We start from the raw sequence: 57671 nt of genomic DNA, 5'->3' as shown, positions 1-57671 counted from the left end.
AACCTCACGGCACCGTCCATGCCGCTCTATCCGCCGCGCTATTACCCGGGCTACGACTGGCGCGTATTGGGGCACTTTACGGCGGGTGGCGCGAACGAACTGAACCGGATCCATATGGAGGGCGCACCGGCGCTGCGTGAGACGCTGGAACTCTACGACTGGACGCCAGACGACGGGGTCTCGCGTCGTATCGACGCGATCAGGGACGTACGTTTCTCCGAGAAGCAGAAGGTGGAGCGGGCATACGTACAACGTATTGCGTGCGCATATGTCGAACTCGATCCGACCGCGTTCGACGGGCCGGGCGATGCTGCGCTATTCGGCGAAGTGCTCAATCACTTTCTGGGGCGCTACGCGAGCCTTCATGTTTCCATGCAACTGGTACTGAGCATCGGTGGCAAGGAGACCGTCTATCCTCGCATCGACTTCGAGGGAGCACCTATGTGATGAGTGTCTGGATTTTGCGGGGTGCGCTCGGCGTGGGCCTCGCGCTGGCCGTCTCGGCGTGCGGGACCTGGCAGTCGGTGAAGGACGGCACCGTGGATGTCACACGCGCGGTGTTCGAGACGAAAGTCAAACAGATGAACCTGGTGGTGACGGCACGCGGCGCACTGAACGAGGATGCACGCGGCGCGTCGCTTCCGGTTGTGCTGCGCATTTACCAGTTGAAGGACGACAGGCCTTTCGCAACAGCGACCTACGCGCAACTGCTCGCGGGCAACGAGGCGCTGAAGGCTGCGACGCTCTGGAGCCGGAACGTCACGCTGGGGCCGGGGCAGACGCTGAAGATCTCGGAGCCGATCGGCGACGCAGCGAACTACGTGGGCGTGGCGGCGTTCTTTCACGATACGGCCAACACCGAATGGTCGGTGCTCGTGCCGAAATCACAGTGGAAGAAGACCGATCCAGTGAGGCTGCTGGCAGTGGACCGCACACTGCAAATTGACGCGGAGCATCGATGAGGCTTCTGTACAGCTGGATGGTGGCCGTTACCGGGTAGTCAGTTGCATGTGTAGAAGGTAGGACTTGGTTCGACAGACGATGTGAGGTCGTCGATCTCAGTGCGGCCGCTTTCGGTCACTCAACCTCACTCCCTATATAGTTGTAGTGAAGCGGCGAATGTTTTTTTTGACTTTGTGAGAAATTCGGGGGAAGTATGCGTGACGAGTTGATGACCGAAGCGTTGTGTTGGGAACTCGAAAAGATGATCACGGTAGAGTACGCACGTGCAGTAAGGGCTACCGAGGAATGGGTTTTCTACTGTCCGCACGAGATCTGCCTAACGAACGTTCACACCCGAACGTGGAAAAATACATATTTCGCCGCTCGCCCCAGACACGTCAGCGGATGTCCGGATGAGGCGCCTTCGTCAGAGTCCTCCATAATTCCCGGTGCACCGAAGTGCAAACCTGTGCAAGTCAGGGAGAAGCCAATACCCAACCTGCTGGGGCCACAGCCTGCGCTAAAGCAAAAGTCCCGCGCCCCAACAAAAGAAGAACTCTTGCAGCTGTCCCGGGCGGTGCGACATATTCCAGCGCTATACCCGGGCACGCTGGAAGAAGTTGTTGACGCCTGGATCCGGATTGCGCCAAAAGAACGAGACCAACGAGCACTGACAATTGGCAATCAGGAACTGACCTACAAGAGTGCCTTTAGATTCCTTGGTGGGGCTTCTGACGACGTAAACTCGCTTGATCCCTACCGACAGATCATTTTCGGCGCCGCGACTGTAGAGAGATGGAAGCAGTGGATTCTAGTGAAAAGCAGAAAGAAGTTCTCGGCCGGAGAGGCAACGGTGCCTCTGCGTCTGGCAGTGAAGCAAGACGAGGCGCCGTGCTGGCTCCCAGAACTTGTCGATCGGCCGGCGACACTCTTCTGGCATGGCGTGATACCCGAGTTGGGCGCTAAGAAGGATGCGTACCGGTTTGCGGTCGATTTCGACTTGCTTCATGCAGGGTTCACCGTTCGGGCCGAGCATTTGATGCCGTGACGCCCCACCTCGCCAATCAAGGCGATCGGAAGTGGTTCCGATATAAGGTGGGCTAAGGCTTGGAGTCCAGAAAAATAGGGGAAATTCTTGCCGATGCAGAATCTCCCCACTTTTCACACCTACTCGGGCCGGTTCTTTTCGCGGGCCGCTTTCAGGATGCGAACCGTCGCCGTCAGAGTCTCCCGATCCGGCACAGATCAAGCAACACGTCGCGCCATGCGTCCTTCGATTCGTGATAGCCGTCGGCGATCGCCACGCGCTCCTTCGTTCCATCCGGCTTCACGCCGATGATGACCAGCAGGCACTGGCCGTCAGAATCGTCAGTGCGCAGTCCGGTATGAATGCCGTCGGCCCACCAGTAGAACCAGCGCGCGCCTGACAGGTCACGCCGGTTCCATAGCAGGTGCTCCTCGGCCCATTGCGCCTTCAGGCGGCTGACCACGTTCGGTGAAAGCCCTTTAGCCTGTTCACCCAGGAGCACGCTGAGCGCCTCACTCATGTTGCCGGTCGATACACCGCGCAGATAGAGCCACGGCAATGCCGCCGACACACGTGGTGACTTGCGGACGTATGGCGGCACAATGTTCGAATTGAACTTCACTCCCGAGCCTGAGCGGTCGCGTACCTTCGGTACCTTGACCGGAACCGGACCGATCGCCGTGACGACCTCACGCGCCGGCAGATAGCCCGGCGCGCCGGCCGTCGAGCGTCTTCACGTTCCCGTACTGTTCGAGCAATGTCGCCAATTCTGCCTCGATCGCTTGCTGGATGATCTGTCGCGCGCCTTGCTGGATCAGCTCATCAAGGCTGCCGACGCCTGCTGCTGCTTTACCGTCGTTCGTTTCTTCCGTAAGCTTCTTCATGGTGGTGGATTCCGGTTCGCTGGTTCGTTACTCTCGACAAGCAACATTCTCAGCTAACCGCCACCGCCTTCTCAAATCCCCGCCTCATCCCCATACACCATGCATGGACGCCCCCGGCTTGCCAAGCTCTCGTTTGTAACGGAGGGCAGGTAATGATTGCGGCCATGCATCCGGACTTCGCTGTCCGGCGCGAGGCCGGCGGTCCCTGATGGAATGCGCTGGCCGGACTCTCATCACTCTTTCGCGTGCTCTTGCGCACACTGGTGTACCCAGAGTTTCCCGGCCACGGTCTAACCTGTCTCGCCATCACGTCATGATCGCCTGAGCAATCGGCTGTAGTCTCCTGCTGGTAGTTACGCGGCAAGCATGCGGCTGACAGTTACGCAGTCGCTGCAGGCGCATGGTAATCAGGGTGAAACTCGCGGCCGTGGACCAATAGCGCCCAGACGATCCGCGCGTTCTTGTTCGCGAGCGCGACGGCGGCGACGTTCGCGTTTCGCCGCTGCAGCAGGCTAGTCAGCCAGCCGCTCTTGCATTCCTTGCGTTTGGCAACCTGCAGAAGGGAGCGCGCGCCGTGGATCAGCAATGTTCGCAGGTAGGTATCACCGCGCTTGCTGATTCCCAGCAGCACGTTCTTGCCACCGCTGGAGTTCTGCCGGGGTACCAGACCGAGCCACGCTGCAAGTTGCCGGCCGCTCCTGAAGCTCTTTGCGTCGCCGACAGATGCGACGAGCGCGCTCGCGGTAAGTGGCCCGATGCCGGGGACGCGCGCGAGCCGTCGACTCGTTTCGTCACTGCGGTGCCAGGCCTGAATCTGCGCCTCGAACTCCCGGACCTGCCTGTCAAGCTCCTTCAGATGGTCCATGAGGCGCTGGATGAGCAATCGAAACGAGCCAGTGAGTTCGTTCTCTGCATCTTCGATCAGTTCGGGTACCTGACGCCCGAGATGCCCGATTCCCTTGGGAACAACGATCCCGAATTCGGCGAGCAGGCCGCGGATCTGGTTGGCCTGCGCGGTGCGGGCGCGCACAAAACCCTGGCGTACGCGATGCAACGACAGCACCGATTGCTGCTCGATGCTCTTGACCGGCACGAAACGCATGTTCGGCCGCGCGACTGCCTCGCAGATTGCCTCGGCATCCGCCGCGTCATTCTTGTTCGTCTTGACGTACGGTTTGACAAACTGCGGTGCAATCAGTCGGACCGTATGGCCCATGGCCTGCAGCTTGCGGGCCCAATAGTGCGCGCTGGCGCACGCTTCCATCCCGATCACGCAGGCCGGGAGGTTGGCGAAGAACTCCGCAACGTGATTCCGCTTGAGCACTTTCTTCAGCACCGTTCGACCATGCTCATTTACACCATGGACGGCAAAAACGTTCTTCGCCAGATCGATGCCAACTGTCGTAATCTTCATGATGGGCGCTCCCCTCGGTCAGGTGGTTGCTTCGACACATCCACTTTGGCACATTGATGCCGCTTCGGGTGGGGGCGTCCATCCCATTACTTCTGACGATAACTCATCAGACTGATTGCGTGACAACTGATGTAACAAACGAATGTTGAGGTGCCGCGATGCAGTACGACTACGGAACATTTCACATCGATTGCCGGGCGCACCGCGCTAACGATGGTCGTTACGTTGCGAGAGCCAGAATCAGTCGCGGACCGGGCGACGCGGAAGACCGCGTCGAAACGCATGATTCAGGTGATATCGATTCGTTCGCCGACGAGGCCGATGCCATATCTTGCGCGAAAGCGTGGGCTATCAAATGGTGCGACGAAAACTGGGACTGAGCCGCGCACGGCGGTTCCGCATACTTGACGATGGAGACCGACATGGCTGAGCGGCGAGAGCAGCTTGACGAGTACAACGGCTTCGTCGTGCTGGCCAAACCAGCCTGAACGCATCGAGTTTCTCAGGAAATGCACGACGCTGGATTTCTGAAGAGGTGAGCCGGACGAGCGCCCGGGCCGCGCCAGATCGAGTCAACGGGGAATGCGCATCCACGCCACCGACTCGAGCTGATTGGGGGAACTATCTTCCTGGAGGCTGACAGACTTGTACGAGCGCTTACACCGCTCACGTCTATGAGTTCCGTCACTCGGAATCAATTGGGGAGGAAAATCGATGAAAAAGTGGCTCGACCTGAACGTGTTTCTGGGTATCCCTGCCAGCGAGTGGGCCTATGCGGCGATCGCGACCATCGTCAGCTACCTGGCGTTGATCTATCTGCTGAAGTTCGCCATCACGCGCCTTTCGATGCTGTCCCAACGAACGTCAACCCGTCTCGACGATATGCTGGTTCAGGTCATTGAAGGCACGCACCTGCTTACGCTACTCGCGGCAGCAGCGCTGGTCGGCACGAAGTTTCTGACATTGCCGGACAGGTGGGACGCCCGTCTTGGCCATCTCTGGTTTCTCATCATCGGTTTTCAGCTGGCCCTGTGGATAAACCGTGGCGTGACGCTATGGACCGAGAGGCGGCTGCAAGCGACAGAGACGCTCGCCCACAATCCGGTCATCACGACCATGCTGTCGTGGACGTTGCGGGCGCTGCTGTGGTCCGTTCTTATGCTGGCGGTGCTCGCCAACATGGGCGTGAACATCACCGCGTTTGTCGCGAGCCTGGGTGTGGGTGGTGTTGCCGTCGCACTCGCGGTACAAAGCATTCTGAGTGATCTTTTCGCATCGCTGGCCATCGGACTCGACAAGCCATTCGAGATTGGCGACTTCATCGTCTTCGGTGAGATTGCCGGGAGCATCGAGCACATCGGACTCAAGACCACGCGCATCCGGAGTCTGAGTGGAGAACAGATCGTTTGCAGCAATACCGAACTGCTGAAAAACACGATTCACAACTACAAGCGAATGGCCGAGCGGCGCATTCTGTTCAATTTCAGGGTGACATACGATGCGAGTCCCGAGCAATTGCGCGCCGTTCCTGCCATGGTACAGAAGGCAGTCGAATCCGCCGGAAAGACCCGCTTTGATCGTGCGCATTTCAAGGGGTTCGGCGACAGCTCGCTCGATTTCGAAGTCGTGTATTACGTCACCGATCCCGCCTACAACCTGTACATGGACATACAGCAGGAAATCAATCTCGAGTTGATGACGCAATTGGGTAGACGGGGTATTGAATTCGCTTTCCCGACGCGCACGCTCCACGTCGTGAACAAGCAACAGGCGCAGGACGGTGCAAAGAGGTCATCGTTCGCACCGCACGCGGAATTGGCTACTCGAGAGGCACAATAAACGCTTCCGAATACCGCCCGGGCCGTTCCTGAGCGTGTTCGGGTTAATGCCTGGGACAGGATTTCAGGCGCCTGGCTGCCCCACGCGTCTGCCGGATGACCTGTTTGGCAACCGCGCATACTCCCGTTTCCCAAGGCACGGCTGGAGTCCGGATGCAGAAAATTCGACATAGATTTCCCGTGCGAATCCGATCACATGATCCAGCGCCGCTGGTCCGCTCAATCCAGCCCAGAACCTTCATCCCCCACCACGCCGCATGCTCGACATCATTGCCATCTGTCTGGTCGTCACAGCGCTACTGGCGTATGTGAATCACCGCTTTCTGAGGCTTCCGACGACGATCGGCGTCATGGTAACGGCGCTCGGACTCTCCCTTGCGATCGTTGGACTGGACAAGCTTGGCGTCGCGCACGGTCTGCGCGTTGCAGAAGAGCATCTCGTCAACTCGATCAATTTCAGTGAGGTGCTTCTGCAAGGCATGCTGTCGCTTTTGCTGTTCGCCGGCGCGATGCATGTGGATTTACGCAAGCTGAAGGCTTTCCGGACCCAGATCATCAGTCTGGCTGTGCTGAGTACGGCGACCTCCACGCTGCTGATCGGATTCGCGATGTGGAAACTGCTCCCCCTTTGCGGAGTCGAACTCGCGCTGCCCTTCTGCCTGCTGTTCGGCGCCCTGATTTCGCCGACGGACCCCGTCGCGGTGATCGGCATCCTGAAGTCCGCAGGGGCGCCCGAAGGCCTGAAGGTCGTCATTACTGGAGAGTCGCTCTTCAACGACGGCGTCGGGGTCGTGCTTTTCTCTCTGCTGCTCACGATGGCCAGCACGGGCGTCACTCCATCCGTCCAGACGGGGTTGGCTGCATTTATCCTGGAAGCCGGCGGCGGCCTGCTATTCGGCGGGGTCGTAGGCTATCTGACATATCGGCTGCTCAAAAGCGTCGACCATTACCAGGTCGAAGTCCTGATGACGCTCGCATCGGTGATCGGCGGCTACGCGCTCGCTAATCATCTGCATGTCTCCGGGCCACTCGCCATGGTGGTTGCGGGCGTGATGATCGGCAACCGCGGCCGCGCCGACGCGATGTCCGAGACGACCCGGCGATACGTGGACATGTTCTGGGAGTTGATCGATGAGATTCTGAATGCCGTTCTTTTTGTATTGATCGGCATGGAGGTTCTGCTCGTCGAGTTCCCCGGCAGGATACTACTCGCTGGCGCCGGTGCGGCACTGGTCGCACTGCTCGCGCGACTGGTGTCGGTGGGACTGCCTGTCATGCTTCTTGGGCGGGCGTCCCGGCTACCGAAAGGAGCGTGGAGCGTGCTTACATGGGGCGGCCTGCGCGGTGGCATTTCCGTTGCACTGGCACTATCGATTCAGCCTGGACCGGGGCGCGACATCGTCCTCGCGTTGACGTACTGTGTGGTCGTTTCGTCGATCCTGGGTCAGGGGCTCACGGTTGGCTGGATTATCCGTCGGGCAGCAGGCGTCAAGGAAGAATGAAAACGGTCCGTATGCGGTGGCCAGTTACGACAAAAGGATTGCCAGGCGTCGACCGCTAACGACAGCGCGTGAGACGCGATCTCGAGCATATCGTCTATGTGACCGGCCCTGGCTTGTCCTGCACAAATTGTGCGCCAGGATCATCAGGCGTCACGCCCAGAAGATTCATGGTCTTCGCCGCGATATCCGAGAAGGCAGGTCCTGCGACTGCGCCGCCGAAATGCGAGCCCACGTGGGGCCGGTCGATCGACACCGCGATGATCACCCTCGGATGTTGTGCCGGGACAATCCCAACGAACGACGCCCGATACTGACTGCGGTCGTAGCCGCGCGCGGTCCAACGATATGCGGTTCCGGTCTTGCCTGCGGCCGTATAGCCCGGTACGGCTGCCTGTGGTGCTGTACCGTCCTCGGACACCACGGACTCAAGCATGGTGAGCACTTCCGCCGCGACGCGTGGCGAGTAAATGCGTCGACCATGCGCCGGCATACCATGTCGCGGATGAATCGTAGCGGGTACAAACAGACCTTCATTGCCGAACACCGTGTACATTTGCGCCAGTTGCAGCAACGACGCGGACAGACCGTAGCCGTACGACATCGTTGCCTGCTCGATCCGCCGCCAGTTCTGGTAAGGACGCAGCGTGCCGGTTGCCGCGCCCGGCAACCCCGCGCGCGGCGCCCGACCCAGCCCGACAGCATGGAAGTTGTTCCACATGTCGTGTGGCTTCATCAGCAGCGCGATTTTTGTCGTGCCCACGTTGCTTGACTTCTGCAGGACGCCGCTAACCGTCAAAGTGCCGAAGTCCTTGTCGTCGTGAATCACGGCCCCGTCGAGTCGCAGCCTTCCACCGTTGGTCGGTACCACGGAGCGAGGCGATACCTCATTGCGTTGCAACGCCAGTGCGATCGTCAGGGGCTTCATGACCGAGCCCGGCTCGAACACATCGGTGACAGCGTGGTTGCGGACAGCATCGCCCGCTCTGCCGCGGCGGGTATTCGGATCGAAACTCGGCCAGTTTGCCATTGCGAGAATCTCGCCAGTATGTGCATCCAGAACGATCGCCGAGCCTGAGTGAGCATCGGTGCGCTCAACGGCGTCACCCAGCGCCTTGAACGTCGCATACTGGATCGGCTGATCAATGGTGAGCTGCACGTCCTCGCCAGCAACGGGTGGTTGCAACGCAAGTGTTTCGATGACCTGCCCTCTGGCGTTTCGCAGCACGCGGCGACTTCCATTGCGACCGGTCAGTAGGCGATTATCGACTTTTTCAATGCCCTCCAGACCATTACCGTCGACGCCAGCGAAACCGGTGACATGCGCCACAATGCTGCCTTCCGGATAGTAGCGACGGTAATCTGGTTGGGCATAAACGCCCGGCACATCGAGAAGCATCGCCCGCTGCGCAACATCCAGGGGCACCTGCCGCTTGAGGTAGACAAATGATTTGTGGGACGCCGCCATTGCGCCGATCCGGTCCGCGTCAATGTCGAGCAACTTACCCAGTGCAGATGCCTGGTCGGACGAAACCGTGTCCGCACCGTCCGCATCCAGCCATAACGTGCGCGTCGGAAGGCTGACCGCCAGCGCTCTCCCGTCGCGGTCGAGAATGCGTCCACGCGTCGCATGAATGCTGAACTCGCGCACCTGTCGAAGTTCCCCCTGCTTCTGATAAAACCTATCGTTGATCCCCTGCACCCACGCCGCTCGCGCAGCGAGGACGAGAAACCCCAATGAGAAAGCCGCTCCCAGCGCGTGCGAACGCCAACGCGGCAGCACATGTGGTCTAGTCGAAATTGGCGAAAAATTGATGGACCTGGAGCGGAAACGCATTGAGTGATTTCAGAGGAGATGACCTTCACCACCTGGACGGGAACGACAGCCAACATGAGCAGTACGAGGAAGCATCGGAGCCTGGGATCTCCAAAATACTAGCACGAGCCCCTCTGCGCTCGATCTCTACCGCACACAGCCTTTCACAAACGACATATAGATGTGATCTGTCGACCGTTCCTGAAAGAACTGCACGCGAGTGCGCCCCATTGCGCGAGCTACCGTCACGCCAACGGGTACGCCACGAAAGAAAGTCTTACCTTGCAATCGCACACCCTCCCCGGAGCGCGAACGGTGCAATTTGCGCGTGCTACGCTTCCAGCGTTCGGTGATGCATTCGACCACGGATGACACGTCCAGCTCAGTCGCGCCCGAGTAAATGGGTGCACCTTCAAACACATCATGCGTTCGTGAACACGATATGAGCATGGCGCATCCAAATGCCGCGGCAAGCATCCAGTTCCTTCTCGTTCGGCGGTGATGCGAGTATCGCTCCGCTCCGGCAATCCCGACTCGCAGCACTGCTGCGCAATTGTCGTGGGCATCCCCGCTTCGGGCAAAGCGTGCAGAAAGCCGGTTTAAGGCTGCGTGTATACTCACGGTTTGTTGCCCTATGGATAAGTGCCCCCTGCGGGCTTGCTACCGAATGAAGGTTATCACTAGTCTTTTTTTTCTCGTCGTATGTTGCTGGACCTATCACCTGGCTCATGCGCAACCGAAACCCTCACCACTAGCCGACTACGCCTTTCTCAGACGCATCCATGTTCGCGAAGCGGTCGTAAATTGCATCGCGGCGTTCGACCAATGGGTTCGAACTGGGCAGCGCTACGATTCAATTATCGTTTCGGCGGGCAATGCGTTACACGCAAGAGTATTGCCCGGGAGAGGCGCGCAAGAATCAGGGCAATCGGCAACACTCGATGCAACGGTAGATATGCCTGCAGTCGCCAAGCTTCGACAAAAGTATGTGTGGATTCCCGTCACGGCTTCCTGTGGTGTCTGGAAGAAGCACGTCGTTTCCTTTTCACTTAGGCCTAGAGAGCGACGCCCATAAAGCGCACGCTGGCTGCCGTTGCACCCGAAGCTTTTAACGACTTTACTGGTAGTCATGCTTGTCCGAGCGCGTCAGCGCGATTGGCAAGGCGTCTGCAGCAAAACGAATGCTACGCACGCCGTAGCGGTCGGAAGAATGGGGCTGGCCAGCAGCCAGAGGGCACTGACGGATTCGTCAGAAAATCCCCGTCGCACAAGGATGATCTCGGCCGGACTGGGTGCGTTGGCGATGACCGTTAGCCCTCCCCCCGATCACCGCGCCTGCAACCAGCAGATATCTTGCTTCATGCGATAGCCTGCCGCCGATCTCGTGCCCGTTGTCCTAGCCGACGCTCGCATTCTTTCCTTGACGCTCTGTTAAAACTAGCCACCACTCGCCGGGAAGCCGATAACGTCACGTGGTCGATCGAAGATTCGGATACCGCGAAGTGGCGAACGTCAGGCACCTAAAGATGCCGATGCGCTCTTCAGCAAGGGGAGGCATGTTCACACCTTAATGGCCATCAAGACATTCTCCGGTTGCACAGACAGCTTACGTGCGGTGGGCCAACTGCACGTAAGTCGTCTTTTCGCCTCTCGAGAACGTCAGCATAGGGTTATCCCGTCCACAGCAAGCGGGTTATAAACTCGACCTGCCGCGGCTACACTGTAAACTTTTTCCGTGGCGCCACATCTTTTCTGCGTAGTTGCCCTACTTTCAGGCAGAACGGCTTTCTCATGGTTCATGGATTGACAGTTCAACGTTCGCGCCCGGCATGGTGGCGCAGGGCGGCGACGCTTACCGGATTCGTGCTATTGCTATGCATGGCGGCGCTTTGCGAAGCCCAGACGGCGTGGACCGATACGCGCGTTTCTCAGCAGACCATCAAAACAACGATATGCCGCAGAGGACACCTCGCAGAGGTGATGCCTTCATTCGACGAGCGCATGCGACTGAAAGCGGGACTGCTTGAGCAACGAAATATACCGGCCGAATCGGCTACCGCTTACGCTCTCGACTTCCGCATGCCCGTACTACTCGGCGGGGCACCAGACACACCCGAAAATATCGACTTGATACCGTGGGAAGGCGAACACGGTGAACGCCGCAAGCGGCGCTTTGCTGTATTCCTGAGACACTGCGTATGCGCGGGTGCGCTTCCTCTGACTCGCGCGCAGAAGGCAATTTCTGGGGACTGGCCGAATCAATATCCGAATCTATGGTCGTTGACCTGCAAAGATGTTCAATAGGTGTACGAGTCCTTTGGTTACCGCTTCCTACGCTCAAGTCGGCTGCCACATTCCCCGAACCGAAAATTCAAGAATCGAAAGCGATTTTGATGCCGCCGTTATTCATTCAAGGTGTCAACGCGACATTCAGCGTGAATGTCGCGGGCGCTGTCAGGTCGGTGGGGAGGCGGCGGTAGAATGAAGTGATGAAAAAAACGAAATCACCTTTCACGGCCACCGCTTCCCTGCAGTCGTTATCAATTGCGCGGTTCGCTGGTATTGATATGACTTTCAGCGGTGGCGCATGGTTCGGATCCAGCGCCGCAGCTCGATCGCGTCCTGAAAGTGCGCGTGCGGATTCGGAGCGCCGAGCAGCACGATCACCATCATGTGTCCGCTCACCGGCGTCATCACGATCAGGCAATGACCGGCCTCGTTCGTAAAGCCTGTTTTTTGCAGCGCAACGTGCCATGACGCGCGATGCACGAGCGGATTGGTGTTGTGATACATCAGCGGGCCGTCGCCGCCAAGAACGACTTGCCTATGGGACGTCGAATACGATTGTATCTTCGGATACCGGTACGCGGCGCTTGCGAGTTTCACCAGATCGCGCGCGCTCGATACGTTCTGCGGCGACAGTCCGGTCGGATCGACGAAATGGCTGTGAGTCATATGCAGACGCCGCGCCTTGCGATTCATCGCTTTGACAAAGCCGGCACGTCCGCCCGAATAATCACGGCTCAGCGCAAATGCCGCGCGATTCTCCGACGACATCAGCGCGATATGCAGCATCGTTCGACGCAGCAGCAGCGAGCCGACCGGCAGGCGCGAGCGCGACCACTTCAAGCGGTCGACATCGGCGTCCGTGATGCGTGACGGCTTGACCAGCGAGCGTTTCGAGTCGATCACCACCATTGCGGTCAGAAGTTTGGTCAACGAGGCGATCGGGAGGCGCTGATCCGCATGCTTCATATACAGCGCGCGCCCGGTCGTCAGATCGACGACCATCGCAGCGCGCGCGAGCACCGCGGGTTTCGCCACGACGCGTTTGATATGACTGGCGCGCGCCATCGCGGGACCGGCGAATAAGGAGAACAAAACCAGGATCAGGATGCACGCACGCATGCCCCGACGCTCACGAAACATCTGCCGGACGTATTGCCTGCTGCGCGAGCCGGGCGCGCCCGGTCCGTGGCAGCGGGAGTGGCGGCGAGCAAAGCGCCGGCGCATCCGTCGCGTGGACGCAAGGGGTCGAACGGAAAAACAGGAGTTTGCCGGTGCGTGCTGCCGGCACTTCGAATGTGGGAAAACTCATGAAGGAACGGCGGGAAGCGGTGATATTGAACGACGGCGACTCGGCTCGCGTGCCGTCACGAATGAAGAGAGGCCGGACCCGATGCCAACTTTGCATGGCCACGCCCGCCACGCTCATTCGCGCTACGCACGCGTCGCGAAGCTCGGGCTTGTTCGGATACCGCTGTCGGTGCGCTTGCCTAACATCTGTCCGCATGCCTTCGGGGCGACCGTGTCTTCGGAGGCGTAACCGTAGAGATCGAAACTTAAGCGAAACTTAAAACGTCAATCGGTTCACAGGGTCGGCACCGCGAAAGCGAAGCCCGGGGTCAAGCGTGAGAACTCAGTAATGGTCAGCGTGCGCGTTCCGCAACCGGTCCGGACGGCCCGCCGCGGCAGCGAGGTTGGTGATCGGGATCACCTGCCGCGAATATAGGACATTCCGAAAACAAAAGGATGCCCACTCGAGACCGGCGTGATCGGCGGGATCGTCGTGGCTGGCTGAGACCTCTTCCAAGGTCGAGCGCGCCGTGCCAATCGTGGCTTGAGCAGTTTCCTCTAGTGTGCGTAGCCATTCCGCACTACGTCGCTTGCGCTGCCGCAGCCTCCTGTACTTTCGTCGAGCCCACCGCATAAGCCGTAGGTCGATGTAGCCGAAGAGGCTGTGCATCGCCGCCCGGTAGAACGCCCCATAGTAGTTCCACCACCCTTGTATCGTCGTGTTGCATTGCTGCGCAAGTTCATCCAGCGTCGCCGATGTTCGTCGGTGTATTCGCCGACTTCGCACGTGCTGTCTCATCCGCTTTAAGGCATCGCTGCTCACCGCTGGCAGAAAGCCAGTAAATCGCCGCTGGTATTTGCTCAATGCCCCTCTCGGTCTAAACGTAAAACCGAGGAACGTAAACTGCACGTTCGGATAAGTGCCAGTGCGATTGCTGTCCTTGCGATACACGATCTTCGACTTCTCCGGATGCATCGTCAGGCCACAGTCTTCCAGCCGTGATGCAATCGCTCGCATGACGGCTTGCGCCTGCGCCAGACTGCGGCAATGAACCACCGCGTCGTCGGCGTAGCGCGCAAAGGGAGACTGAGGCCATGTCCGCTGCATCCAGTTATCGAACGCATAGTGCATAAACAGATTCATCAGGATCGGGCTGACCACTCCGCCCTGTGGTGTACCCCGCGTTCGGGGCAAAATAGTCCCCTCCGCAGTTTCGAACGGCGCAGCATGATTATCGCGCGGACCCTAGCCTCCAGATGGGAGATCGCAGGCCGGGCGGCGAGCAACGCCCCCATTGCTCGCGCGGCGAAGTCCAGGCCATTAGCCACGCAAGATCGGCGACTACCGCTCTTGTCGGCGCCGCTCGCTCCGCTCCGTACAAGATCGAGCTCGTTCTGTTTCAGCCTGAGGACCAAGGAAGAAACCAGTGAGCCCGTGGCTCAGGGAATTCGTTACGCCGGTGGCGACCATCGCGTTCGGCAAAATCAGCTATGAAAGATCTTTGTCGATCAGATGCGTTGTGGTAAATGCAGGTAAGCACCAGAGGGGTGAATTACGAGACACTCCGCCGCTACGTGGATTGGGTGTATCAGGTTCAGGGCGGCAAGGAAAATATAAGCATTGTCGTAAGGGACCGCGATCGCGCGATGATCAAGAGTTGGATTGGATCAACTGCATCAGATTCTCAGCCGGACACCGCCGCCGCATCCTCCTCAACAACCTGGCGGCAATTCATCCAAAAGAGCGAAGCGCTGGAGCAAGTAGATAAATAGGGTATCGAAGGTGATCGCGTTCGCGAACGATGCGGTACGCCTCCAATGACCGTGGGCTGTCCGATGACAGCTTTCTGCGTCTGTGCCGGGCGCGAGACAGAATGAGCGCCGTTAGGGAGTGGCTTGCAAATTCACCGGGGACCGCCGCACGACAGAACTTCGGCGAGATGCCGCGTGGCTCAATGAAAATGCGGGCAATTGAATGGCCGAACGAATACGTGTTCGGCGCGCTGGAGCGGCCACCTGCCGAGCGACGCTTGTCAACAAGTGGCACTTTGAATGCCACCGAAGTTCGTCGACGAGCACTCACCCGCCTATCGGGCGCGCGTTCACGGTAGCCAAAGCTCAGTCAGAATTGTGCATCGCACAGTGAATTTTCCCGGTGCTGCAGACTTTGCAGTACCCGAAAGACGAAGCTTACGTTCCTGCAGACTTTGTTGTGCACCGATAACAACAAAAAAAAAAGCGTCACGTTGCCGTGACGCCTTAAAAAGTTCTAGCCATTCCGAGGGCCGTGCTAGAACCTGAGAGAAGGTAATTCGAAAGGCGCAAGCGCATTGGACGGGAAATCGATCCTGGATTTTGGGATTTTCCGCTCGCGCGCACCACAATGCAGCGGAGACAAGCGACTTTCGAAATGAGGTTCCATTTTTTATGGTTATGCTGACTAAGTCAAGCAAAAAGATGTAGTCGACCATCGATCGGCAATTCCTTCCGATACAATGACTTTTCTTAAAAATGTATGAATGGGTGCCCCGGTTTGGAGATGTCCCTGCCTCTGTGAGCGGCCGTCAACAGGTTGTCGCACGAACAATTTGAAATGCTGTTCCAAAAAAACGCATGAACCGATCCACTCCCAACCAACCCGTCGCCGCCAAGGTCCCCGCCAGCAAAGACCGAGACGGCCCAGGCGATGAAGTCACCGCGCTCGCGCGCGGCCTGACCGTGCTGCGCGCCGTCGCCGCCGCACACGCACCACTCAGCAATCGCGAACTCGCCGAGTTGACCGGCATCCCGAAGCCCACCGTGTCGCGCATCACCGCGACGCTCGTGGGCACCGGTTTTCTGCTGCGACTACCCGACAGCGAGCGCTTCGTGCTGACCTCGTCGGTGCTCGAACTGAGCAACGGCTTTCTGCGCAACTTCGACATCCGCTCGCGCGCGCGGCCGTTTCTGATCGAGCTCGCGGAACGCACCGCGTTGTCGGTGCATCTGGCGGTGCGCGACCGCTACGACATGGTCGTCATCGACGCGATCCGACCGCGTTCGGCGGTGCTCGTGTCGCGACTCGAAATCGGCTCGCGCATGAGCTTGACGCGCACCGCCGTCGGCCGGGCGTACCTCGCGGCGCTCGCGCAACCGGACCGCGACCGTCTGCTGGTCGGCCTGCAGACGGCCGAAGGTGACGATTGGGGCTATATCGGCAGCCGTCTCGCAAGCGCGATCCAGGATACCCTCGAGCGCGGCTTCGCAATTGCCACCGGCGAGTGGTACAACGGGCTGAACGCGATCGCGCTCGGCTTCGTCGGGCCGTCGGGCGAGCGCTACGCAGTCAATTGCGGCGGCTCGGCCGACCAATGTCCGCGCGACTGGCTGATCGCGCACGCCGCGCCCGCGCTGCTCGAATGCATCGACAAGATCGTCCTGGAGATCGGCGGCACGCCGGGGCGCCGGCTCGACGAATAAGCCGTCGGCGGCAACCGGCGCCAAACGGCGCCCCGCGCGGATCGAACGCGGCGCCAGCCGCCCTCGATCTGCGGGAGTGGCGACGGCGGCCCGCCCTCGCCCGACCATTCGCCGACATGCTGTAACCTTCGTAATCAACCGAAAAATACGCGGCTGGACTGTTACAGACGCCGCAACGTACGATCACGCATCCCGTCGCGGGACCGCGCGCCGCGCGCCGTGAGCGTCGTCGAAACGGCCGCGTCCAGCCGTGATGATTCCGCATTGCGTTAACATCCCTGTCCCGCGCCTCGGGTAGCATCGCGCTGAACATTGCGCGGCGCCCGCCGCCACGACCGCCTGACATGCCGCCCATGTGCCGGCCCACCGCCCTTCGAATGGCGGCGAGCGCATCGGCGGCTCACATCATCAAGCCAGCCACCCGACCGAACCGATGGACGAACAACAAAAGCACCCGGAAACCCAACGCCCTGCCGCTCCCCAGCCGTCCGCGAACGGCGCGCAATCGAGCGCGCCCGGCGCGGTGAAACGCCATCGCGGTCGGACCGTCGCGCTGATCGTCGCGGCGCTGGTCGTGCTCGGCGTCGTACTGTGGCGCTGGCATCCGTGGGGCGGGCCCGGCAGCGGCGCGAGCGCGCCGGGGGCGGCGAGCGGCGTGCGCAGTGGCCGCTTCGGCCGCGGCGGTCCGAACGCGATGGCCAACATGGCGCAGCCGGTGCACGTCGCCGCCGCGACGCAGGGCGAGATGCCGGTCGTGCTGACCGCGCTCGGCACGGTCACGCCGCTCGCCACCGTCACCGTGCTGCCGCAACTGAGCGGCGTGCTGCAGGACGTCTATTTCAAGGAAGGCCAGATGGTCAAGAAGGGCGACGTACTGGCCCAGATCGACCCGCGCCCGTACGAAATTTCGCTGCGCAACGCCGAGGGCACGCTGGTGCGCGACGAGGCGCTGCTCGCCACCGCGCGTCTCGATCTGAAGCGCTATCAGACGCTGCTCGCGCAGGACTCGATCGCGAGTCAGCAGGTCGACACGCAGGCGTCGCTGGTACGGCAATACGAAGGCACGGTGAAGTCCGATCAGGCGAACGTCGACAGCTTCAAGCTCGACCTCGTGTACGCGCGCATCACCGCGCCGGTGTCGGGACGCGTCGGTCTGCGTCAGGTCGACCCGGGCAACTACGTGACCTCGGGCCTCACCAACGGTATCGTCGTGATTACGCAGCTCGATCCGATCAGCGTGGTGTTCACGACTTCCGAAGACAATCTGCAGCAGATCATCCAGCACACGCAGAACGGCGAGTCGCTGTCGGCCACCGCGTACGACCGCAGCAACACGCATCCGCTCGAAGTCGGCTCGCTAAAGACGATGGACAATCAGATCGACACGACCACCGGCACGATCAAACTGCGCGCGATCTTCAAGAACAAGGACAACGGCCTGTTCCCGAACCAGTTCGTCAACACTCGCCTGCTCGTCGATACGATCAGGAACGCGGTGATCGTGCCGACCTCGGCGGTGCTCAACGGCTCAATGGGTCCCTTCGTGTACGTCGTGAAGCCCGACAACACGGTCACCGTGCGCCAGGTCAAGGTCGGCCCGGTCGACGGCGAGCGCACCAGCATCCAGTCGGGCCTCGCGGTCGGCGAGCGCGTCGTGATCGACGGTTCGGACCGGCTGCGCGAAGGCGCGAAGATCACGATTCCGGCCGAGCGGCCGCGTGGCGCATCCGGCGCGCACGGCGCGAGCGCTCCGGCGAGCGCCTCGGGCGCGCACGCGCATCGCGGCCGGCATGCGGCGCAAGCATCGCAATAAAGTAAAGGCACGGCACTTACCGCATGAATCCATCCCGCGCGTTTATTCTGCGTCCTGTCGGCACCGCGCTGCTGATGGCGGCGATCATGCTGGTCGGCCTCGTCGCGCTGCGCTTTCTGCCGCTGTCCGCGCTGCCCGAGGTCGACTATCCGACGATCCAGGTGCAGACCTTCTATCCGGGCGCGAGCCCGGACGTGATGACGTCGTCCGTGACGGCGCCGCTCGAAAGGCAGTTCGGGCAGATGCCGTCGCTGAACCAGATGTCGTCGCAAAGCTCGGCCGGCTCGTCGATCATCACGCTGCAGTTCAGCCTCGACCTGCCGCTCGACATCGCCGAGCAGGAGGTTCAGGCGGCGATCAACGCGGCGGGCAACCTGCTGCCGTCCGACCTGCCCGCGCCGCCGATCTACGCGAAGGTCAACCCGGCCGACGCGCCGATCATCACGCTCGCGATCACGTCGAAGACACTGCCGCTCACGCAGGTGCAGGATCTCGCCGACACGCGTCTCGCGCAGAAGATTTCGCAGGTCGCCGGGGTGGGTCTCGTGAGCCTGTCGGGCGGCCAGCGCCCGGCGATCCGCATTCAGGCGAACCCGCGCGCGCTCGCCGCGTACGGCCTGAATCTCGACGACCTGCGCACCACGATCTCGAACCTGAACGTCAACACGCCGAAGGGCAATTTCGACGGTCCGACGCGCAACTACACGATCAACTCGAACGACCAGTTGACCGACGCCGACGAATACAAGAGCGCCGTGGTCGCGTACAAGAGCGGCCGTCCGGTGATGCTGACCGACGTCGCGAGCATCGTGGCGGGACCGGAGAATACGAAGCTCGGCGCGTGGGTCGACAACACGCCCGCGATCATCCTGAACGTGCAGCGCCAGCCAGGCGCGAACGTGATCCAGGTGGTCGACAGCATCAAGGCGCTGCTGCCGCAGTTGCAGCAGTCGCTGCCCGCCGCGCTCGACGTCGAGGTCGTCACCGACCGCACCACGACGATCCGCGCGTCGGTGCGCGACGTGCAGTTCGAACTGGCGATGTCGGTCGTGCTGGTCGTGCTGGTGATGTACCTGTTCCTCGCCAACATCTACGCGACGATCATTCCGAGCCTGTCGGTGCCGCTGTCGCTGATCGGCACGCTCGCGGTGATGTACCTGTGCGGCTTCTCGCTCGACAACCTGTCGCTGATGGCGCTGACCATCGCCACCGGCTTCGTCGTCGACGACGCGATCGTGATGATCGAGAACATCGCGCGCTACGTCGAGGAAGGCGACACGGCGCTCGAAGCCGCGCTGAAGGGCTCGAAGCAGATCGGCTTCACGATCATTTCGCTGACGGTCTCGCTGATCGCGGTGCTGATTCCGCTGCTCTTCATGGGCGACGTGGTTGGGCGCCTGTTCCACGAATTCGCGATCACGCTCGCGGTGACGATCGTCATCTCGGCGGTCGTGTCGCTGACGCTCGTGCCGATGATGTGCGCGAAGCTGTTGCGCCACACGCCGCCGCACGACAGTCACCGTTTCGAGGCGAAGGCGCACCGCTTCATCGACTGGGTGATCGCGCGCTACGCGGTCGCGCTCACGTGGGTGCTGAACCGTCAGCGCTCCACGCTGGTCGTCGCGGTGCTCACGCTGGTGCTGACCGGCCTGCTGTACGCGTTCGTGCCGAAGGGCTTCTTCCCGGTGCAGGACACCGGCGTGATCCAGGCGATCACGCAGATGCCGCAGTCGGTGTCGTTCGCATCGATGGCCGAGCGTCAGCAGGCGCTCGCCGACCAGATCCTGAAGAACCCGGACGTCGAAAGCCTGACCTCGTTCATCGGCGTGGACGGCAGCAACATCACGCTGAACAGCGGCCGCATGCTGATCAACCTGAAGCCGCGCGACGACCGCAGCAATACCGCGAGCGAGGTGATCCGCCAGTTGCAGAAAGACGTCGCGCATATTCCGGGCGCGTCGCTGTACATGCAGCCGGTGCAGGACCTGACGATCGACTCGACCGTCAGCCCGACGCAGTATCACTTCATGCTGACCGATCCGAACATCAGCGAATTCACCACGTGGGTGCCGAAGCTGGTCGACCGGTTGAAGCAGTCGCCCGAGCTCGCGGACGTCGCGACCGATCTGCAGGACAACGGCCGCTCGGTATTCATCGAGATCGACCGCGCGACCGCCGCGCGCTTCGGCATCACACCGGCCACGATCGACAACGCGTTGTACGACGCGTTCGGCCAGCGCATCATTTCGACGATCTTCACGCAGTCGAACCAGTACCGCGTGATTCTCGAAGCGCAGCCGACGATGCAGCACTACACCACGTCGCTGAACTCGATCTACCTGCCCTCTTCCACGTCGACGGGCGGCCAGGTGCCGCTGTCGTCGATCGCGAAGTTCATCGAGCAACCCGCGCCGCTGCTCGTCACGCACCTGAGCCAGTTCCCGGCCACCACGGTGTCGTTCAACCTCGCGCCGGGTTCGTCGCTCGGCGCGGCGGTCAAGGCGATCCAGCAGGCCGAGAAGGACGTCGGTCTGCCCGCGTCGTTCCAGACGCGCTTCCAGGGCGCGGCGCTCGCGTTCCAGGCGTCGCTCGCCAACGAGCTGTTCCTGATCCTCGCGGCGATCGTCACGATGTACATCGTGCTCGGCGTGCTGTACGAGAGCTTCATCCATCCGATCACGATTCTGTCGACGCTGCCGTCGGCCGGCGTCGGCGCGCTGCTCGCGCTGCTGATCACCGGCCACGATCTCGACATCATCGGCATCATCGGCATCGTGCTGCTGATCGGTATCGTGAAGAAGAACGCGATCATGATGATCGACTTCGCGCTCTACGCCGAGCGCGAGGAAGGCAAGCCGCCGCGCGAGGCGATCTACCAGGCGTGTCTGCTGCGCTTCCGGCCGATCCTGATGACCACGCTCGCCGCGCTGCTCGGCGCGCTGCCGCTGATGCTCGGCACCGGCGCGGGCTCCGAGCTGCGCCGGCCGCTCGGTATCGCGATCGCCGGCGGCCTGATCGTGAGCCAGCTGCTTACCCTGTTTACGACGCCGGTGATCTACCTCGCGTTCGATTCGCTCGGCCGCCGGCTGCGCGAGCGTTTTAACCGCGGCGATTCGTCCGGCAGCGCCACGCCGCCCGCCACCGATGCAGGGAACTGAGCGATGAACCTGTCGCGTCCGTTTATCTCCCGACCAGTCGCCACCACGCTGCTGGCGATCGGCATCGCGTTGTCGGGGGTATTCGCGTTCACGAAGCTGCCGGTCGCGCCGCTGCCGCAGGTCGACTTCCCGACCATCTCGGTGCAGGCGTCGCTGCCGGGCGCGAGCCCGGAGACCGTCGCGACGAGCGTCGCGAGTCCGCTCGAGCGGCATCTCGGCTCGATCGCCGACGTCACCGAGATGACGTCGCAGAGCTCGGTCGGCTCGACGCGCATCACGCTGCAGTTCGGCCTGAACCGCAACATCGACGGCGCCGCGCGCGACGTGCAGGCGGCGATCAACGCGGCGCGCGCCGACCTGCCCGCGAGCCTGCGCAGCAACCCGACCTACCACAAGGTCAACCCGGCCGACGCGCCGATCCTGATTCTCGCGCTGACATCGAGCACGCTGACGGCGGGCCAGCTCTACGATTCGGCCGCGACGGTGCTGCAGCAGTCGTTGTCGCAGGTGCAGGGGGTTGGCGAAGTGGATGTCAGCGGTTCGGCGAATCCGGCCGTGCGCGTCGAGTTGCTGCCGCATGCGCTGTCGCATTACGGCATCGGCCTCGAGGACGTGCGCGCGGCGCTCGCCGCGGCCAATGCCAACAGCCCGAAGGGCTCGATCGAGTTCGGCGAGAACCGCGTACAGCTGTACACCAACGACCAGGCAAGCAAGGCGTCGCAATACAAGGACCTCGTCATTGCCTATCGCAACGGCGCGCCGGTCAAACTCTCCGACATGGGCGAAGTCGTCGATTCGGTCGAAGATCTGCGCAATCTCGGTCTCTTCAATGGTAAGCGCTCGGTGCTCGTGATCCTGTACCGGCAGCCGGGCGCGAACATCATCGAGACCGTCGACCGCGTGAAGGCGATGCTGCCGCAACTGCACGCGTCGCTGCCCGCCGACGTCGACATTTCACCGACCTCGGACCGTTCCACTACTATCCGCGCGTCGCTGCGCGACACCGAACGCACCCTCGTGATCGCGGTCACGCTCGTCGTGATGGTCGTGTTCCTGTTCCTGCGCAACTGGCGCGCGACGCTGATTCCGAGCGTGGCCGTGCCGATCTCGATCATCGGCACGTTCGGCGCAATGTACCTGATGGGCTTCTCGATCGACAATCTGTCGCTGATGGCGTTGACCATCGCGACCGGCTTCGTCGTCGACGACGCGATCGTCGTGCTCGAAAACATCTCGCGCCACATCGAAGACGGCGTGCCGCGCATGAAGGCCGCGTTCCTCGGCGCGCGCGAGGTCGGCTTCACGGTGATGTCGATCAGCATCTCGCTCGTCGCCGTGTTCCTGCCGATCCTGCTGATGGGCGGCATCGTCGGGCGGCTGTTCCGCGAGTTCGCGCTGACGCTGTCGCTCGCGATCGCGGTGTCGCTGGTCGTATCGCTGACGCTCACGCCGATGATGTGCTCGCGCCTGCTGCGCGAGCCGTACGAAAAGCATGAGGAAAATCGCTTCGGCCGCTGGCTCGAACGCGGCTTCACGTCGATGCAGCGCGGCTACGAGCGCACGCTCGGCTGGGCGCTGCGGCATCCGCTGCTGATCGTCCTCGTCCTGCTGCTGACCATCGCGCTGAACGTCGCGCTTTATATCATCGTGCCAAAGGGCTTCTTCCCGCAGCAGGACACGGGGCGCCTGATCGGCGGCATCCAGGCCGACCAGAGCACGTCGTTCCAGGCAATGAAGGGCAAGTTCTCGCAGATGATGGAAATCGTCGGCAAGAACCCGGCGGTCGACAGCGTGGTCGGCTTCACCGGCGGCCGGCAGACCAACTCGGGCTTCATGTTCGTGTCGCTGAAGCCGAAGAGCGAACGCAAGCTGTCCGCCGACCAGGTGATCCAGCAACTGCGTGCGCCGCTCGGCGACGTGGCCGGCGCGCGCACGTTCCTGCAGGCGGTGCAGGACATCCGTGTCGGCGGCCGGCAATCGAACGCGCAGTATCAGTTCACGCTGCTCGCCGACTCGACGCCCGATCTGTACAAGTGGGGGCCGAAACTCACCGAGGCGCTGCAGGCACGCAAGGAGCTCGCGGACGTGAACTCCGACCAGCAGCAAGGCGGTCTCGAAGCGATGGTGACGATCGACCGCGCCACGGCATCGCGCCTCGGCATCAAGCCCGCGCAGATCGACAACACGCTGTATGACGCGTTCGGCCAGCGCCAGGTGTCGACGATCTACAACCCGCTGAACCAGTATCACGTCGTGATGGAAGTCGCGCCGCAATACTGGCAGAGCCCGGAGATGCTGAAGCAGATTTTCGTCAGCACGTCGGGCGGCAGCGCGAGCGGCGCGCAGACCACCAACGCGCCGGCCGGCACCGTGACGTCCAGAGCGACCAGCACGTCGACCACGACGAGCGCGGCAACCGGCGGCACGGCCGCCACCACCGCGACGAGCGCGGCCAGCATCGCAGCCGACTCCGCGCGCAATCAGGCCATCAACTCCATCGCGGCGAGCGGCAAGTCGAGCGCGTCGTCGGGCTCGGCGGTGTCGATCGCGAAGGAGACGATGGTGCCGCTGTCGGCGATCGCGAGCTTCGGGCCGGGCACCACGCCGCTATCGGTCAATCACCAGAGCCAGTTCGTCGCCTCGACGATCTCGTTCAACCTGCCGCCGGGCGTGTCGCTGTCCACCGCCACGCAGGCGATCTACGACACGATGGCCGAGATCGGCATGCCCGCCACGATTCACGGCAGCTTCCAGGGCACCGCGCAGGCGTTCCAGCAGTCGATGTCCGACCAGCCGATCCTGATCCTCGCCGCGCTCGCGGCGGTGTACATCGTGCTCGGCATCCTGTACGAGAGCTACATCCACCCGCTGACGATCCTGTCGACGCTGCCGTCCGCGGGCGTCGGCGCGTTGCTCGCGCTGCTGCTGTTCAAGACCGAGTTCAGCATCATCGCGCTGATCGGTGTGATCCTGCTGATCGGCATCGTGAAGAAGAACGCGATCATGATGGTGGACTTCGCGATCGACGCGTCGCGCAAGGGAATGTCGTCGCGCGACGCGATCTACCAGGCCTGTCTGCTGCGCTTCCGGCCGATCATGATGACCACCTTCGCCGCGCTGCTCGGCGCGTTGCCGCTCGCGTTCGGCAGCGGCGAAGGCGCGGAGATGCGCGCGCCGCTCGGTATTTCGATCGTCGGCGGGCTGATCGTCAGCCAGATGCTGACGCTCTATACGACGCCGGTCGTCTATCTGTACATGGATCGCATCCGCGTGCGCTGGGAGGCGAGAAAGGCACGCCGCGCGGGTGGCGCGGCGCCGACGTCGTCATGATGTAGTGATGGTGGCGCTCACAGCTTCTGCTCGATGGCCAGCGAGAAAATCCGCTGCCATCGGCGCGCCGCCCGCTCGTTCGACATCGGCACGAGCCACTCGCCGTGCCGTGAGTCCTTGACCTTCAGCGCGAGCCGCGCCTGTGCGTCGCGGCCCTGTGCTTCGGCGCCGAGCAGATCGGCGAAGATATACGCGCCCTGCTGGTCGCCGACGCGAATCTCGCAGAGCCGCTTGGCCGCCGCGAGCCGCACCGAGCCCCAACTGCCCTTCAATTCGTGCGTCCAGTCGCCGTCGCGCACGTTCGGCGCGACTTCGCGGCGCCGCTGCCGCCAGTACGCGAGCGCACCGGCGATCAGCAACGCAACCAGCACAGCCACACCCTCCGCCACCGCCAGCCCGAAAGCGGCCTGCAGCGCATAAAAGGCACGCACCGCGCCGTACCCCAGCGCGATCAGCGCAATCAACGCAACGACAATCGGCATCGCAAGCTCATCCGGCAAATGGTTTTAGTCGGCTAGCGCGGGCAAACGCGACGGCGCGTTCGGCTCCTCACTGCCCCTCACTGTCCCTTATGGGCGGCCGACCACGCCTTGAGCGCGTTCAGCGTGTTCTCGACATGCTTGTCGGGCGACAGGCTCGTGTACTCGTAGATGATCTTGCCGTCGGGCGAGATCACGTACGACACGCGATTCGCCATGCCGGCCTTCAACGGCATGGCCGCGTCGTATGCGTTGATCACCTTCGCGTCGGCGTCGGCCGCGACCGGGAATTTGCTGCGGCATTCGCTGACCGAAAACTTCGTCAGCGTATCGATATTGTCGTGCGACACGCCGATCACCGTCGCGCCGTACTTCTTGTATTGGTCGACCGCATCGGCGAACTCGTGCGCCTCGATCGTGCAGCCCTTCGTGAACGCGGCCGGATAGAAGTACAGCACGACCGGGCCCTTCTTCAGTTCGTCGGCGAGCGAATACGTGTAGGTCTTGCCGCCGAGCGAAGCCTCGGCGGTAAACGTCGGCGCCGTATCGCCGGGCTTCAGGGTTGCCGAGGCGAGCGGCGAATGCATTGCGAATCCGAACGCCATGACGGCGGCCAGTACCGCCGGTATGTGTTTTGTCTTCATCTGCTCCTCCACGCGTGAGCGCACGCAATTGATCGGGTCCATTGGAGACAGCTTCGGCCGACGCCACAGGCCTTCGCTGAACTTCCTATTGGACCATGGATGCTCACGCGGCGTGGGTCGTCGCCCGGAGCACAAGCGAATCGAAAGGGTGCGGCGCGCGAGCTCGACGCCTCAAACGCCCAATTCCGCCACGTGCGCGCCGAACCACGCCGCCGCCGACAGGTTCAGCTCCGACAGCACGTCGAGCGTCAGCGCGTGGAAGCCCGCCGCCGTCGCGACCGGCGCCGCGTCGCCGCCCTCGCCCGCGACCTCGGCGATCAGCAGCAGCGCGCCCAGTTCGCCCTTGCGCGCGACGATTGCGTCGCGAATCTGCGGCGCGAGGCCGAGTTTCTCGAGCACCGCGTCCGGCGTGCTGTCGAGCACGATGTGCACGAGCGAAAAAATCCCGGTCATGAACGCGGCGTCGGCGAATTCGCCGTCGGCCGGACGCAGCCAGTTCGCGGCGAGTTCCATGAACCGCGAGCGCGTCGCCGCCAGTTGCACGAGCGGATCGGCGCGCCACGGCAACTCGCCGGTGTCCGCGTACAGCAGCAGTTGCGCCCAGCGCGCGATCTGCCGCGTGCCGGTCGCGATGATCGCCTCGCGCAGCGACGCGATGTTGCGCCCGAGGCCGAATGCACTCGAATTGACGAGCCGCAGCAGTTGCACCACCACGCCCGGGTTGACCTTCAGCTCCGCCTCGAGCTCGACGATGCCGGCGTCGCGCGACAGCAGCGCGAGCAGCCGCAGCAGGCCCGGACGCAGCGAGCGGTTGCGCGGCGCGGCCAGCACCTGCGGCCGCGCGAAGAAGTAGCCCTGGAACAGATCGAAACCGAGCTCGTGGGCAAGCGCGAAGTCCTCGCGCGTCTCGACTTTCTCGGCGAGCAGCGTCTTGCCGTGGCCGCGCAGCGTCGACGCGAGCTGCGCGACGGCGCGGCGCGGCGTCTGCAGGAAATCGATCTTGACGATGTCGGCGTACGGCAACATCGCGCTCAGCTCGTCGGACAGATCGTGCACGTCGTCGAGCGCGACCTGGAAGCCGGCGCCGCGCAACTCGCCGAGACGACGCGCGAGCGAGGCGTCGTAGCGCACGGTTTCGAGGATTTCGAGCACGAAGCGCTCGGGCGGCATCAGATGGACGATGTCGCTAAAGAGCAGCGCGCGATCGATATTGACGAAGCCGCGATGCTGGCCGAGCACGGCGGGTACGCCGATTCCGCCGATCGTGCGCGCGACCACCTGCGCCGTGGCCTGCGTGTCGTCGCTGATTTCGGCGTAGTTGTACGTTCCGGCACGGAACAGCAGCTCGTAGGCGTGAAGCGCGCCATCGCGATCGAGAATCGGCTGGCGGCCGACATAGACGTACTGCGGGGCAGCGTCCAGCTCCCCGTGCTCACGATAGCCGGCCGACGCGCCGGCGAGGACATCACGCACCTCGACGTCCCGCGGGACGGGCCGTGGGGCTCTGGCGGACCTGACGACGGGGCGTTCGGGATTGGATCATCAGTGCAAGGTTCGGAAAGTCTATGCAGCGCGACGTCATCAGCGTCGCCAAATAAAGGGGATTCGCCGTATTAACGGCCGCGAGGCGACGTCACTTTAACCGAATCGTCCCGGCGACGGCGCCGGGCTTCTCCTTACCAGATGTTTTTCTCCACGGGCCGCTAAAGATTTCCCCGCACGCGTCGTTATCTCGTTCTGATGGGGCGGCCTGCTATCTCCTGGCCGCCCGGAGCGGCGGACAAGCAGCCCCGCCCGCGGACGAACCCAGGTTGCCAGCGACAAACATGGAAGCGAACACGATCACCGCGCCCCGCCGGGGCTCCTTGCGCACGGTCATCGACCGGCTGCGGGCGTTCGGCCGGCGCGAGGACGACGACCAGCCGAGCAGCGCGAACCGCCCGCCCCCACTGGAACAGGTGGTCGGCGCGGTCGATCTGCTCGCGCACGTCGACGATGCGCTGCGCTTCATCTACGTGTCCGACGCGAGCCTGCGCTTCATCGGCTATCACCGCGAATACCTGAAAACCGCGACGCTGCACGATCTGGTCGCGCCCGCCGACGTGCCGCGCCTCGACGCGCTGCTCAAGCACGCGGCGGCCTCGGGCAACGTCGAGAAAGCGACGCTCGGGCTCGTCAAGTCGCTGACCTATCCGATCACGGTCGAGCTGCGGGTCGTGCGCAGCAGCCACGACGGCGTCGACGGCTACGCGATCGCCGGCTTCGACGTGTCGTCGTGGCGCGCCACCGAAGAGCGCCTGACCCAGGCGCTGCATCTGGACCGGCTGACCAGCCTGCCGAATCAGTCGGGCTTGCTGCACGCGTTGCTCGACGCGCAACAGAAGGCCGACGCGCACGGCACGCCGGTCGCGCTCTTGCTGCTCGATCTCGACGACTATCAGCGCGTGAATCGCGCACTCGGCTACGACGCCGGCGACGAGATGCTGCGCGACACGTCGCGGCGCCTGTTGAACATGACGAGCCCGAACGAAACGATCGCGCGCGTCGCCAGCGACGAGTTCGCGATCCTCGTGAAGCCTGCCGCGAGCCGCACCGACGCGGCGGCGGCCGCCGAAGCGCTGGCGCGGCGTCTGTTAACCGCGATCCAGCAGCCGTACGTGTTCAAGGGTCAGCAGGTGCACCTGTCGGCCAGCATCGGCATCGCGCTGTACCCGGACGTGCGCCACGCCAACGACACCGGCGGCCACGACACGCACCTGCTGCGCTGGGCCGACCACGCGCTGTTGCAGGCGAAGGCCGCGGGCGGCAACACGCTCGCGTTCTACGTACCCGACGACAACCCGGCCGACGCCGAGCGCCTCAAGCTCGAGGCCGACCTCTACGACGGCGTACGCAACGGCGAGTTTTCGCTACACTTCCAGCCGATCACGAGCAGCCGCACGCGGGGCGTGGTCGGTGTCGAGGCGTTGATTCGCTGGACGCATCCGGTGCATGGCCTCGTGCCGCCGTCGATGTTCATTCCGCTCGCGGAGTCGATCGGGCTCATCAACTTTCTCGGCAACTGGGTGCTGAAGGTCGCGTGCATGCAACTGATCCAGTGGGACGCGAAGGGCATTGTGCTGCAGTACGTGGCCGTCAACGTGTCGCCGCAGCAGTTTCGCGATCCGCGCTTCAAGGACTCGGTGCGCGAGGCGATCGAGCTGACCGGCATCGATGCGCGCCGCCTCGTCTTCGAGATCACCGAAAGTCTGCTGATGCACGATCCGGCGCACGCGAAAGGCTTGCTCGAAGAGCTGACCGCGATGGGCATCCGCTTCGCCGTCGACGACTTCGGCACCGGCTATTCGAGCCTCGCGTACCTGCAGCGTTTTCCGCTCGCGAAGCTGAAGATCGACCGGAGTTTCGTGGAGAATCTGCTAACCTCGCGAAACGATCAGGCAATCGTTAGCGCTGTCGTCGGCCTTGCGCAGACGCTCGACCTCGAACTGGTAGCCGAGGGCGTCGAAACGGAAGCGCAACGCGCGTTGCTCACCGAGATGGGCTGCGATCACATTCAGGGCTGGCTCGTTTGCAAGGCGCTGCCGTCCGAGGAACTCGCGCAGCGCTTCGAATCGCGCGAGCTTCAGTTGCACGGCGCGTAACGGGCGATGCAGACACGACGCCCAGGCAGCGCAACAAGCCGGCTCACGACCGGCATGGCATTCACTGGAACACGTATGGCTTTTGCGGGACTCACATGGTAAAGGCGGCAGTGCTCGACCGGCTCTGGACGCGAATGAGCGAGCGCGGCGATTTCCCTATGCTGTCGCAATCGCTGCGCACCACCATGGCGGCAGTGACCAACGACGACCTCGACTTCACCGGCCTCGTGCAAGTGGTGCTGTCGGACTTCGCGCTCACGCAGAAGGTGCTGCGGCTCGCGAACTCGGCGATGTACATGGCGTTCGGCGGCAACATCACGACCGTGTCGCGCGCGCTGATGGTGCTCGGCATGGATGCGGTCGGCCATCTGGTCGTCGGTCTGAAGATCGTCGATCACTTTCATCAAAGCGCGCCGCGCCGCATCGACGCGAAACTCGAACTGAACCGCACGCTGCTGTCGGGCTGCGTCGCGCGCAAGCTGACCGAGCGCGGCGACTTGCGCGCCGGTGAGGAAGCGGTGGTCTGCACGCTGATGCGGCAGATCGGCAAGCTGCTGGTCGTGTTCTATCTCGACGCCGAATGGGACCAGATTCGCCGCCATATCGACGGCGGCGCACTCGAAACCGATGCGTGCGTGCTCGTGCTCGGCGTGACGTTCGATGAAATCGGCGCCGAAGCCGCGGTGCGCTGGCGCCTGCCTGACACGATCCGCTCGGGCATGGGTGAGTTCGATCCGGAGGATGTGACGCAACCGCGCCAGGTGCAGTGGCTGCGCGCGATCACCAATTACTCGACCGCGGTCGCCGACGTGCTCACCCAGCAGAACATGCCCGAGGGGGAGCGCGAGGCACGCATCGGCGAGCTTGCGCACGAGTACAGCATCGCGCTGAACACCGACCCCGAGGTGCTGCTGCAGATGAGCGTCGCGCTAGCACGCGAGGATGGCGGCGACAGCGTGATGCGCGAGATCGTCGAGTTACGCGCGAATGCCGATGCGATCGCGCGCGAGGCGCTTACACCCGAGGCGCGCATCGAGATCGGTGTGAAGGATCTGCGCGGCCTGCCCGAGGGCAGCCCGCTCGCACCGACGCTCGCGATGGCCGCCGAGACCGTGCTCGCGGCGCTCGGCTTCTCGCGCACCGTGGTGTACGTCAAGCACAGCAGCGGCACGTTCAAGGCGCGTCTCGGCTTCGGGCCGAAGATCGACGCGGCGCTGCCGCGGCTCTCGTTCAGCACCGCGTTCGAACCCGACGTATTTCATCTCGCGATCGCGAACTCGGTGGGCATCTTCATCGAGAATGCGCGCGATCCGAAGATGGTCGCGCGGCTGCCCGAGTGGTTCCGGCGCTCGTTCGACGACGCGCGCGCGTTCGTGCTGCTGCCGATCGTCGACGAAACCGATCAGACGGTCGCGCTGCTCTACGGCGACTGGTCGCATACGCAGGAGGCGCGCCGCATCTCGCAGAAGGAGATGAGCGTGCTCAACGAACTGGCACGGGAGTTAGGACGTTTTTTCGGCCAGGGGCAGATGCGGGAAATGGAGACGATGTGAAGACCTGGCGTGATCGTTGATCACGCCGCTTCACTTCGATCCTTTCCGTGTTTGCCCGAAAACGATTTTATCCGGGCACCGTATGGGGCTTTTACCCCACTCAATCCTCGATCCGCTCGAGCCCTTCCGCGCTGCGATCCGCGACGCCGGCCCATGCGCCGGCCGCGAGACCCATCTGCGCCACCTCTTCCACGGTCAACGGAGCAAGACGCTCGCATAGCGTGGCGACGCGCTCCCATGCGCCGCCTTCGAGCGCTTCGACCGCGCTCAACAGCAGACCCAGCCTGCCCTCGCGATGCAGGATCGCGGCCTGGATCGGTCGCGACAGCGTAAGGATGTTCAGCGTATTTTCGAGCGAGCCGCCGAACACCGCGTCGACGAACGAAAACACACCGGTCAGGAAGGCCGCATCGGCTTCGTCGCGGCCCGCCTCGGGCATGCGCTCGATCGCGAGTTCCATGAAGCGCGCGCGCGTGGCCGCGAGTTGCAGCAGCGGATCGTCCTCCAGCGCGACCTTGCGGCCGTCTGCGTAGAGCAGCAGCTGCGTCCAGCGCGCGATGCGGTCGGTGCCGGTCGCGTTGATCGCGTCGCGCAGCGTCGTCACCTTGTGACCGACCGCGAGGCCGCTCGAATTCGCGAGCTTCATCAGATGCATGACGAGCACCGGGTTCAGCTTCAGCTCGGCTTCGAGCTGCGCGACCGTCGGGTCGCCCGCGAGCAGTTGCAGCAGATTGAGCAGCGCGTGGCGTGGCGCGCTGACTCGGCGGGTCGCCGAGCTTTGCGCGCGCGCGAAGTAATAACCCTGGAAGCGATCGAAGCCGAGCTCGTGCACCGTTTCGAAGTCGGCCTGCGCATCGATACCTGATGCGAGCAGCAGCTTGCCAGCCGACTTCAGCACGCTCGCGAGCTTCGGCAGCAGCGCGCGCGGTGTGCGCGTGACGTCGATCTTGACGACTTCGGCGTACGGCAGCAGCTTCGCGAAAGTCTCGTTGGGCTGCGTGACGTCGTCGAGCGCGAAGCGGTAGCGGCGGCCATGCAGATACACGACACGCGCGATCAACGCGTCGTCGACTTCGAGCGATGAAGGCAGCTCGAGCATGAAGCGCTCGGCGGGCAGTCTCAGGATCGCGTCGTCGAGCAGCAGCTCGCGGCTCACGTCGACGTAGGCCGGATGGCCGGTCAGCGCGCCGCGCACGTCGCCCTGCACGAGCCCGCGCACGATCGCGCGCGCGACGCGTTGCACCGGCGTGGGCGCGCGGCCCGGCAACGCGTCGGTTTCGGGAGGGAGATCGGTATTGGCTTGCGGGGCGGTGAGGTCCGCGTCGGCGAGCGGCAGCTCGGGCGCACGCACCTTGATCTCATAGCCGCACAGCATGCCGTCCCGATTCAGAATGGGCTGCCTTGCGTAGCTGGCGGTGAGCGACGCGTCGTCGGTCGTGCCGCTGTGGCTCAGAGTCTCGATTGCGATGGTGGTCATTCCAGTCCCCCGCTCGGCGCCGCTGGCGCCTGGCCGCTATGTTCTGTTTTTCGCTGCACGTTGGCGCGTTTCTGTGACGTTGCAAGCTCCGTCGCGCGCGGCAGTGTGCGTCGCAATTTTATCGCAGCGTCATTGGGCACGAACAGGCTTACGAGGCAATATCTCGAAATATTTGATGCGTACTTGGTTGCACGTTTACGTCCCGGCCGACAACAGGGGTGCCTACCTCAAGCACAGTTTCGTCATGCTACTCGCTAGCCGTTTTCAACATAGCCCATTTCCACTGCGATGCGCTGAACCCCAGCCGCAAACGTACGGAAACTATCCGAACGATTGTCATGTACTGACAAAACCGCCGACATTGTGCGGGCGCCCGAGAGCTTTTGAAAACTCGGTGCGATCCGCTTCAGTTCAACCGACGGCTTTTGCCAGACGTCGGGATCAGAAAATCTCTTTCGCAACACAGTTGTCGAAACTCCAATATCTGAGAACACTATTGTCAGTGACTCGACGTCCCCTAGATACCAGCTCTCCAACTCCTGACAGACAAGGCGGATCAGCGTGTCCGCCCGTCCAGCCTCAGCACATATTTTTGCAAGCCGTTGCTTCAAATCCGCGCAATTTGCATTGTCGTTATCACGAACAATCACAAAGCGAACGCCCGGCTCCCTCCACGCTTTGAGCTTACGAGAAATACTTCTGTCAAGGTCAGATTTTCCTTCATGAGGAACGCATTGAAAGTGTTCGGGAGCCGTTAGACCGGGGAGGAAGCGAGGAAGCAACCCTTCTAGAAGAATCTTCATTGAAGGCTCTTCCAGTAAAAAAATGATCCGTCCGTTCACCGATTAACACCCTCAAATAGGCCTTGCTTCCACAAATAACCGGGCAGGTCACCCGCTGCATATAGTGATCGCAGATTTTCCGATTCATCAGCGCGTGAGATTGCGGTAAAGCCGTCAGTCTTGCGAAGGCAAAATATCTCATCAAGCGATAGAGCGTTGAGAAAGTCTGGGGAATGAGTGGAAATGAAAACTTGTCCACCACGCTCCGCGTAGTCGCGAAATTCCTCGGCGAGTTCGGGAAGCAGTTCAGGGTAAAGCTGATTTTCAGGTTCTTCCACAGCGAGCAAGGGGTACGGCTTTGGATCGTTGAGCAGAACAAGGTAAGCAAACATCTTTATCGTACCATCTGAAACATAACGTGCGATAAAGGGATCCTTAAAGCTGCCGTCTTGGAATCGGAGCACCAGTCTACCGTCTTCAGTTGGCTTTGCTTCCACTACAGCGACGCCAGGCACCCGCCGTTGCATTGCTGCCAGCACGCGATCGAAGCAATCTCGGTGATTCTCGTACAGATAGTTTGCGACCAAGGGAAGGTTGTCGCCCCGCGTCGACAAGTGCTCTGCAAAACCTTCCTCTTGACTCGGACGAGCCTCAGAAACATGAAAATCGGAGATATGCCAATTTTCGATCATCATGCGGAACGCACTGGCTGCTTTAAATCGCTCAAACTGCCCGAGCCCCTTGATAGCAAGGATATCTGGAGCGTCCAACTCCTGTTCTTCACGGTTCAGTGCTTCATCTGGCTTCGAGAAATCCTCTTCATTAGTTATTGCGTAGCCCCTACCCATTGAAAAATCCAAGAAACGAAATGGTGCGCCATAACTGCCTCGTTTGTATCGCAGAATTTCGCGAGTCACAACCGTACGGCCCGTCTTGTTCTGCTCAAATTTTAGGACGTACGTTACGAGACGCTCATGACCTGTGATCTCCAGCCGAAATTGGAGAGTCAGTTCAATAGGACTCTTTTCTCCGCCACGGCTGGCAAGCTCACGGAAGCCGCCGCGCCTAGTTACAGCTTTCGCGACGTTCATTGACAATGCGTCTTTGAGAAAGGAGAAGACGTCAAAGAGCGTAGACTTACCTGTTCCATTCGCGCCGACAAGTACACATAGACGCGGGATATTGTGTATCTTCGCATCTTTAAACAAACGAAAATTCTTTATCTCAATAGATTCGATCTGCATTTTGTCCAACCTGGGTTGTCGCGCTGGATTTTCCCATTTTTCTTTTGGATCAGCGTCGATTGGATAAGGGCAACCTTATACGTTTGAACCTCAAATGCCATATTTACATTGCATTTGCACGAGCAGCAAAAAACAAGCCGCGATCGGCGGTTGTCTCCTTCGGCGGAGCCACCTACCGAATTTTTTCGCAACGGTCGATCTGTTGACGCGTAAGCCACAACGCTTGGCAAGCTGCGCTTGCAACAGTCCCGCTTTCTTGCGCAAGACGAGCCCAACTTCGCCATCGAGCACGCCAATCCCGTTCATAACGCGTCAAATGGAACATTCTGTTGTCGTCATGTTACCTGAACGCTACTGGATCAACAGCATGAAATCGCCTCGGCGCACAGTTCTGGCAACTTTGCACTCTTTGACCGAATTCAATCAATACGGTCGTTTCGTGTTGTTTGCGCTGGGACACTGTGCGTTACGGCGGCATCGAGATGAGACTACCTTAATGTACGCAGCAACCTGCAGCGCGGGCCAGCCCCCTGCATCGGTTCGCCACATAACGCTGCCAACCGTTGACAGCGAGGCAGTTGACGACTGCGTTCTTCAAAGCGGCCACCTGGCAGACACCCACAACGTGATTGAAACCAAAATCGGCTCTCCAGCCTTTAGCACTGGACTCAGCAATTTCCTTTGCGCCCCGACAGCGAAAACTTCAGTTCTGTAAGCGGCAAAATGCAAACGGCCGCAACGCGGCCGTTTGCATCTGATACATCGAAATCTCTAGACGTCGCTACTTCAGCACCACCTTGACGTCGAAGTATTTGGCGGCGAGGCGGTCGATCGTGCCATCCGCCTTCAGCTCCTTCAACGCGCCGTTCAGCGCATCCTTTAGTGCCTTGTCGTTCTTGCGCACACCGTAGCCGACACCCGCGCCGAGCAGCTTGTCGTCGCTGACGGCCGGACCGGCGAACTCGAAGCCCACGCCCTGCGGCTTCTTCAGAAAGCCCTTCGACGCCGCTTCAGCGTCCTGGAACGACGCATCGAGACGGCCCGACGCGAGGTCCGCGTAGATCTGGTCCTGCGTCTGATAGGGCACCACGTCGACCCCGGCCGGCGCCCAGCGCGCCTTCGCATAGGTTTCCTGGATCGTGCCCTGCAGCACGCCGACGTGCTTGCCCTTCAGCGATGCGGGCGTCGGCTGCAGAGCGCTGCCCTTCTTCGCGATCATCTGGTTCGGGATCGTGTAGATCGGATCGGTGAAGTCGATCGCCTGGCGACGCTGGTCGGTGATCGTCATGTCCGAGTTGATCGCGCTGAACTTGCGGGCCTCGAGCGCCGGGATCAGGCCGTCGAACGAGTTCTCGACCCACACGCATTTGGCCTTCAGCTTCGCGCACACGGCATTGCCGACGTCGATGTCGAAGCCCTGCAGCTCGCCAGCGGGCGACTTCGATTCGAACGGCGCATACGACGCCTCGACGCCGAAGCGCACTTCCTTGATCTCAGCCGCCGACGCGGTGCCTGCCGTCAACACCGCCGTCGCGAACAGCGCGAGCGCGGCCAGGTTGGGCCAATTCTTCTTCATTACGGATGTTCCTTTACGGTGTGGACTGAAACCGAGCCGATTCTGCGCGCACAGGCGGATTACGCCCGCCGCGCTTCGGACTCGCGCGGCCGGCGTGACCCGTAGATGCGACAGCCGCGAAGCCCGCGATTGTACATGGAACCTGTCTAGACAAGCCTGGACAGTGTGTCAGCGGTGGTGTCGACGACGAGCAGACCGGCACGCAGGCCGGGCTTGACCGTCGGGTTCGGAAACACGATGCGCTCTTCGTCGCGCTGCACCGTGTATTGATAGTCGCCGTCGCGCGCCAGCAAGCTGCCCTTTATGAGCGGCGTGAAGTTCGGCACGTCCGGCGCGAGCAGCAGCTCGAATGCGTCGCTTTGCTTGGTCAACTGATCGACGACGGTGAACACACGCGGCAGAGCGGCTTGCGCGTCGGCTCGCGTGCCGGCCAGCAGCGCGCGCACTGCGAGATCCGCGCCCTCGAAGCGTGTCAGGTCGTTCTCGCCGAACGGCCGCACCTTGCCGAGTTCGAGCGTGCACGCAGCAGCGCCACACGCTTGCGCCGTGAAGTGCGAATAGGTGTTGCCCTTCGTCGTGTGCAGCAGCACCGCGCTGATACGCGCGTCGCCGAGCCATTCGAACATCGCGCGCGAAAACGGCTTGCCGGTATGCGGCAACAGCGCGAAGCGCTCGAACACCGACGCGCGGATCGCCGTATGCATGTCGATATGCCAGCGCGCGCCGGGCGCGGCTGACGCGTCGGCGAAAAAGCGCGTCGCGGCCTGTTCGAGCGCGGCCGCGCGCGGCGCCTCATGACTGTGCGGCAGTTGCAGATGACGGCCGCTGAACAGCCGGTTCAGATCGTCGTCGCGATAGCGGCCGCCGTCGCGCATCGCCTCGATGTTGCCGAGAATCACCAGCAACCGGCATGCAAGCGCGGCGCGGCCCTGCGCGATATCGGCGACGATGCGCGACAGCAGTTCGATCGGCGCGGTTTCGTCGCCATGCACGCCTGCCGACACGAGCACGCTACGGATGTCCGCGTGCTGCTCCGCGGGCTCGATTACGAGTACACCGTCGCCCTGCCACGTCCAGCGCACGCCGTTCGCACCCGTGCCTTGCGCTTGATGTGCGGCAGGCCGGGACCCCGCGAGCGTCCACGCGAGAAAATCGTCGAGCATCGCGCTCGGGGCCGCCATCGCGTGCTCAGCGCTGGAAGTCATACAGCGAGCCCAGAGCGAGGATTTGCGTCAGCTCGTCGAGCGCGGTGCGCGACTCGACCAGCAGCTTCGGATCGGTGAGATCGGCGGGTGCGAGACGATCGCGGTAGTGCTTTTCGATCCACGCATCGAGACGGCCGAACAGCGTGTCGTCGAGCCACACACCCGGCGCGACCGCCGCGCGTTCGGTGTCGTCGAGTACGACGCGCAGCCGCAGACATGCGGGGCCGCCACCGTTCTTCATGCTCTCGCGCAGATCGAACACGAGCACTTCGTCGATCGGACCGCTGTGCGCAGTCAGCTCATCCAGATACACGGCCACCCGCGGATTTTCGCGGCACTCCTGCGGCACGACCAGCACCTGCTTGCCATCGGGCCGAGTCAGCAGTTGGCTGTTGAACAGATACGACGTCACCGCATCGGCGACGCTGACCTGGGCGTCGGGCACTTCGATTACGTTGAACCCTGCGTGCAGGCTCGCGAGCTTCGCGCGCAGCTCGTCGTACACCGCCTGCTGCTCGACGAACGCGAGCTGATGGCAGAACAGCGTGTTGCGATTGCCGACCGCGATCACGTCGTTATGGAACACGCCCGCGTCGATCACTTCAGGGTTCTGCTGCGCGTACACGGTCGCCGCTTCCTGCAAGCCATGACGATGCGCGACCGCGCGGCTCGCCTCGAACGTCTGGCGCGCCGGATAGCGCTTCGGTTCCGGCCCGCGACGATACTCGCTGCGGCCATACACGAAGAATTCGACACCGCGCGCCTTGTATTGCTCGCAAAAGCGCGTGTGATTCGCCGCGCCCTCGTCGCCGAGCGCGGGCGTGCCGGGCAGCGCCTCGTGCACGACGAAGCGGTCGGTGTCGCTGAACATCGCGCGCAGCGTGCGGCGTGTCGACTCATGTTCGATCGCGCGATGCAGCTTGCTGCACAGATTGGCCGGCGTGAAATGCACGCGGCCGTCGTGCGTATCCGCGGACGGGCTCACCGTCGCCGCGTTCGCGGTCCACATCGCCGAGGCCGAACTCGCCGCCGCGAGCAGTTCGGGCGCGTTGTTCGCGACGCGCGCGATCACCGAAGCATCGTCGCCGGAGAAACCGAGCTCGCGCAACAGACGCATTGACGGACGCTCCTGCGGCGGCAGCACGCCCTGATGAAAGCCGAGGTCCGCCAACTGCTTCATCTTGCGCAGACCCTGGCGCGCGGCGGCCTTCGGATTCGCGACCGACTTCTCGTTGTTCTGCGACGCGACGTTGCCGAACGACAAGCCCGCGTAGTTGTGAGTCGGGCCGACCAGGCCGTCGAAATTGGCTTCAGTGGCTTGCAGCATCGTCGATCCTTAGAATTGAAGGCCCGGCGAGACGCTCGCGGGCATGTTCAGTTGCGCGCTCTCGACCGAGGCCATTGGGTATGCGCAGTAGTCGGCCGCATAGTACGCGCTCGGCCGATGATTGCCGGAGCGGCCCGGCCCGCCGAACGGCGCTCCTGAAGAAGCGCCATTGGTCGGCCGGTTCCAGTTGACGATGCCCGCGCGAATCGTGCGCTGGAAATGCGCCCACAGCGCTTCGTCGTCGGCGAGCAGGCCCGCCGAGAGACCGAACTCCGTATCGTTCGCCCGTTCGAGCGCGTCGTCGAAATTGCGGTAGCGGATGATCTGCGCGAGCGGACCGAAGTGCTCCTCGTCGGGCAGGTCCTTTACGTCGGTCACGTCGAGAATCGCGGGCGTGACGAAGCCGAGTTGCGGATCGCGCTGCTCCATTTTCAGCAGAGCCTTCGCGCCGCTCGCGAGCAGACGCTCCTGCGCGCCGATCAAACGCGAGGCCGCGCGCGCCGACACCACGGCGCCCATGAACGGCTGCGGCTGCGCGTTGTATTCACCGACGCCGATGCGCGCGGTCACTTCCGTCAGGCGCGCGAGGAAACGCTCGCCGAACGCATCGTCGGGCACGAAGATGCGGCGCGCGCACGTGCAGCGCTGCCCCGCCGACAGAAACGCCGATTGAATCGTGTGGTGCACGGCGGCGTCGAGGTCCGCGACCGGGCCGATCACGAGCGGATTGTTGCCGCCCATTTCGAGCGCGAGCACGATCTCCGGCCGTCCGCCGAACTGTTTGTGCAGCAATGTTCCCGTATCCGAACTACCGGTGAAGAACAGTCCGTCGATCTGCCGGTGATTCGCGAGCGCGATGCCGGTATCCTTCTCACCCTGTACGAGATTCAGCACGCCGGCAGGCAGCCCCGCGTCGCGCCAGATCTGCACGGTCAGCGCCGCGACGCCGGGCGCGAGTTCGGACGGCTTGAACACGACCGCATTACCGGCGATCAGCGCGGGCACGATATGCCCGTTCGGCAGATGGCCCGGGAAGTTGTACGGCCCGAACACCGCCACCACGCCATGCGGACGATGCCGCAGCACCGCGGTGCCGTCGGCCATCGCCGAGCGCTTTTCGCCGGTGCGTTCGTTGTAGGACTGAATCGAGATCTCGACCTTCGCGGCCATCGAGGCCGCTTCGGTGCGCGCTTCCCATAGCGGCTTGCCGGTCTCGCGGCCGATCGCTTCGGAGAGCGCCTCCTTGCGCTCTGTCACGAGCGCGGCGAAGCGGCGCACCACCGCGCAGCGCTCGTCGAGCGCCAGCGCCGACCATGCGGCGAACGCGCGGCGCGCGCTACGTACCGCGCGATCGACGTCGTCCGCCGACGCGCTGTTGCCTTGCCACACCACCGCGCCCGTGCCGGGATTGCGCGATGCGAATACGGGTCCTGTGCCGGCGGCCCATTCGCCGTCGATGAAAAGCTCGCTCATGATCATCCCTGTTTGTGTTTCAACGGCAGCACCCGCAGCGGATCGCCTGCCTGCACGCGAAGCGCTTCGGCCTCGGCCGCGCTCAGGCGGCACACACCGTTGCGCGGCACGCCCGCCACGACGCCAACGCGAAAATCCCCGAGCGACGTATTCGATACCATCGACTTCGGCCCGTCCTGCGCGGCTTGCTCCGCTGCCTCGCCAATTTCAGCCGCCACCAGCACGCTTTCGCGCACCGTGCGCAAATCGGCGATATGGCATTCGAGCACCGGACCCGCGTCGAAAATATCGACGTGATTCTCATAGCGCAGCCCTTCGGCTTCGAGCATGCGGCGCGCGGGAATCGTGTCGTTATGCGTGAGGCCGACGCAGCGCTGCGCCTCTTCCGGCAACAGTTCGACGTACACCGGATAGCGCGGCATCAGCTCGGCGAGAAACGCCTTGCGGCCGTGCGAGCTCAGATAGTCGGCCGCATTGAAATCGATCTGGTAAAAATGCGAGCCGACCGCGCGCCAGAACGGCGACGTGCCCTGCTCGTCGAAATGGCCGCGCAACTCCGCGCACAGACGCTGCGGAAAACGCTCGCGAAACTGCGCGAGAAACATGAAGCGCGAGCGCGACAGCAAGCCGCCGACGCCGCTCGTGCGATAACGCGGGCTCAGGAACAGCGAGCACACTTCCGCATAACCGGTGAGGTCGTGCGAGATGTTCAGCGCGTGCATGCGCGTCCAGATGCCGAGATCCTGGCTCGCGTGCACGACCGTGCTCACGCGATAGTTGTAGAACGGCTGCTGCAGACCCACCGCCGTTTCGATACCGCAGACGCCGGCCACGTCGCCGGTCGCGGTGTCTTCCATCACGAAGAAATAACCGGCCTCGTGCGGCGCGGCCTGATCTTCCATCGTGCGGCGCGCACGCTCGACACGCGCGGCGAGCGCATCGCGATCCGGTTTGAAGGTGGTCAGGCCCGGCCCGGTTTCCTGCGCGAGCCGCATCAGCGCATCCACATCGCCTCGTTGTACTACGCGAACGACGATCATTGCGCGTCTCCCGATTGTTCATCCTGCGGCTGATGCAGCGGCACGCAGCGCACCGCATCGCCTTCCCGTACGCCGAGCGCGGCGCGCGCCGCCTGTGACAACCCGGCGCCCGATTCCTTGCCGGGCGCGAGATCGCCGAGCACGCAACGGAACTCGCCGGCGGCGCCGTTGTGCGCGATCAGGTACGTTGCGCCGTGCGTCGCAGATGCCTCGCGCACGACGCGCGTTTCGTTGTGCTTCACGCTGACACTGCGATCCACCTGCGCCGTCAGTACCGGACCCGCGTCGAAGATGTCGACGTAGCGATCCGTCTCGAAGCCTTCCTCGAGATGAATCTCGTAGGCGAGCAGCGCGTTCGCGTCCGGCTCGCCGAGCACGCGCTGCGCCGCTTCGGGCAACAGCGGCACATACACGGGATAGGTCGGCATCACTTCGGCGATGAAGGTGCGGCTGCGGCCGCCCGATTCGACTTCGATGTCGGCGAAATCGCGGCCGAAAAACTTGCGCCCCACCGCTTCCCAGAACGGCGATACACCGTTTTCGTCCGTCACGCCGAGCAGCAGCGAGAACACCTCGGGCGTGAAGCGCTTGCGATTCGCGGCGACGTACATCATCCGCGCGCGCGACATCAGTTGCGCGGCCGCGTCGCCGCGCAGCGACGGGTCGATGTAGTAGCCCGCGAGCCGGCTCTTGCCGGTCAGCTCGTGCGACATCGTCAGCGCGTGAATCTTGCGATTCACATGCAGTTCGCGCGACGCATGAATCAGCGCGTCGTTGCGAAACACGTAGAACGGGTCCGCGTAACCGGCCGCCGCGACGATGCTCGCGGTGCCCATCAGCTTGCCGGTCTCCGAGTCTTCGAGCACGAACAGATAAAACTCCTCGCCCGGGAAATCGACCTCCGCGCGAAACGAGTCTTCCGACAACGCGACCCGCGCTTCGAGCGCGCGCCGGTCGTGCGGCAGGGAATGCAGCACCGGCTGCGCGATGCGCGCCATATGCTCGAGCGCATCGAGATCGGCAAGGCGGCCTGGACGTACGAAGAGCATCATCGTTCCTGTTGAATGTGACGCATGATCCGCTGCATCAGCGTGGGCGTGCGGGACTGCCTGAACATCAATGCGACGCCGCCTGCGCGTTCGCGCCGACGAGTTCGCCGAACGCCGTCTCGAGACGCGCGAAGCCTGCGGCCATGTCGTCGAGCGGCATGATCAGCGACGGCACGAAGCGCAGCACGTCCGGACCCGCCATCAGCATGATCACGCCGTGCTGGCCGGCCGCGGTGACGAAGTCCTTCGCGCGGCCCCGGAACGTGTCGTTCAGTTCGGCGCCGATCAGGAGACCCTTGCCACGCACTTCGCTAAAAAGCCCGAAGCGCTCGTTCAGTTTCGCGAGATGACCCCTCAGCACTTCGCCGCGCGAGCGTACGCCTTCGAGCAGCTTCGGGTCGCTGACGAGTTCGACCACTTTTTCCGCGATCGCCGAGCCGAGCGGATTGCCGCCGTAAGTCGTGCCGTGCACGCCGACCTTGAAGTGCGCGGCGAGCTCTTTGGTGGTCAGCATCGCGCCGATCGGGAAGCCGTTGCCGAGCGCCTTCGCGGTGGTCAAGATGTCCGGCGTCACGCCGGTGTCCTGGTACGCGTAGAAGAAGCCGCTGCGGCCCACGCCGGTTTGCACTTCATCGAAAATCAGCAGCGCGTTGTGCCGGTCGCACGCTTCGCGCAGCGCCTTCAGGAACGCCGGATCGGCCGGGATCACGCCGCCCTCGCCCTGGATCGGCTCGACGATCACCGCGCAAGTCTGCGCGCCGATCGCCTTCTTCGCCGCTTCGGTGTCGTTGTACGGCAGATGCGTGATGCCGGCCGGCACCGGGCCGAAGCCTTCCGAGTACTTCGGCTGGCCACCGACGCTGACGGTGAACAGCGTGCGGCCGTGGAACGACTGCGCGAACGAAATGATTTCATCTTTCTGCGCGCCGTGACGGTCGAACGCGACGCGGCGCGCGAGCTTCAGCGCGGCCTCGTTCGCCTCGGCGCCCGAATTCGCGAAGAACGCGCGGTCGGCGAACGTGAGGCTTTCGAGGCGCTTCGCGAGGCGCAGCACCGGCTCGTTCGTGTAGCCATTGCCGATGTGCCACAGCTTGCTGCCCTGCTCTTGCAATACCTTCAGCAGCTCCGGATGCGCATGACCGAGCGCGGTGACGGCGATGCCGCCGGCGAAGTCGATGTAGTCGCGGCCTTGCGTGTCCCACACGCGCGAGCCGAGACCGCGATCCGGTACGAAGGCGGCGGGGGCAAACACCGGCACCATGACTTCGTCGAAGGTCTGGCGTGTCACAGTCAGGTCGTTCATGGCAATTCCTTTTACGGGTGACAGGTAATACAGCTAGTGTAGGAAACCGCGCGCGGCACGTCTTGCGCATACGCGACGCTTTCTATGAGGTTCCGCGCGTCGCGGCTGTCGAGCTTTGCGCTGAACTTGCCGCGGTTTCGCTTTCAGATGGCTTGCGTCAATCGAGCTCGGGCCGCTCGATCAGCGCGGCCGGCCGCGGCTCGCTCGCGCCGCCGTGCGCGCCGGTCTGGCGGTCGATCCAGTTGCGGCGATCCTCGCGCGGCGTGACGCCGAAGCGCTCCCGATACGCATTCGAAAAGTGCGCCGCCGACGAAAACCCGCATGCGAGGCTGATCTGCACGACGGATTTGCTGGTGCGCTGCAATTGCGTGCGCGCCTTCGACAGCCGCAGCCCCAGATAGTATTTGGACGGCATCGAGCCGAGATACTGGCGAAACAGGCGCTCGAGCTGCCGCCGCGAGACGCCGACGAGGCCGGCGATTTCATCGGTGGTCAACGGGTCCTCGATATTGGCTTCCATCAGCAGCAGCGCGTCGTTCAGGCGCGGGTGGCGCTCGCCCGGCGCGGTCACGAACGGAATGCGCTGACGCTCCTCGCCCGCGCGCAGCACGCCTACGCCGAGCGTATCGGCGATGCGCTCCGCGAGTTCGGGCCCGTGCTCGCGGCCGATCATCGCGAGCATGAAGTCGACGGTCGCCTGGCCGCCCGCGCAGGTCGCGCGATCGCGATCGATTTCGAAGATCTGCTGCGTGACGATCGAGCGTTCGAACTGTTCAGAGAACTGCTGATAGGTTTCCCAGTTCACGCTGACGCGATAGCCGGACAGCTGCCCCGCCATCGCGAGCCACCACACGCCGTGGTGGATACCGGTGACGAGCGGCGTGCGCTGACCGACGCGCGCGAGGCTCGCGAGAAACAGACGGTAGTCGGCGAACTGCTGGAACCGCTCGCTGACGATGATCAGCCAGTCACACGCGATCGCGTCGCCGAACGCGGCATCGGCCGGCCATTGCGCGCCGCCCGCGAGCGGCACCGCGCGGCCGTCCCACGAACATACCTGCACGCGATACAGCGCGCGGCCGTCGATTTCATTGGCGAGACTGAGCGCGTCGACGATCGGCCCGACGCCCGACATCGACACGGGCGGCAGTGCCACGATCACGACCTGGGTCGTGCGAGCCGGGCTGGACGTGCGGGCCATCGGGTGTCCGTGAAAAGCGAGCCGCGCGTTACTTCAGGCTGCCGGACAGGAACTGCTTCAGGCGCTCGCTGCGCGGCGCGCTCAGCACCTCGGCGGGATTGCCCTCTTCCTCGGTGCGGCCCTGGTGCAGGAACATCACATGGTTCGACACATTGCGCGCGAAGCCCATTTCGTGCGTGACGACGATCATCGTGCGGCCTTCGTCGGCGAGCTTCTGCATTACCTTCAGCACTTCGCCGACGAGTTCGGGGTCGAGCGCGGAGGTCGGTTCGTCGAACAGCATCACGTCCGGGTCCATCGCGAGCGCGCGCGCGATCGCGACACGCTGCTGCTGGCCGCCCGACAGATGCGACGGATACTGCTTCTCGAGACGCGGCGCGAGCCCGACCTTCTCCAGATACTCGCGCGCGCGGTCCTCGGCTTCCTTGCGCTTCAGACCGAGCACATGAATCGGCGCTTCGATCACGTTCTCGAGCACGTTCATGTGCGCCCACAGGTTGAAGTGCTGGAACACCATCGCGAGCTTCGTGCGGATGCGCTGCAGCTGCTTGTGATCGGCGACTTCGAGATTGCCGGCGCGATCGGTTTTCGTCTTGACCGCTTCGCCGTCGACGATGATCTGCCCAGCGTTCGGCCGCTCGAGAAAATTGATGCAACGCAGGAAAGTGCTCTTGCCCGAGCCGCTCGCGCCGATGATGCTGATCACGTCGCCCTTGTTCGCGTTGAGCGACACGCCCTTGAGCACTTCGTTGTCGCCGTAGCGCTTGTGGATGTCCTGTACGGCGAGCTTGCAAGCTTCGGTTTGAGTGGTATGGAGCAAGATGCTCTCCCAGTGAGAATACGGATCGGTCTGGTGCGGACGCCGCCCTGCCGAAGCTCGAGGCGCCCGATGCTATGTCGTCAACGCGCGCTCAGTGCGTGCGCACCGCGAGATGCGCGAGCCAGCGACGCTCGGCACGCCGGAACAGCGCAACCAGCGCGAACGACACCACGAGATAAATCAGCGCCGCGAGCCCGAACGCATTGAACGATTGGTAGGTCGCCGAGTTCGCGTCGCGCGCGACCTTCAGGATGTCGGGCACCGTGGCCGTGAACGCGACCGTCGTCGCGTGCAGCATCAGGATCACTTCGTTACTGTACAACGGCAACGCGCGGCGCAGCGCGGACGGTATCACAATGCGCCGGTACATCGTGAACGCGCTCATGCCGTAGGCACGCGCCGCCTCGACTTCGCCGTGCGAGGTCGAGCGGATCGCGCCCGCGAAAATCTCGGTTGTGTACGCGCAGGTGTTCAAGGCGAACGCGAGGATCGCACAGTGAAAGCCGCTGCGAAAGAACGCGTCGAGCAGACTGTGCGAACGCACGAACGCGAGACTGTACACGCCGGTGTAGATCAACAGCAGCTGGACGTAAAGCGGCGTGCCGCGAAATACGTAGGTGTACAGACGTACCGGCGTCGACAGCCAGCGCTTCTTCGACACGCGCGCGACCGCGAGCGGCACCGCGCACACGAAGCCGATCGCGATCGACGCGACCAGCAACCACAGCGTGACCGCGAGACCCGACAGGCGTTGCCCGTCCCAGAACAGATACGCCTTCCAGAATTGATTGAGGATGTCGATCATGACGCTCAGAGCTCCGCGTGTCGCACGCCGATCGAATAGCGGCGGTTCAGCCAGATCAGCACGAGGTTCGATACGGTGGTGATCGCCAGATAGATCAGCGCGGCGACGAGGATGAAGAAGAACATGTTGAAGGTGCTTTTGCCCGCGTCCTGCGCGGCCTTGACGACGTCGGCGAGACCGATGATCGACACGAGCGCGGTGGCCTTCACGAGCACCTGCCAGTTGTTGCCGATGCCGGGCAGCGCGAAGCGCATCATCTGCGGGAACAGGATGCGCGTGAACACGCGCACGCCGCTCATGCCGTACGCGCTGCCCGCTTCGAGCTGGCCGCGCGGCACCGCGAGAAAGGCGCCGCGAAAAGTCTCGGTGAAATACGCGCCGTAGATGAAACCGAGCGTCAGCACGCCGGCCACGAACGGATCGATGTCGATTTGCTCGATGCTGAACATGTCGGTCAGATCATTGAGCCAGATCTGGATGCTGTAGAACAGCAGCAGCATCAGCACGAGGTCGGGCACCGAGCGGATCAGCGTCGTGTAGCCGGTCGCGATGACCCGCAAGGGCCGGTTGAACGAGAGTTTCGCCGCCGCGCCCGCGAGGCCGAGCAACACAGCGGCCGCCAGCGACAGAACGGACAGCTCGATCGTCTGGAGCGTGCCGGCGAGCAGCACGGGACCAAAGCCGTATAGGAACACGCGTGTCTCCATCCAGGTTCGTAGAATTGGCGCGGATGGCGGCGGCTTCATGGGCTGCTCGCTGCTCCGGCATGGCGCGGAGTCTCGCAAGCTGAAATCAATTTCTCAAATACCGGGCGGGTGGTTTGCTGCGACGCAACATGGCACTTCGACGCACGAGGGAACGCTCGTAACGCTTGGTTTCACAGGGGTTATCGTCTTGTCGCACGCGCGGCGCACGCCTGGCCGTGCGGCGATTTCGCAAGTTTCGGGTCGCTTTTTCGATAGGCCGCGCCGACGGCGGTGGCACCGCCCGAACGCGTCGCGCCGTTGCATCAGCGCGTCCACGCCGGCTCCGACGCCTGACAGCCCGCGCTCAGTCGAGCCCGAGCCGCGCGCGGATCGCCGGCAGCATCTGCTCGACCGCCTCGCGCCCTTCCTCGATGGCTGGCGCCGCGCGATGAAAATCGAAGATGCCCATGCCGCCGAGACGCGGCTGGATCAGGATATCGGCCGGTTCGCCAGCGAGCCGGCTGCGCGTGATGCGCACCTGCATGATGTCGATGCTTTGCGCGATCGAGCTCAGCATCGACGGCACCTGCGCGCTTGGCTTCGGCGGCACGCGCACGTCGTCGGTGGCGCTCGCCTCGGCTGGCGCGAGCCAGCGCGGCCACGGCTTGCCGTTGCGGCGCAGCGCGACGGGCGGCGGCGCGGTGGGATCGAGAGCGGGCGTTTCGATGACCGCGCCGCCGAAGTCGCGGCCGTTCAGGATGTCGTTGTTCAGATCGATCGCGATCACGCAGTCCGCGCGCATGCCACGCGCGACCGACACCGGCACCGGATTGCTGAGCCCGCCGTCGACGAGCCACACGCCGTTGTGCCATACCGGCGTGAAGATGCCCGGAATCGCAATCGACGCGCGCACCGAGTCGATCGTGCTGCCGTCCTGCAGCCAGATTTCGCGGCCCGTGTCGAGTTCGGTCGCGACCGCCGCGAACGGCATGTGCAGTTGCGCAATCGAGCGGCCGGCGAATTTGTCGGCGAATAGCTGGATCACCTTGCGCCCGCCAAGCAGTCCGCCCGAGATGCGCAGATCGAGCAGCCGCACCACGGTCTGCCACGTGAGGCGCGACACCCACTCCTCGAGCCAGTCGAGATCGCCGTTCGCATAGACCGCGCCGACCAGCGCGCCGATCGACGTGCCGCACACGACGTCGGGCCTGATGCCCGCGTCTTGCAGCGCGCGAATCGCGCCGATATGCGCCCAGCCGCGCGCGGCGCCGCCCCCCAACACCAGCCCGATCCGGCTGTATCGACGTCGACGTATCATGCCTACCCCGCTTTTTCGGCCCGCTTATCCGGCCGTCTTCTGATCGACATTGCCCCCGCCTATCGCCCGCGGATCACGTCCGAGCGTGACGTGGTGTACACCCTCTGGTTCCGGTCGAAGTGAACGTTGAAGATGCCTTCTTCGGTCACGCCGCCCTCGCGCCATTTCCAGCTCCACACGGTTTCCGGCTTCAGCGGAAACACCGCCACCTGTCCAGGCTTGCCAAGCAAGCGCCGCACCTCGTCCTCGGTCATGCCCGAGCGAACCTGCGCGAAGTTGTCCGCGGTCAGCACCTGCGTGATCGCCTGCAGCTTGCCGTCGCGATCGATGTCGACCATGTAGGTGTTCAGGCCTTGCGGGCCGCGCGGATATTCGAAGCGCTTCGAGCCGTCGGTGAAGGTGCGCGTGGTCTCGGGCTTGCCCATCTGCGCGAGGATTTGCGCTTCGGTCGTGACGCCCGGCGTCATGTTCTTGAGCAGCAACGCGTCCGGTTTGACGGCATTGAAAAAGTCCTTGAGTTTTTGCACGGCTTGATCGCTCTGCTGTTGGTCGCAGCCGGTCAGCGCAAAGCACGCTATCAGTAGCGTGACGCCCAGCGGTTTGAGGCTCACTTCGGTTCCTGTCCGGATGTGTGGGATCTGTCGTCGCGGCGCCTGGCCGGTCTGTAGTGTGTACTACAAGGATAACCGCGCACGGAGAAAACCGCGAGCAACGCGGGCGCGTCGGGTGCGGCGACGCACGCAACGTGTTGCGCGCAGCACTAATGGATCGGCTGAGGTCCGTCGAGATGGGCACGCCAGAAGCAAAAAGGCGACGCTGTGTACAGCGTCGCCATGTCGGTCGACAGGATCAACCGAAAGTGACGGCGGCTCATTAGCCGCCTTGCGCGAGGCACCGCGGACGACGCGCAGCGGTCTGCTCCAGACGAAGCGATGAGCAACCTTGGCTACTCACCTTGCGCCATCGCCGAATGACAAACCGCTGCCTTTTATGGCCGCCCTGGTCCCTCGAAAAGCCTTCCAGATGCCGCTAATCTAAACGCATCGGAGGGTTTCGACGAGAGCGCGTTTACACCGAATCGGCAGAAGATTCGCGCGGCGCAAGACGGGTGCCGGATGGCCGGCCCCCGGACCGCCGGCCCCCGGATGGCCGGCCCATCAAATCACACGAAAGCCGTGCGTGCCGTCGCGCGCGAGTTGCGCGACGAGCCCATGCTCCCACTCCAGATACGCGCTCATCGCTTCGCGCGCGTTCTCGGTGCCCTCATACGGCCGCTGATAACGATCGATCCGCGGCGACGCCATCCGCGTGCCACCCGACTCCACGGGCAAGCCCGCGTCGATCCACGCGATCGTGCCGCCGCGCAGCACCTGCACCGGCCGCCCGGTCGCCGCGGCGAGCTCCGGCACGACGAAGCGCGCGAGCACGTCGCTGCCGCACGTGAGCACATAGCGCTTCGCGTCGGGCAGTATGCGCAGCGCGTCGGCGAGCTGACTGCGAATCACGAACCACGCGCCCGGAATATGCCGCCTCAGATAGTGCGTGCTGCTCGTGAAGTCGAGCACGACGGTTCCCGTCGACTGCAGCAGCGCGGCGAGTTCGGCCGGCGCGATGTCGTCGACGTCGGGCGGCGTGACCGCGTTGCGCGTCAACGGCGCCATGCCCTTCTCGGCGAAATCGGCCGCCGTCAGGCCATCGACCACGTACACCTCTACGTTCATCTGCGCGAGCCACGAGGCGGTCATGTTCGCGCGCACACCGTCGCTGTCCGCGAGGATCACGCGCGCGCCGCGCACCGTCACGAACAGGTCGGTTTCCTGCACGAGCTGGCCGCCCGGTGCGCTGCGAAAACCGGGTACGTGGCCCGCCTCGTATTCCTCGGGTGTGCGCACGTCGAAGCGATAGACGGTACGCATCGCTTCGTCGGCCCAGCGGCGCGCTTCGTCGCGCGACGTGCGGCGCACGCGCGCCCGGTCGGCGAGCGCGCGCGCGCCGTCTGCCGCGGCGAGACGGGAGGCGTCGTCGACCGCGCCTTCGACACGCCGCGCGCTGCCATGCGCGAGCGGTTGACCGGCGAGCGTCCAGCCCATCGTGCCGTTGCGCAGCGCGGCCACCGGATTCGGCACGCCCGCGTTGATCAGCGACTGCGCGCCGATGATGCTGCGCGTGCGCCCCGCGCAATTGACGATGATGCGCGTGGCCGGATCCGGCGCGAGCTGCCTGGCGCGCAGCACCAGCTCCGCGCCCGGCACGCTGATGCTGCCGGGGATGTTCATGATCTGAAACTCGTCGAAGCGGCGCGCGTCGAGCACCACGACATCGGCCTCGCGATCGAGCAGCGCCTGCACCTGCTGCGCGGACAGCGACGGCGTATGACGCACGCTATCGACCAGTTCGCCGAACGCCTTGCTCGGCACGTTGACATCCTTGAACAACTCGCCGCCCGCTTCGCGCCAGCCTTGCAGGCCGCCTTCGAGCAAGGCGACGTTGGTATAGCCGAGTTCGGCGAAGCGCTCGGCCGCACGCCTCGCGAGACCTTCGCCGGCATCGAACACGACGATCGGCACGGCCGGGCGCGGCAGCCGCAGGGGCGCGTCGAGTTCGAGCCGCGACAGCGGCAGATTGGCGGCGAACAACGGATGACTGCGCGCGTGCGGATCTTCCTCACGCACGTCGACGAGCGCGATCTCCTCGCGGTCGAGCAATGCATGGGACACGTCTTGAAATGACCGGGTACGAAACTCTTTGACGACATTCATGGGATCGGGAACTCCTTCGCTACATTCCGGATGTCCGGCAACGGGTCGCGTCACCGTACCGATACTTAACCGTACACTCGAATTCCGATCGGCGCACGGTCACTCGCTGGATTGCTGATTCGGGCGCACTCCGAATGCGAAGCACCGCCGCGCGAACACGCTACGCATGCGCAATTTCCGCGCCATGGGTCGCGCCTCAGCGCGCCTCATCGGTCCTGCCGACCCTTCGGTCGACAGGGGCATCGCCGCACCGCCAGCAGAAAAGGCGCCGCTTTGCCACAATGCCCCATCGCGCGAAAGCGCCGCCCATCGCAATCAACAGACAATGATCCCCTTCTCGGTTCTCGATCTTTCGCCGGTCACCGCGGGTGCCACGCCGGCTGACGCGTTCAGGAACACACTGTCACTCGCGCAGCACGCGGAAAAGCTGAACTACAAGCGTTACTGGCTCGCCGAGCATCACAACATGACCGGAATCGCGAGCGCGGCGACCTCGGTCGTGATCGGCTACGTGGCCGGCGGCACGAAGACGATTCGCGTCGGCTCCGGCGGCATCATGCTGCCGAACCATGCGCCGCTCGTGATCGCCGAGCAGTTCGGCACGCTCGCGTCGCTGTATCCGGGGCGGATCGATCTCGGCCTCGGCCGCGCGCCCGGCACCGATCAGACCACCGCTCGCGCGCTGCGCCGCGATCTCCAGGCGAGCGCCGAAACCTTCCCCGACGACGTCGTCGAATTGCAACGGTATTTCGCCGAGCCGGTCGCGGGCCAGCGCATTCGCGCGGTGCCGGGCGCGGGCCTGAACGTGCCGCTGTGGCTGCTCGGTTCGTCGCTGTACAGCGCGCAACTGGCCGCGGCGCTCGGGCTGCCGTTCGCGTTCGCGTCGCACTTCGCGCCCGATTACATGATGACCGCGTTGCAGGTGTATCGCACGCAGTTCCGGCCGTCCGCGACGCTGGCGAAGCCCTATGCGATGGTCGGCGTCAATCTGTTCGCCGCCGACACGAACGACGAAGCCGCACGGCTGTTCACGTCGCTGCAGCAGCAGTTCATCAATCTGCGGCGCGGCACGCCGGGACGATTGCAGCCGCCGGTCGAGCGGCTCGACGCGTCGGAGATGGAGTTGAACAACGTCGCGCGTGCGCTCGCCTGCACGGTGCTCGGCGATCGCGACGCAATCCGCGAAGGTCTGCAATCGATCATCGAGCAGACCGGCGCGAACGAATTGATGCTGACCGCGCAGATTTACGATCACGCCGCGCGGCTGCGCTCGTTCGAGATCGGTGCCGAGGTGCGCGATGAAATGATGGCGGCCAGATAAGCGGTTCGCGAACCGATCGGCGGACACGGCGACGCACGATAAAAGGGCGGCTGATGGCAAGCCGCCTTGTCTTTTGCACTGAGTTGGGGCCGGTCGTGTGAGAAGCCGGCCAATGCCTTCGGGGTCTAGAAGGCGCTCTTTATAACGCCCCCGTCGGCCCGCAACGCGGCTCCCGTCGTGGCCGACGAAAGCGGACTGGCGATATAGGCCACGAGCGACGCGATTTCCTGCGGCGAACCAAATCGCTTGATGAGCGAGGTGGGACGGACCTTCTCGAAGAACTCCGTTTCGAACGCTTCAAACGATTTGCCGTCGGCCTTGGCCAGGGTCTCCACGAATTCACCCACTCCCCGCGATTTCGTCGGCCCCGGCAGCACGCTATTGACTGTAATGCCCGTGCCGGCAACGGCTTCGGCGAGCCCCCGCGAGACCGCCAGCTGCGCGGTTTTCGTCATCCCGTAGTGGATCATTTCTGCTGGAATCTGCACCGCGCTTTCGCTCGAAATGAAAATGATGCGCCCCCAGTTGGCCTGCCTCATCGCAGGCAAAAACAGGCGAGCGAGGCGTACCCCACTCAAGACATTGACGTCGAAGAACCGCTGCCAGTCCGCATCGGGAATCTCTTCAAACGGCTTGGGCTCGAAGATGCCCAGGTTGTTGACCAGAATTTCCACGTCCGGATAGCGTCGCGCGAGCTCTTCTGCTGAAGCGGCCGTACTGAGATCGCCCGCGAATCCCTGCACGTCGCTGCCCGTCTGCGCTTTCAGCTGCGCGACCACGTCGTCCACAGATGACTGGGCGCGGCCGTTCACGATCACACGAGCGCCCTCCTGCGCCAACGTGCTGGCGATAGCGAGACCGATGCCGGCTGTGCTGCCGCTCACCAGTGCGAGCTTGCCTGTCAGGTTCAGGTCCATGGGTGATTTCCTTTCAATGGATGAATTAAAAATGGCGACATTGGGTCTTGAACGTCGGATGCCGCCAGGAGGTTCACGTACGTGTAATCGATGCGCCAACCATCGACCAGTGAGGCGGTTCGGTCAAGAACGCCTGCGATTCGTTGCTGTTGTAGGAGAAGGAAAACAAGGCCATGTCAGCGATTTTCCAACTTCGTTTGGCTAAGTGATGGTGGCGCCCAAACTGGCATCATCGCGATTCACCGGGGGATGCGCGCTCCGCGCAGATCACGCCCGGATGGCATGACATGTGCGTTGTGTGCTGCAAGCAGCCGGCCGCTTAAATGTTTGTACAACCCTCTTGTTCAAGGAGACACATCATGAACACGCTAACCATCGACGACATCCAGAACTCTGCAGAACTTGATCACCAGGAGATGACCAAAATCCAAGGCGGCCGGATGAAACTACCCGGCCAGCACATCGGCTCGATCCTCACGTCCGCCGATGGCGACCCTGTCGGCGTCTATGTCGACGGTGTGCTGCAAAACTCGGTCACCGACGGCTTCTACCACGGCTGACAGCAAAGGAGGCGCGCAGCCCTGCGCGCCTGATGCCGTCGGTGTGGCAGCCTACCTGTCGTGGAGCTGGCTCACCAGGTAATCGATGAGCGCACGTGCTCGAGACGGTAAAAAACGGCTCGACGGATAAAGTAGCCAGACCGGTCCCATATATGTACGGGCCTCGAATTCCCAGTCGGTCAGCACCCGGACAATGTCGCCCCTCGAAATCGCCTGCGCGGCAGCAAAATCGGGCAAGCTCGCAATGCCCAGGCCATGCAGCGCAGCATCCAATCGCGCGCCCGCATCATTGGCGATGTATCGCCCCTTCACTTCGACCGACTGTGTCTCAGAGTCGCGGCGGAAATGCCATCGATTGTCGTCGACCGTCTCCCCTAGATACATGCATGCATGCCGAGCAAGGTCGTGCGGCTCGGCCGGTGTCCCCCGTTCCGCGAGATAGGCAGGTGACGCGCATAGAACCCATTTGACCGCTCCAAGTCGCCGGGCAGCAAGACCTGGCGGAGGCGAACGCGTGAGTCGGATCACCATATCGACATCGTCACGTAGCGGATCGACTTCGTGGTCGGCGAAGACCAGATGGACATCCACGTCGGGCCACATGCGCAGAAATTCGGGAACAAGCGGATGGATGACAGATCTCGCAAATGAAATCGGCGCACTGATGCTGACCTTGCCTCGCGGATCACCCGTCACTTGTCCAGCGACGTCGACGGCGCCCGACGCTGCGCCGACCATATCCCGGCAATACCGGTAGATCTGCGCGCCTGAATCCGTCAAACGGATGCTACGGGTCGAGCGCTCAAGCAACCGCGTGCCAAGCGAATCCTCAAGGCGCTTGATCTGCCGACTGACAGTCGACGGTGTACTGCCCAGTTGCCGCGCGGCAATGGAGAAGTTGCCGGCGTCGACAACCCTCGCAAACGTCGCCATGTCGGGTAGCAACGCAAAGAGTTCATTGGGATTCATCGCGACCCTCGCACCCGCACCAGTCATTTGTGCATCTCAAACATAAAAGATGTTCCACTGACCCGGATTATATTTATCAATGCAATAGCTGACAATTTGGGCCGTTCGAATGAAAACGGAAGGTCCGTCATGTCGAAGCAAAAGAGCGCGTTGTGGATATCCGACCTCATGCTGCTTGCGGTCGCGATGGTGTGGGGCACCAGTTATGGGGTCGTGAAAGGCGCGCTCACGATCTATCCCGTGCTCGGTCTGCTGGCCTTGCGCTTCGGGCTGACGTTCCTCGTGTTGTCGCCGGCGTTGCGCTCGCTCCGACACGTCCAAGCGTCCGCCTTGCTGGGTGCGCTCGGCTCCAGTGCAATCCTGCTCGGCATCTTTTTGGCCGAGACTTTCGGGATAGCGCACACACGCGCGTCGCATGCGGCGTTCCTTATCAGTCTGTGTGTCGCGCTTACGCCGCTGGTCGAATGGATGTTGCTACGACGAAAGCCGTCGAGTGGCGAATGGATCGCCGTGGGCCTGTCGCTGACGGGCGCCGCGTTCGTGAGCGGCGGCGTGATCATTCCGACCGCGGGCGACGCGCTGATTCTTCTTGCGGCGTTACTGCGTGCGCTGATGGTGTGCGTGACCAAGCGTGTGATGCGCGAATCGGAACTTGCTGCGCTGTCGGTGACCGCGGTCCAGGCAGGCGTCGTTGCATTGGGCAGTGTCCTGGCGGCGTTCGTGTTGCGGTCACAACATTGGGATGCGCTGCCGTCGCTCAGTGGGCACGGTGACTTCTGGGCGAGCATCGCTTACCTCGTGCTCGCCTGTACGTTGTTCGCTTTCTTCGCACAGAACTTTGCCGTCAAGCGCAGCAACCCAACGCGCGTCGCTTTGCTGATGGGAAGCGAGCCCGCGTTCGGTGCGCTATTCGCATACGTATGGCTCGGTGAGCATCTTTCTGGCTGGGCATGGTTTGGCGGAGGTCTGATGGTACTTGCATCGGTGCTGGCGGCGGTTCCGTTTAAAAGGGACGCCAATGCGGCGCTTGAAATGCATCCCGCTACTTCGGTTGACGGTTATTAGGCTGTCTTTAGGTCGCAAGCAGCTCCTGGCCGACTAGAGCCTGTCCGCAAGCGTCCTCCGTGGAAATCCGCGAAGAGCCATAAAGTAGCTACCAGGACGTTTCGCCTGGCGGTGAACGACGCAGGAGTACGGTAGCGGGACAGAAAGCCGTTTGAACGCTCAACGATTGGTCGGCACCGCCGCGAGTCCATCGAGCAGTGCCTGATGAAACGCTTCCGGGTCCTGCATCTGCGGCGCGTGACCGAGCCCCGCGAACTCGACCAGCGTCGCATGGGGAATCGCCTTCGCGGCCGCGCGGCCCAATTCGGGGTAATGGCCGAGCGTCGCGCGCACCTCGGACGGCGAGGTGTCCTTGCCGATCGCCGTCGTGTCCTTCTGGCCGATCAGCAGCAGCGTCGGCATGCTGAGCTGGCCCAGCTCATAAAATATGGCTCAATGCCCGGTGACTTGCCAGGTCAGGACGGGGTGCGTGGCCCCGGGCGGCATCGTCCAGGCGCCGTTCGGACCGAAGTCCCAGCCGACAAAACTCGCCGGGGCGCTCATCTGGGCGGTAGTGAGCCCGTTCGACGCTGGCAGGTTGCCGCCACTCGAAGGTCCCGTTGTCTGTACGTCCCAATAGACATCGTTCCCAAGACCACCGCAACTGGCGCAGACACTGCCTGCCAGCCGCGATTCCGACCCCACGGGACCCGACACAAAGGACTGTGTGATCGTTCCGCCGTTGTACGCGACGAGTCCTCCCGCTGGGCCGTGCGAGCTGATTCCGGAGACTCGGCTGATCGAGTATGACTCGGTGATCGTACCTTCGTTAAGGATAACCAGCCCACCGACAGAACCGTCGGCCGTAACCGTCGCGCTGCTGCCCGAGCGCGCGATCAGCCCGTAGTTAGTGGCGACAAGCCCGGCGAATGAGTCGCCTGCATCACTGGACTCTGAGGTAATGGCCCCGGATGTAAAGACGTTGGCCACCGTTCCGTGATTGCTGGTGGCCAATATTGCGGTCCCGTCAAAAAAGAAAACCGTTGTGCCGACCTTCGAGTTGACGTTCACGTCGCGCACGACACCCTTCGCCCCAATATCGTTAAAAACCGCGTCGAAACGCGGAGAGATGTTGGAAATCGTATGCCACATACCGTCGAACTGACCCGTGAACGGCGTGGCGGAAGAGTAACCGAGCGTTGTGAACGCGGAATTACTAGCATCGATGTCCTTGCCGAGTGCGTAGTTGCCGGCAAGATCGTTCTCGATGCTCTGCAGGTCCGTGACCGAATTGACGAGTTTATAGCCGGTTATCTGCGTCACGAGCCCGCTGTAGAGCGGCGCGCTCCAGGCCGCATTGCCGACAAGCGTGCCGGGGCTGTAACTGCCGTTCATATCGTAGAGCGTGCTGACGATGCCCGTACTTTTCGACCAGTCGATGGTGCCATTGTTGATGACGCTGCCGCCGTTATCGATGCCCGAAGCGTCGGAGCGCAAGGCCAGATTGCCCGCACCATTGTTCGCTATCGTCGTGCCCGTCGTCACGGAGACGTTGTGGTACGCGGCAAGCGTGAGCGAAGCCGGACCGCTCCAGTTCAGGCTCGAAGCAATGCCCAGGTCGCCCGTTGCGCCGTTCGCGCCTGTGGTCGTGACATCGATCGACGTGCCCGCGTTCAGGCTGCGCTGCAACGCGCGCGCGGCGGCATCATCGATCGTGAAAGC

At 63.0% G+C, this 57671-nt stretch carries 43 protein-coding genes and 4 pseudogenes (1 of these 47 running past the window's edge); 17 read left to right on the top strand and 30 right to left on the bottom strand.

Annotated elements, in window-relative coordinates:
* The 3 genes from tssF to F6X39_RS27405 all read left to right on the top strand — a co-directional run.
* Positions 1 to 447, top strand: the 3' portion of a protein-coding gene (gene tssF / locus F6X39_RS27415; RefSeq protein WP_187618883.1) for a type VI secretion system baseplate subunit TssF. The gene continues 1413 nt to the left of window position 1, outside the view; 447 of the gene's 1860 nt are visible here — the last part of the coding sequence; its start codon lies off the left edge, out of view; it ends in the stop codon at positions 445 to 447.
* The gene (gene tssJ / locus F6X39_RS27410) at positions 447 to 962 is read left to right on the top strand and encodes a type VI secretion system lipoprotein TssJ (RefSeq protein WP_187618882.1); all 516 of its coding nucleotides are present in this window, start codon (positions 447 to 449) and stop codon (positions 960 to 962) included. Before tssF ends, tssJ begins: the two co-directional genes overlap by 1 nt.
* Before the next feature lie 449 nt (positions 963 to 1411).
* Positions 1412 to 1990 carry a hypothetical protein gene (locus tag F6X39_RS27405; RefSeq protein ID WP_187618881.1) on the top strand — a complete coding sequence of 193 codons (579 nt, stop codon included), beginning with the start codon at positions 1412 to 1414 and terminating at the stop codon, positions 1988 to 1990.
* 193 nt (positions 1991 to 2183) lie between these two features.
* Here the strand turns inward: F6X39_RS27405 and F6X39_RS27400 are convergent.
* A pseudogene (locus F6X39_RS27400) lies at positions 2184 to 2853 on the bottom strand (transposase); the annotation flags it as partial.
* A gap of 379 nt (positions 2854 to 3232) precedes the next feature.
* The gene (locus tag F6X39_RS27395; protein ID WP_187618880.1) at positions 3233 to 4267 is read right to left on the bottom strand and encodes an IS110 family transposase; all 1035 of its coding nucleotides are present in this window, start codon (positions 4265 to 4267) and stop codon (positions 3233 to 3235) included.
* A 158-nt stretch (positions 4268 to 4425) separates the two neighbouring features.
* Here F6X39_RS27395 and F6X39_RS27390 point away from each other — a divergent pair, with 158 nt between their 5' ends.
* The 3 genes from F6X39_RS27390 to F6X39_RS27380 all read left to right on the top strand — a co-directional run bounded on the left by F6X39_RS27390 (position 4426) and on the right by F6X39_RS27380 (position 7607).
* Positions 4426 to 4647, top strand: a complete 222-nt coding sequence (locus F6X39_RS27390) for a hypothetical protein (protein WP_184039803.1) — start codon at positions 4426 to 4428, stop codon at positions 4645 to 4647.
* Positions 4648 to 4981: 334 nt separating this feature from the next.
* On the top strand, positions 4982 to 6106 hold the full coding sequence (locus tag F6X39_RS27385) for a mechanosensitive ion channel family protein (protein WP_187618879.1): 1125 nt from the start codon (positions 4982 to 4984) through the stop codon (positions 6104 to 6106).
* Between the two features lie 256 nt (positions 6107 to 6362).
* A complete protein-coding gene (locus F6X39_RS27380) occupies positions 6363 to 7607 on the top strand; it encodes a cation:proton antiporter (RefSeq protein WP_187618878.1) in 1245 nt (414 codons plus the stop codon).
* Between the two features lie 94 nt (positions 7608 to 7701).
* Here the strand turns inward: F6X39_RS27380 and F6X39_RS27375 are convergent, their stop codons facing one another.
* Complete coding sequence (locus F6X39_RS27375; RefSeq protein WP_316251730.1) at positions 7702 to 9306, bottom strand: penicillin-binding protein 2; 1605 nt, start codon at positions 9304 to 9306, stop codon at positions 7702 to 7704.
* Between the two features lie 748 nt (positions 9307 to 10054).
* Between F6X39_RS27375 and F6X39_RS37680 the strand changes: the two genes are divergently transcribed.
* Positions 10055 to 10495 (top strand): BspC domain-containing protein, encoded by a 441-nt coding sequence (locus F6X39_RS37680; RefSeq protein ID WP_409340124.1) that lies wholly within the window; start codon positions 10055 to 10057, stop codon positions 10493 to 10495.
* Between the two features lie 71 nt (positions 10496 to 10566).
* Here the strand turns inward: F6X39_RS37680 and F6X39_RS27370 are convergent.
* The 3 genes and pseudogenes from F6X39_RS27370 to F6X39_RS27360 form a co-directional block, all read right to left on the bottom strand.
* Positions 10567 to 10789: pseudogene (locus tag F6X39_RS27370) on the bottom strand (putative Na+/H+ antiporter); the annotation flags it as partial.
* Positions 10790 to 11994: 1205 nt separating this feature from the next.
* Entirely contained in the window at positions 11995 to 12744 is a 750-nt protein-coding gene (locus F6X39_RS27365; protein WP_316251729.1) for a serine hydrolase, read from the bottom strand.
* 595 nt (positions 12745 to 13339) lie between these two features.
* On the bottom strand, positions 13340 to 14191 hold the full coding sequence (locus F6X39_RS27360) for a reverse transcriptase domain-containing protein (RefSeq protein ID WP_262414829.1): 852 nt from the start codon (positions 14189 to 14191) through the stop codon (positions 13340 to 13342).
* A gap of 353 nt (positions 14192 to 14544) precedes the next feature.
* Between F6X39_RS27360 and F6X39_RS27355 the strand changes: the two genes are divergently transcribed.
* The 5 genes from F6X39_RS27355 to F6X39_RS27335 all read left to right on the top strand — a co-directional run bounded on the left by F6X39_RS27355 (position 14545) and on the right by F6X39_RS27335 (position 24756).
* Positions 14545 to 14769, top strand: a complete 225-nt coding sequence (locus F6X39_RS27355) for a hypothetical protein (RefSeq protein WP_187618876.1) — start codon at positions 14545 to 14547, stop codon at positions 14767 to 14769.
* Between the two features lie 840 nt (positions 14770 to 15609).
* A complete protein-coding gene (locus F6X39_RS27350; RefSeq protein WP_187618875.1) occupies positions 15610 to 16455 on the top strand; it encodes an IclR family transcriptional regulator in 846 nt (281 codons plus the stop codon).
* Positions 16456 to 16888: 433 nt separating this feature from the next.
* Entirely contained in the window at positions 16889 to 18268 is a 1380-nt protein-coding gene (locus tag F6X39_RS27345; RefSeq protein WP_187618874.1) for an MdtA/MuxA family multidrug efflux RND transporter periplasmic adaptor subunit, read from the top strand.
* 23 nt (positions 18269 to 18291) lie between these two features.
* Positions 18292 to 21426 carry an MdtB/MuxB family multidrug efflux RND transporter permease subunit gene (locus tag F6X39_RS27340; protein ID WP_187618873.1) on the top strand — a complete coding sequence of 1045 codons (3135 nt, stop codon included), beginning with the start codon at positions 18292 to 18294 and terminating at the stop codon, positions 21424 to 21426.
* A 3-nt stretch (positions 21427 to 21429) separates the two neighbouring features.
* Positions 21430 to 24756: an efflux RND transporter permease subunit gene (locus F6X39_RS27335; RefSeq protein WP_187618872.1), complete on the top strand. Its 3327-nt coding sequence runs from the start codon at positions 21430 to 21432 to the stop codon at positions 24754 to 24756.
* A gap of 17 nt (positions 24757 to 24773) precedes the next feature.
* Here F6X39_RS27335 and F6X39_RS27330 read toward each other — a convergent pair whose 3' ends face one another.
* The 3 genes from F6X39_RS27330 to F6X39_RS27320 form a co-directional block, all read right to left on the bottom strand.
* Positions 24774 to 25238 (bottom strand): hypothetical protein, encoded by a 465-nt coding sequence (locus F6X39_RS27330; RefSeq protein ID WP_090804017.1) that lies wholly within the window; start codon positions 25236 to 25238, stop codon positions 24774 to 24776.
* Positions 25239 to 25315: 77 nt separating this feature from the next.
* Complete coding sequence (locus F6X39_RS27325; protein WP_184032947.1) at positions 25316 to 25879, bottom strand: peroxiredoxin; 564 nt, start codon at positions 25877 to 25879, stop codon at positions 25316 to 25318.
* Positions 25880 to 26050: 171 nt separating this feature from the next.
* Positions 26051 to 27352 carry an EAL and HDOD domain-containing protein gene (locus F6X39_RS27320; RefSeq protein ID WP_187618871.1) on the bottom strand — a complete coding sequence of 434 codons (1302 nt, stop codon included), beginning with the start codon at positions 27350 to 27352 and terminating at the stop codon, positions 26051 to 26053.
* A 353-nt stretch (positions 27353 to 27705) separates the two neighbouring features.
* On the opposite strand from F6X39_RS27320, the gene F6X39_RS27315 reads away from it, so the two are divergent.
* On the top strand, positions 27706 to 29520 hold the full coding sequence (locus F6X39_RS27315; protein WP_187618870.1) for a putative bifunctional diguanylate cyclase/phosphodiesterase: 1815 nt from the start codon (positions 27706 to 27708) through the stop codon (positions 29518 to 29520).
* A gap of 95 nt (positions 29521 to 29615) precedes the next feature.
* Complete coding sequence (locus F6X39_RS27310) at positions 29616 to 31073, top strand: HDOD domain-containing protein (RefSeq protein WP_184032941.1); 1458 nt, start codon at positions 29616 to 29618, stop codon at positions 31071 to 31073.
* Positions 31074 to 31173: 100 nt separating this feature from the next.
* Here the strand turns inward: F6X39_RS27310 and F6X39_RS27305 are convergent, their stop codons facing one another.
* The 17 genes from F6X39_RS27305 to F6X39_RS27225 all read right to left on the bottom strand — a co-directional run bounded on the left by F6X39_RS27305 (position 31174) and on the right by F6X39_RS27225 (position 51138).
* Positions 31174 to 32550 carry an EAL and HDOD domain-containing protein gene (locus F6X39_RS27305; RefSeq protein ID WP_187618869.1) on the bottom strand — a complete coding sequence of 459 codons (1377 nt, stop codon included), beginning with the start codon at positions 32548 to 32550 and terminating at the stop codon, positions 31174 to 31176.
* A gap of 254 nt (positions 32551 to 32804) precedes the next feature.
* Positions 32805 to 33353 carry a DUF4276 family protein gene (locus F6X39_RS27300; protein ID WP_222945334.1) on the bottom strand — a complete coding sequence of 183 codons (549 nt, stop codon included), beginning with the start codon at positions 33351 to 33353 and terminating at the stop codon, positions 32805 to 32807.
* A 35-nt stretch (positions 33354 to 33388) separates the two neighbouring features.
* Positions 33389 to 34576 carry an AAA family ATPase gene (locus F6X39_RS27295; RefSeq protein ID WP_187618867.1) on the bottom strand — a complete coding sequence of 396 codons (1188 nt, stop codon included), beginning with the start codon at positions 34574 to 34576 and terminating at the stop codon, positions 33389 to 33391.
* A 781-nt stretch (positions 34577 to 35357) separates the two neighbouring features.
* Positions 35358 to 36152 carry an ABC transporter substrate-binding protein gene (locus F6X39_RS27290; protein WP_187618866.1) on the bottom strand — a complete coding sequence of 265 codons (795 nt, stop codon included), beginning with the start codon at positions 36150 to 36152 and terminating at the stop codon, positions 35358 to 35360.
* A gap of 146 nt (positions 36153 to 36298) precedes the next feature.
* Complete coding sequence (gene astE, locus F6X39_RS27285; RefSeq protein WP_187618865.1) at positions 36299 to 37357, bottom strand: succinylglutamate desuccinylase; 1059 nt, start codon at positions 37355 to 37357, stop codon at positions 36299 to 36301.
* Positions 37341 to 38681 (bottom strand): N-succinylarginine dihydrolase, encoded by a 1341-nt coding sequence (gene astB / locus F6X39_RS27280; RefSeq protein WP_187618891.1) that lies wholly within the window; start codon positions 38679 to 38681, stop codon positions 37341 to 37343. The genes astE and astB overlap by 17 nt, the downstream gene beginning before the upstream one ends.
* A 12-nt stretch (positions 38682 to 38693) precedes the next feature.
* Positions 38694 to 40157 carry a succinylglutamate-semialdehyde dehydrogenase gene (astD, locus tag F6X39_RS27275; protein ID WP_187618864.1) on the bottom strand — a complete coding sequence of 488 codons (1464 nt, stop codon included), beginning with the start codon at positions 40155 to 40157 and terminating at the stop codon, positions 38694 to 38696.
* Positions 40158 to 40159: 2 nt separating this feature from the next.
* Complete coding sequence (astA, locus tag F6X39_RS27270) at positions 40160 to 41197, bottom strand: arginine N-succinyltransferase (protein ID WP_187618863.1); 1038 nt, start codon at positions 41195 to 41197, stop codon at positions 40160 to 40162.
* Positions 41194 to 42246, bottom strand: a complete 1053-nt coding sequence (aruF, locus tag F6X39_RS27265) for an arginine/ornithine succinyltransferase subunit alpha (RefSeq protein WP_187618892.1) — start codon at positions 42244 to 42246, stop codon at positions 41194 to 41196. The genes astA and aruF overlap by 4 nt, the downstream gene beginning before the upstream one ends.
* Before the next feature lie 67 nt (positions 42247 to 42313).
* Positions 42314 to 43549: an aspartate aminotransferase family protein gene (locus tag F6X39_RS27260; RefSeq protein WP_187618862.1), complete on the bottom strand. Its 1236-nt coding sequence runs from the start codon at positions 43547 to 43549 to the stop codon at positions 42314 to 42316.
* A 157-nt stretch (positions 43550 to 43706) separates the two neighbouring features.
* Positions 43707 to 44750 (bottom strand): GlxA family transcriptional regulator, encoded by a 1044-nt coding sequence (locus F6X39_RS27255; protein ID WP_187618861.1) that lies wholly within the window; start codon positions 44748 to 44750, stop codon positions 43707 to 43709.
* 28 nt (positions 44751 to 44778) lie between these two features.
* Positions 44779 to 45570, bottom strand: coding sequence for an ABC transporter ATP-binding protein (locus F6X39_RS27250; protein WP_184032922.1), 792 nt, complete (start codon positions 45568 to 45570; stop codon positions 44779 to 44781).
* A 91-nt stretch (positions 45571 to 45661) separates the two neighbouring features.
* The gene (locus tag F6X39_RS27245; protein WP_184044231.1) at positions 45662 to 46375 is read right to left on the bottom strand and encodes an ABC transporter permease; all 714 of its coding nucleotides are present in this window, start codon (positions 46373 to 46375) and stop codon (positions 45662 to 45664) included.
* Positions 46376 to 46380: 5 nt separating this feature from the next.
* Positions 46381 to 47070 (bottom strand): ABC transporter permease, encoded by a 690-nt coding sequence (locus tag F6X39_RS27240; RefSeq protein ID WP_090805677.1) that lies wholly within the window; start codon positions 47068 to 47070, stop codon positions 46381 to 46383.
* 355 nt (positions 47071 to 47425) lie between these two features.
* Positions 47426 to 48379 (bottom strand): patatin-like phospholipase family protein, encoded by a 954-nt coding sequence (locus F6X39_RS27235; RefSeq protein ID WP_184069999.1) that lies wholly within the window; start codon positions 48377 to 48379, stop codon positions 47426 to 47428.
* Between the two features lie 59 nt (positions 48380 to 48438).
* Positions 48439 to 48990: an outer membrane protein assembly factor BamE gene (bamE, locus tag F6X39_RS27230; RefSeq protein ID WP_090803993.1), complete on the bottom strand. Its 552-nt coding sequence runs from the start codon at positions 48988 to 48990 to the stop codon at positions 48439 to 48441.
* Between the two features lie 546 nt (positions 48991 to 49536).
* A complete protein-coding gene (locus F6X39_RS27225; protein ID WP_187618860.1) occupies positions 49537 to 51138 on the bottom strand; it encodes a rhodanese-related sulfurtransferase in 1602 nt (533 codons plus the stop codon).
* A gap of 325 nt (positions 51139 to 51463) precedes the next feature.
* Here F6X39_RS27225 and F6X39_RS27220 point away from each other — a divergent pair, with 325 nt between their 5' ends.
* A complete protein-coding gene (locus F6X39_RS27220; protein WP_184062058.1) occupies positions 51464 to 52459 on the top strand; it encodes an LLM class flavin-dependent oxidoreductase in 996 nt (331 codons plus the stop codon).
* Between the two features lie 125 nt (positions 52460 to 52584).
* On the opposite strand, the gene F6X39_RS27215 is transcribed toward F6X39_RS27220, so the two are convergent.
* A complete protein-coding gene (locus tag F6X39_RS27215; protein WP_184070003.1) occupies positions 52585 to 53376 on the bottom strand; it encodes an SDR family NAD(P)-dependent oxidoreductase in 792 nt (263 codons plus the stop codon).
* A 359-nt stretch (positions 53377 to 53735) separates the two neighbouring features.
* On the opposite strand from F6X39_RS27215, the gene F6X39_RS27210 reads away from it, so the two are divergent.
* Positions 53736 to 53936 (top strand): hypothetical protein, encoded by a 201-nt coding sequence (locus F6X39_RS27210; protein WP_184062060.1) that lies wholly within the window; start codon positions 53736 to 53738, stop codon positions 53934 to 53936.
* A gap of 51 nt (positions 53937 to 53987) precedes the next feature.
* Here the strand turns inward: F6X39_RS27210 and F6X39_RS27205 are convergent, their stop codons facing one another.
* On the bottom strand, positions 53988 to 54905 hold the full coding sequence (locus tag F6X39_RS27205) for a LysR family transcriptional regulator (protein WP_187618859.1): 918 nt from the start codon (positions 54903 to 54905) through the stop codon (positions 53988 to 53990).
* Positions 54906 to 55034: 129 nt separating this feature from the next.
* Between F6X39_RS27205 and F6X39_RS27200 the strand changes: the two genes are divergently transcribed.
* Positions 55035 to 55970 carry a DMT family transporter gene (locus F6X39_RS27200; RefSeq protein WP_187618890.1) on the top strand — a complete coding sequence of 312 codons (936 nt, stop codon included), beginning with the start codon at positions 55035 to 55037 and terminating at the stop codon, positions 55968 to 55970.
* A gap of 159 nt (positions 55971 to 56129) precedes the next feature.
* Here the strand turns inward: F6X39_RS27200 and F6X39_RS27195 are convergent.
* A pseudogene (locus F6X39_RS27195) lies at positions 56130 to 56399 on the bottom strand (alpha/beta fold hydrolase); the annotation flags it as partial.
* A 3-nt stretch (positions 56400 to 56402) separates the two neighbouring features.
* Positions 56403 to 57671: pseudogene (locus tag F6X39_RS27190) on the bottom strand (filamentous hemagglutinin); the annotation flags it as partial.

This window comes from Paraburkholderia sp. UCT2 (assembly GCF_014397665.1).
GTDB lineage: Bacteria > Pseudomonadota > Gammaproteobacteria > Burkholderiales > Burkholderiaceae > Paraburkholderia > Paraburkholderia tuberum.
This window is presented reverse-complemented; position numbering and strand designations above follow the sequence as displayed.

Bases quoted from the DNA above. Each gene is read 5' to 3' on its own strand.
- tssJ (WP_187618882.1), top strand. From the start codon at position 447: ATGAGTGTCTGGATTTTGCGGGGTGCGCTCGGCGTGGGCCTCGCGCTG.
- F6X39_RS27395 (WP_187618880.1), bottom strand. From the start codon at position 4,267: ATGAAGATTACGACAGTTGGCATCGATCTGGCGAAGAACGTTTTTGCC.
- F6X39_RS27390 (WP_184039803.1), top strand. From the start codon at position 4,426: ATGCAGTACGACTACGGAACATTTCACATCGATTGCCGGGCGCACCGC.
- F6X39_RS27385 (WP_187618879.1), top strand. From the start codon at position 4,982: ATGAAAAAGTGGCTCGACCTGAACGTGTTTCTGGGTATCCCTGCCAGC.
- F6X39_RS27380 (WP_187618878.1), top strand. From the start codon at position 6,363: ATGCTCGACATCATTGCCATCTGTCTGGTCGTCACAGCGCTACTGGCG.
- F6X39_RS37680 (WP_409340124.1), top strand. From the start codon at position 10,055: ATGGATAAGTGCCCCCTGCGGGCTTGCTACCGAATGAAGGTTATCACT.
- F6X39_RS27350 (WP_187618875.1), top strand. From the start codon at position 15,610: ATGAACCGATCCACTCCCAACCAACCCGTCGCCGCCAAGGTCCCCGCC.
- F6X39_RS27345 (WP_187618874.1), top strand. From the start codon at position 16,889: ATGGACGAACAACAAAAGCACCCGGAAACCCAACGCCCTGCCGCTCCC.
- F6X39_RS27340 (WP_187618873.1), top strand. From the start codon at position 18,292: ATGAATCCATCCCGCGCGTTTATTCTGCGTCCTGTCGGCACCGCGCTG.
- F6X39_RS27335 (WP_187618872.1), top strand. From the start codon at position 21,430: ATGAACCTGTCGCGTCCGTTTATCTCCCGACCAGTCGCCACCACGCTG.
- F6X39_RS27330 (WP_090804017.1), bottom strand. From the start codon at position 25,238: ATGCCGATTGTCGTTGCGTTGATTGCGCTGATCGCGCTGGGGTACGGC.
- F6X39_RS27325 (WP_184032947.1), bottom strand. From the start codon at position 25,879: ATGAAGACAAAACACATACCGGCGGTACTGGCCGCCGTCATGGCGTTC.
- F6X39_RS27315 (WP_187618870.1), top strand. From the start codon at position 27,706: ATGGAAGCGAACACGATCACCGCGCCCCGCCGGGGCTCCTTGCGCACG.
- F6X39_RS27310 (WP_184032941.1), top strand. From the start codon at position 29,616: ATGGTAAAGGCGGCAGTGCTCGACCGGCTCTGGACGCGAATGAGCGAG.
- F6X39_RS27305 (WP_187618869.1), bottom strand. From the start codon at position 32,550: ATGACCACCATCGCAATCGAGACTCTGAGCCACAGCGGCACGACCGAC.
- F6X39_RS27300 (WP_222945334.1), bottom strand. From the start codon at position 33,353: ATGAAGATTCTTCTAGAAGGGTTGCTTCCTCGCTTCCTCCCCGGTCTA.
- F6X39_RS27295 (WP_187618867.1), bottom strand. From the start codon at position 34,576: ATGCAGATCGAATCTATTGAGATAAAGAATTTTCGTTTGTTTAAAGAT.
- F6X39_RS27290 (WP_187618866.1), bottom strand. From the start codon at position 36,152: ATGAAGAAGAATTGGCCCAACCTGGCCGCGCTCGCGCTGTTCGCGACG.
- astE (WP_187618865.1), bottom strand. From the start codon at position 37,357: ATGACTTCCAGCGCTGAGCACGCGATGGCGGCCCCGAGCGCGATGCTC.
- astD (WP_187618864.1), bottom strand. From the start codon at position 40,157: ATGAGCGAGCTTTTCATCGACGGCGAATGGGCCGCCGGCACAGGACCC.
- astA (WP_187618863.1), bottom strand. From the start codon at position 41,197: ATGATCGTCGTTCGCGTAGTACAACGAGGCGATGTGGATGCGCTGATG.
- aruF (WP_187618892.1), bottom strand. From the start codon at position 42,246: ATGCTCTTCGTACGTCCAGGCCGCCTTGCCGATCTCGATGCGCTCGAG.
- F6X39_RS27260 (WP_187618862.1), bottom strand. From the start codon at position 43,549: ATGAACGACCTGACTGTGACACGCCAGACCTTCGACGAAGTCATGGTG.
- F6X39_RS27255 (WP_187618861.1), bottom strand. From the start codon at position 44,750: ATGGCCCGCACGTCCAGCCCGGCTCGCACGACCCAGGTCGTGATCGTG.
- F6X39_RS27245 (WP_184044231.1), bottom strand. From the start codon at position 46,375: ATGATCGACATCCTCAATCAATTCTGGAAGGCGTATCTGTTCTGGGAC.
- F6X39_RS27235 (WP_184069999.1), bottom strand. From the start codon at position 48,379: ATGATACGTCGACGTCGATACAGCCGGATCGGGCTGGTGTTGGGGGGC.
- F6X39_RS27225 (WP_187618860.1), bottom strand. From the start codon at position 51,138: ATGAATGTCGTCAAAGAGTTTCGTACCCGGTCATTTCAAGACGTGTCC.
- F6X39_RS27220 (WP_184062058.1), top strand. From the start codon at position 51,464: ATGATCCCCTTCTCGGTTCTCGATCTTTCGCCGGTCACCGCGGGTGCC.
- F6X39_RS27215 (WP_184070003.1), bottom strand. From the start codon at position 53,376: ATGGACCTGAACCTGACAGGCAAGCTCGCACTGGTGAGCGGCAGCACA.
- F6X39_RS27210 (WP_184062060.1), top strand. From the start codon at position 53,736: ATGAACACGCTAACCATCGACGACATCCAGAACTCTGCAGAACTTGAT.
- F6X39_RS27205 (WP_187618859.1), bottom strand. From the start codon at position 54,905: ATGAATCCCAATGAACTCTTTGCGTTGCTACCCGACATGGCGACGTTT.
- F6X39_RS27200 (WP_187618890.1), top strand. From the start codon at position 55,035: ATGTCGAAGCAAAAGAGCGCGTTGTGGATATCCGACCTCATGCTGCTT.